Annotated in this window: 49 protein-coding genes, 1 other RNA gene and 3 pseudogenes (1 of these 53 running past the window's edge); 44 read left to right on the forward strand and 9 right to left on the reverse strand. The window is 63.2% G+C overall.

All coding sequences use genetic code 11. The annotated features are described in order from the left end of the window. Positions 1-47: 47 nt before the first annotated feature. Entirely contained in the window at positions 48-707 is a 660-nt protein-coding gene (locus J3T93_RS07130) for a hypothetical protein (protein WP_267431121.1), read from the reverse strand. A 322-nt stretch (positions 708-1,029) separates the two neighbouring features. Between J3T93_RS07130 and J3T93_RS07135 the strand changes: the two are divergent. The 15 genes and pseudogenes from J3T93_RS07135 (at position 1,030) to J3T93_RS07205 (ending at position 14,560) form a co-directional block, all read left to right on the forward strand. Beyond that, positions 1,030-1,805, forward strand: a pseudogene (locus tag J3T93_RS07135) (hypothetical protein). Positions 1,806-1,856: 51 nt separating this feature from the next. After that, positions 1,857-2,297: an RpiB/LacA/LacB family sugar-phosphate isomerase gene (locus J3T93_RS07140; protein ID WP_045924139.1), complete on the forward strand. Its 441-nt coding sequence runs from the start codon at positions 1,857-1,859 to the stop codon at positions 2,295-2,297. Positions 2,298-2,347: 50 nt separating this feature from the next. Beyond that, complete coding sequence (locus tag J3T93_RS07145) at positions 2,348-3,124, forward strand: triose-phosphate isomerase family protein (RefSeq protein ID WP_267400191.1); 777 nt, start codon at positions 2,348-2,350, stop codon at positions 3,122-3,124. A 230-nt stretch (positions 3,125-3,354) separates the two neighbouring features. Further along, positions 3,355-4,026 (forward strand): translation initiation factor IF-3, encoded by a 672-nt coding sequence (infC, locus tag J3T93_RS07150; RefSeq protein WP_029676114.1) that lies wholly within the window; start codon positions 3,355-3,357, stop codon positions 4,024-4,026. Further along, positions 4,007-4,201, forward strand: coding sequence for a 50S ribosomal protein L35 (rpmI, locus tag J3T93_RS07155; RefSeq protein ID WP_024627165.1), 195 nt, complete (start codon positions 4,007-4,009; stop codon positions 4,199-4,201). Before infC ends, rpmI begins: the two co-directional genes overlap by 20 nt. Before the next feature lie 48 nt (positions 4,202-4,249). Beyond that, positions 4,250-4,633: a 50S ribosomal protein L20 gene (gene rplT / locus J3T93_RS07160; protein WP_015021618.1), complete on the forward strand. Its 384-nt coding sequence runs from the start codon at positions 4,250-4,252 to the stop codon at positions 4,631-4,633. A 117-nt stretch (positions 4,634-4,750) separates the two neighbouring features. Next, positions 4,751-6,520, forward strand: coding sequence for a spermidine synthase (locus tag J3T93_RS07165; protein WP_267431122.1), 1,770 nt, complete (start codon positions 4,751-4,753; stop codon positions 6,518-6,520). A gap of 110 nt (positions 6,521-6,630) precedes the next feature. Next, positions 6,631-7,560 carry a site-specific tyrosine recombinase XerD gene (gene xerD / locus J3T93_RS07170; protein WP_267431123.1) on the forward strand — a complete coding sequence of 310 codons (930 nt, stop codon included), beginning with the start codon at positions 6,631-6,633 and terminating at the stop codon, positions 7,558-7,560. A gap of 45 nt (positions 7,561-7,605) precedes the next feature. Continuing rightward, positions 7,606-8,445: a ParA family protein gene (locus J3T93_RS07175; RefSeq protein WP_024627161.1), complete on the forward strand. Its 840-nt coding sequence runs from the start codon at positions 7,606-7,608 to the stop codon at positions 8,443-8,445. Then, positions 8,442-9,245, forward strand: a complete 804-nt coding sequence (locus J3T93_RS07180; protein WP_267431124.1) for a segregation and condensation protein A — start codon at positions 8,442-8,444, stop codon at positions 9,243-9,245. The genes J3T93_RS07175 and J3T93_RS07180 overlap by 4 nt, the downstream gene beginning before the upstream one ends. Next, positions 9,242-9,904: an SMC-Scp complex subunit ScpB gene (gene scpB, locus J3T93_RS07185; RefSeq protein WP_267431125.1), complete on the forward strand. Its 663-nt coding sequence runs from the start codon at positions 9,242-9,244 to the stop codon at positions 9,902-9,904. Before J3T93_RS07180 ends, scpB begins: the two co-directional genes overlap by 4 nt. A gap of 114 nt (positions 9,905-10,018) precedes the next feature. Further along, the gene (typA, locus tag J3T93_RS07190; RefSeq protein WP_267431220.1) at positions 10,019-11,938 is read left to right on the forward strand and encodes a translational GTPase TypA; all 1,920 of its coding nucleotides are present in this window, start codon (positions 10,019-10,021) and stop codon (positions 11,936-11,938) included. A 71-nt stretch (positions 11,939-12,009) separates the two neighbouring features. After that, positions 12,010-12,474, forward strand: a complete 465-nt coding sequence (locus tag J3T93_RS07195) for an alcohol dehydrogenase (protein ID WP_267431126.1) — start codon at positions 12,010-12,012, stop codon at positions 12,472-12,474. Then, positions 12,471-13,457, forward strand: coding sequence for a prephenate dehydratase domain-containing protein (locus J3T93_RS07200; protein WP_267431128.1), 987 nt, complete (start codon positions 12,471-12,473; stop codon positions 13,455-13,457). Before J3T93_RS07195 ends, J3T93_RS07200 begins: the two co-directional genes overlap by 4 nt. 65 nt (positions 13,458-13,522) lie before the next feature. After that, positions 13,523-14,560 carry a prephenate dehydrogenase gene (locus J3T93_RS07205; RefSeq protein WP_267431221.1) on the forward strand — a complete coding sequence of 346 codons (1,038 nt, stop codon included), beginning with the start codon at positions 13,523-13,525 and terminating at the stop codon, positions 14,558-14,560. Here the strand turns inward: J3T93_RS07205 and J3T93_RS07210 are convergent. Beyond that, positions 14,550-14,822, reverse strand: coding sequence for a DUF6725 family protein (locus J3T93_RS07210; RefSeq protein ID WP_267400180.1), 273 nt, complete (start codon positions 14,820-14,822; stop codon positions 14,550-14,552). The genes J3T93_RS07205 and J3T93_RS07210 overlap by 11 nt on opposite strands. Before the next feature lie 71 nt (positions 14,823-14,893). Between J3T93_RS07210 and J3T93_RS07215 the strand changes: the two genes are divergently transcribed. The 12 genes from J3T93_RS07215 to acnA all read left to right on the forward strand — a co-directional run bounded on the left by J3T93_RS07215 (position 14,894) and on the right by acnA (position 32,324). Beyond that, positions 14,894-15,859, forward strand: a complete 966-nt coding sequence (locus J3T93_RS07215; RefSeq protein ID WP_267431129.1) for a tyrosine recombinase XerC — start codon at positions 14,894-14,896, stop codon at positions 15,857-15,859. 137 nt (positions 15,860-15,996) lie between these two features. Next, complete coding sequence (locus tag J3T93_RS07220; protein ID WP_267431130.1) at positions 15,997-17,676, forward strand: peptide ABC transporter substrate-binding protein; 1,680 nt, start codon at positions 15,997-15,999, stop codon at positions 17,674-17,676. Positions 17,677-17,754: 78 nt separating this feature from the next. Beyond that, positions 17,755-19,416 (forward strand): peptide ABC transporter substrate-binding protein, encoded by a 1,662-nt coding sequence (locus J3T93_RS07225; RefSeq protein ID WP_267431131.1) that lies wholly within the window; start codon positions 17,755-17,757, stop codon positions 19,414-19,416. Between the two features lie 190 nt (positions 19,417-19,606). Continuing rightward, positions 19,607-20,533, forward strand: a complete 927-nt coding sequence (locus J3T93_RS07230; RefSeq protein ID WP_121914526.1) for an ABC transporter permease — start codon at positions 19,607-19,609, stop codon at positions 20,531-20,533. 31 nt (positions 20,534-20,564) lie between these two features. Continuing rightward, positions 20,565-21,554 carry an ABC transporter permease gene (locus tag J3T93_RS07235; RefSeq protein WP_267400268.1) on the forward strand — a complete coding sequence of 330 codons (990 nt, stop codon included), beginning with the start codon at positions 20,565-20,567 and terminating at the stop codon, positions 21,552-21,554. Between the two features lie 10 nt (positions 21,555-21,564). Further along, positions 21,565-23,562, forward strand: a complete 1,998-nt coding sequence (locus J3T93_RS07240) for a dipeptide ABC transporter ATP-binding protein (protein WP_267400171.1) — start codon at positions 21,565-21,567, stop codon at positions 23,560-23,562. Positions 23,563-23,599: 37 nt separating this feature from the next. Then, on the forward strand, positions 23,600-24,397 hold the full coding sequence (locus tag J3T93_RS07245) for a DUF3710 domain-containing protein (RefSeq protein WP_267400170.1): 798 nt from the start codon (positions 23,600-23,602) through the stop codon (positions 24,395-24,397). A 4-nt stretch (positions 24,398-24,401) separates the two neighbouring features. After that, entirely contained in the window at positions 24,402-25,088 is a 687-nt protein-coding gene (locus J3T93_RS07250; RefSeq protein WP_267400169.1) for a DUF3159 domain-containing protein, read from the forward strand. Further along, the gene (locus J3T93_RS07255) at positions 25,081-26,367 is read left to right on the forward strand and encodes a class I SAM-dependent RNA methyltransferase (protein WP_267431222.1); all 1,287 of its coding nucleotides are present in this window, start codon (positions 25,081-25,083) and stop codon (positions 26,365-26,367) included. The genes J3T93_RS07250 and J3T93_RS07255 overlap by 8 nt, the downstream gene beginning before the upstream one ends. A gap of 1 nt (position 26,368) precedes the next feature. Next, entirely contained in the window at positions 26,369-27,013 is a 645-nt protein-coding gene (locus J3T93_RS07260; RefSeq protein ID WP_267431132.1) for a hypothetical protein, read from the forward strand. Then, positions 26,997-29,483 carry an HAD-IC family P-type ATPase gene (locus J3T93_RS07265; RefSeq protein WP_267431133.1) on the forward strand — a complete coding sequence of 829 codons (2,487 nt, stop codon included), beginning with the start codon at positions 26,997-26,999 and terminating at the stop codon, positions 29,481-29,483. Before J3T93_RS07260 ends, J3T93_RS07265 begins: the two co-directional genes overlap by 17 nt. Positions 29,484-29,594: 111 nt before the next feature. Continuing rightward, positions 29,595-32,324 (forward strand): aconitate hydratase AcnA, encoded by a 2,730-nt coding sequence (gene acnA / locus J3T93_RS07270; RefSeq protein ID WP_267431134.1) that lies wholly within the window; start codon positions 29,595-29,597, stop codon positions 32,322-32,324. A gap of 66 nt (positions 32,325-32,390) precedes the next feature. Here the strand turns inward: acnA and J3T93_RS07275 are convergent, their stop codons facing one another. Next, complete coding sequence (locus J3T93_RS07275; protein WP_220237134.1) at positions 32,391-33,194, reverse strand: Bax inhibitor-1 family protein; 804 nt, start codon at positions 33,192-33,194, stop codon at positions 32,391-32,393. A 458-nt stretch (positions 33,195-33,652) separates the two neighbouring features. Between J3T93_RS07275 and J3T93_RS07280 the strand changes: the two genes are divergently transcribed. Continuing rightward, positions 33,653-34,492, forward strand: coding sequence for an aldo/keto reductase (locus J3T93_RS07280; protein WP_267431135.1), 840 nt, complete (start codon positions 33,653-33,655; stop codon positions 34,490-34,492). A gap of 120 nt (positions 34,493-34,612) precedes the next feature. Here the strand turns inward: J3T93_RS07280 and J3T93_RS07285 are convergent, their stop codons facing one another. Further along, positions 34,613-35,323: a GTP pyrophosphokinase gene (locus J3T93_RS07285; RefSeq protein ID WP_416378843.1), complete on the reverse strand. Its 711-nt coding sequence runs from the start codon at positions 35,321-35,323 to the stop codon at positions 34,613-34,615. A 133-nt stretch (positions 35,324-35,456) separates the two neighbouring features. Between J3T93_RS07285 and miaB the strand changes: the two genes are divergently transcribed. From miaB to J3T93_RS07300, 3 genes are read left to right on the forward strand one after another with little or no spacing between them, the layout of a single operon-like run. Next, entirely contained in the window at positions 35,457-36,875 is a 1,419-nt protein-coding gene (gene miaB, locus J3T93_RS07290) for a tRNA (N6-isopentenyl adenosine(37)-C2)-methylthiotransferase MiaB (RefSeq protein WP_267431136.1), read from the forward strand. Then, the gene (miaA, locus tag J3T93_RS07295; protein WP_267431137.1) at positions 36,862-37,890 is read left to right on the forward strand and encodes a tRNA (adenosine(37)-N6)-dimethylallyltransferase MiaA; all 1,029 of its coding nucleotides are present in this window, start codon (positions 36,862-36,864) and stop codon (positions 37,888-37,890) included. Before miaB ends, miaA begins: the two co-directional genes overlap by 14 nt. Positions 37,891-37,924: 34 nt before the next feature. Continuing rightward, positions 37,925-38,446, forward strand: coding sequence for a MerR family transcriptional regulator (locus tag J3T93_RS07300; protein ID WP_267431138.1), 522 nt, complete (start codon positions 37,925-37,927; stop codon positions 38,444-38,446). Between the two features lie 10 nt (positions 38,447-38,456). On the opposite strand, the gene J3T93_RS07305 is transcribed toward J3T93_RS07300, so the two are convergent. Continuing rightward, on the reverse strand, positions 38,457-39,188 hold the full coding sequence (locus tag J3T93_RS07305; RefSeq protein ID WP_267400153.1) for a Fic family protein: 732 nt from the start codon (positions 39,186-39,188) through the stop codon (positions 38,457-38,459). A gap of 100 nt (positions 39,189-39,288) precedes the next feature. Here J3T93_RS07305 and J3T93_RS07310 point away from each other — a divergent pair, with 100 nt between their 5' ends. The 7 genes from J3T93_RS07310 to J3T93_RS07340 all read left to right on the forward strand — a co-directional run bounded on the left by J3T93_RS07310 (position 39,289) and on the right by J3T93_RS07340 (position 46,802). Next, complete coding sequence (locus J3T93_RS07310) at positions 39,289-42,012, forward strand: FtsK/SpoIIIE family DNA translocase (protein ID WP_267431139.1); 2,724 nt, start codon at positions 39,289-39,291, stop codon at positions 42,010-42,012. Positions 42,013-42,119: 107 nt separating this feature from the next. After that, positions 42,120-42,725: a CDP-diacylglycerol--glycerol-3-phosphate 3-phosphatidyltransferase gene (gene pgsA, locus J3T93_RS07315; RefSeq protein ID WP_267431140.1), complete on the forward strand. Its 606-nt coding sequence runs from the start codon at positions 42,120-42,122 to the stop codon at positions 42,723-42,725. Then, positions 42,722-43,291, forward strand: coding sequence for a CinA family protein (locus tag J3T93_RS07320; RefSeq protein WP_267431141.1), 570 nt, complete (start codon positions 42,722-42,724; stop codon positions 43,289-43,291). Before pgsA ends, J3T93_RS07320 begins: the two co-directional genes overlap by 4 nt. Positions 43,292-43,560: 269 nt before the next feature. Continuing rightward, positions 43,561-44,079, forward strand: a complete 519-nt coding sequence (locus J3T93_RS07325) for a helix-turn-helix domain-containing protein (protein ID WP_416378839.1) — start codon at positions 43,561-43,563, stop codon at positions 44,077-44,079. 145 nt (positions 44,080-44,224) lie between these two features. Further along, positions 44,225-44,458 (forward strand): DUF3046 domain-containing protein, encoded by a 234-nt coding sequence (locus J3T93_RS07330; RefSeq protein ID WP_015021655.1) that lies wholly within the window; start codon positions 44,225-44,227, stop codon positions 44,456-44,458. A gap of 228 nt (positions 44,459-44,686) precedes the next feature. Beyond that, complete coding sequence (gene recA, locus J3T93_RS07335) at positions 44,687-45,841, forward strand: recombinase RecA (RefSeq protein ID WP_267431142.1); 1,155 nt, start codon at positions 44,687-44,689, stop codon at positions 45,839-45,841. A 4-nt stretch (positions 45,842-45,845) separates the two neighbouring features. Beyond that, positions 45,846-46,802, forward strand: a complete 957-nt coding sequence (locus tag J3T93_RS07340) for a regulatory protein RecX (protein WP_267431143.1) — start codon at positions 45,846-45,848, stop codon at positions 46,800-46,802. Positions 46,803-46,808: 6 nt separating this feature from the next. On the opposite strand, the gene rnpB is transcribed toward J3T93_RS07340, so the two are convergent. Further along, positions 46,809-47,185: RNase P RNA component class A (gene rnpB / locus J3T93_RS07345), an RNA gene on the reverse strand. A 176-nt stretch (positions 47,186-47,361) separates the two neighbouring features. On the opposite strand from rnpB, the pseudogene hpf reads away from it, so the two are divergent. The 4 genes and pseudogenes from hpf to trpD all read left to right on the forward strand — a co-directional run. Next, positions 47,362-47,680, forward strand: a pseudogene (gene hpf, locus J3T93_RS10055) (ribosome hibernation-promoting factor, HPF/YfiA family); the annotation flags it as partial. Between the two features lie 80 nt (positions 47,681-47,760). Next, a pseudogene (locus tag J3T93_RS10060) lies at positions 47,761-48,036 on the forward strand (sigma 54 modulation/S30EA ribosomal C-terminal domain-containing protein); the annotation flags it as partial. Between the two features lie 227 nt (positions 48,037-48,263). Then, the gene (gene secA / locus J3T93_RS07355) at positions 48,264-51,236 is read left to right on the forward strand and encodes a preprotein translocase subunit SecA (protein WP_267431144.1); all 2,973 of its coding nucleotides are present in this window, start codon (positions 48,264-48,266) and stop codon (positions 51,234-51,236) included. A 230-nt stretch (positions 51,237-51,466) separates the two neighbouring features. Next, entirely contained in the window at positions 51,467-52,567 is a 1,101-nt protein-coding gene (gene trpD, locus J3T93_RS07360; protein WP_267431145.1) for an anthranilate phosphoribosyltransferase, read from the forward strand. Between the two features lie 81 nt (positions 52,568-52,648). Here trpD and J3T93_RS07365 read toward each other — a convergent pair whose 3' ends face one another. Further along, positions 52,649-53,194 carry a hypothetical protein gene (locus J3T93_RS07365; RefSeq protein ID WP_267400136.1) on the reverse strand — a complete coding sequence of 182 codons (546 nt, stop codon included), beginning with the start codon at positions 53,192-53,194 and terminating at the stop codon, positions 52,649-52,651. Positions 53,195-53,242: 48 nt separating this feature from the next. Between J3T93_RS07365 and J3T93_RS07370 the strand changes: the two genes are divergently transcribed. Beyond that, positions 53,243-53,941, forward strand: coding sequence for a lysophospholipid acyltransferase family protein (locus J3T93_RS07370; protein ID WP_267400135.1), 699 nt, complete (start codon positions 53,243-53,245; stop codon positions 53,939-53,941). A 12-nt stretch (positions 53,942-53,953) separates the two neighbouring features. Here J3T93_RS07370 and J3T93_RS07375 read toward each other — a convergent pair whose 3' ends face one another. Both J3T93_RS07375 and J3T93_RS07380 read right to left on the reverse strand, forming a co-directional pair. Next, a complete protein-coding gene (locus tag J3T93_RS07375) occupies positions 53,954-56,107 on the reverse strand; it encodes a Stk1 family PASTA domain-containing Ser/Thr kinase (RefSeq protein ID WP_267431146.1) in 2,154 nt (717 codons plus the stop codon). Positions 56,108-56,126: 19 nt separating this feature from the next. Then, complete coding sequence (locus J3T93_RS07380) at positions 56,127-57,326, reverse strand: polyprenyl synthetase family protein (protein WP_267431147.1); 1,200 nt, start codon at positions 57,324-57,326, stop codon at positions 56,127-56,129. 184 nt (positions 57,327-57,510) lie between these two features. On the opposite strand from J3T93_RS07380, the gene J3T93_RS07385 reads away from it, so the two are divergent. Beyond that, positions 57,511-57,671, forward strand: the start of a protein-coding gene (locus J3T93_RS07385; protein WP_267400130.1) for a hypothetical protein. It continues 445 nt past the right edge of the window; 161 of the gene's 606 nt are visible here — the first part of the coding sequence; its start codon is at positions 57,511-57,513; the stop codon falls past the right edge of the window.

The raw sequence follows: 57,671 nt of genomic DNA on the forward strand, positions 1-57,671 counted from the left end.
ATGTGGTTTTCGCCGGACCATGCTCGTCCATGATAAGCTCCCCCTCCTCACATGACACTTTGCCACCAGCTCCATTCTCCAACATTTGTCGGATTGCCGGGGAGGCCGGACCGCCACGGGCGGTTTTCGACATTTTGGGGTGCATCCCCTTGCCGGGGTGTATGCATCATGACGGTGACGGGCTTGTCGCCACCGGGTCCTGCGCCAGCGGGGGAGCAGGATCGAAAGAATGGAACAAATGACGAGCAGAATGCACGTGACGATGATCGGGGTGATGCTGCTTTCGACTTGGGCCAGTATCCCGGTGATGCCGTTTTCTGCTCGCGGATGTCCGGCGGCGGCGACGTGGACGTGTAGTTCCTGGTCACGAGGCCATCGGCGCTGGTGGTGGTGATTGATGCGTCGGCACCGTTCTTATGGGTGTGCACGCTCATGCCGGATCGTTCGTCGTATTGCGGGACGATGGTCCATTGGTCGGTCCTGGGCACCTCGACCGTGTATTGGCGGGTGTCCGGGTTGAAGTGCTGTATATCGTGGCCATTCACCTTGATGCCGGTCAGACGGCCACCTGGGTGGCTGGGGGGAGGGGTGATGTAGATGATCGTGATTACATGCTGGACGAAGTTTCTGAGATCCCCCGGGGCAACGATGTTGACGGTGTACCGGTAGGTCATGCCCTTGGTCTTCGACGTGGTGACGACGGCCACCTGTCCTGTTTTGGCCTGGTAGGAGAATACGCCGCCATTCGGGATGGTGTATTGTCCTTGTCCACTGTCACGTACTTGCCATCGGCATCGACATATCCGTGCGCTTGCAGGTCGGTGTCGTGTTCGTACTCCGTCTGCGTGCCTCCCTGACGGATAGGCTGTTTCGGCGTGGATGTCCCTACTGCAGGGTTCGGTTCTCAGCTGTCCACTACCGGTATCGTGATAGGTTCGGGAGCTGTCATCAGTGCAGGTGCAATCGGGGTGGATCTCGGGTTGGTTTCCATAATCGACATCGTAATTTGCATCCCTGAGTTCGCTGCCGGTGTCTGACTGTTCTCCCAAGCTCATACAACGGTATTACCCTCGCTTTCAGGTAAGCGACGGCTCTGAGTATGCCATCAAGGACGACGCCCTGGCACAGGTTTCCAGCATGCTCAAATCACTACCTTCGGTTTTGCTGGCCCCAATATTGCTGATCATCGGCACCATCGACAAGGCGTTCTTCTCCCAGAGCTCCGTCGGTTATGTGATTACGCGATTTTTTGGGAATATTGTGATCGTCTTGCTGCTGTCGACCCTGTACGCGCTGATCTTCTTGGGGCTCGGTTCGGGCATGACCGCCAAGAGAACATTGAGTCAGAGCAAGACCAGCTTAAAAGATGTCGTCAATGTTCTGCTGATCATTGGCGAAGGCGGTGGCCTTAAGGAAATGCTGCAGAGCACTGGTCTGAGCGCTCAAATAGCAACAACCACATCCAAGTGGGCCATTCCCACCGTTCTGTCGGCTTGGCTGATCGCTACGCTCTTCCGAGTCGCTCTTGGGTCTGGCACGGTCACTGTGGCGGCTGCAGCGGGCATTGCGGCTCCGATGGTCGCACAAACTGGTGATTTGCAAAAGGCGCTGGCTGTTCTAGCCATCGCCGTAGGAGCGATGATCTTTCTCATGCAAATGATGGTGCCTTCTGGCCCTTCCAGGAGCATCTGGACATGACAGTTCTTCAGGAGTTGAAAACATGGAGCTTTCTGGTGACTGTCCAATCGGTGGTAGGTCCGATTGCTCTGCTGCTGGTGGATGCCGTCCTAGGCATTGTGGTATAGGCCGCTAGCCCGCTACGTCGATATTCGAGATTCAAGGAAAGGTGAAAGATAATGAGACTGGCGTTTGGAGCCGATCCTAATGCTGCAGGGTTGAAGAATGTGCTCATGGAGGAGGCAAGACGTCTAGGTCACGAGGTGATCGATTTCCCTACTGATGATCCGATCTACGCCAACGTGGCCATCGCCCTTGCGCAGTCCGTGGTTAGGGGCGAAGCGGATCGAGGCGTCCTGCTGTGCGGGACGGGTCTAGGCGTTTCGATCTCGGCCAATAAGGTGCCGGGAGCCTATTGCGCTTGCGTATCGGACATATACCAAGCCGAGCGTGCCCGCCGCAGCAATGATGCGAACATCATCGCCATGGGTGCTCAGGTTCTGGGGCCCGAAACAGCCAAATCCCTGTTAAGGGCCTATCTGGACAGTGAGTTCGATCCTGATTCCAGAAGTGGCCCGAAGGTGGCGCGCATCCGCGAATTTGAGCTTCATCAGCAATGATGAATCCGTGGGCAGCAGATAGTCAATTTTAATAGCGCAGAGTGGGGAAGATGAACAAGCCGATTGTAGCTATAAGCCTGAAAATGTATTTTACAAGAAAACAGACACTGGCATATTGTCGACGATTAGCCGATCTTCTCAATGCCGCAGCCCTTCCACTGGACAAGGTGACCATGGCGGTTTTGCCGGATTACCTTACGGTGGAGCAGGCTGGGCAGGCCCTGCTGTCCACGGATGTTCATCTTGGTATTCAGGATGTATGCGATCAAGATCGTGGCCCGTTTACTGGAGAGGTCTCGCCCCGGGATGCTTTTGATCTGGGTGTGACCGTGGCCGAAGTGGGTCATGAGGAACGCCGTCGCCTGTATGGGGAAGATGATGAACTCATCGGGCGGAAGGTTCTTGCATGCTGGCGCAATGGATTGACACCCCTGCTGTGTGTGGGTGAGCTGAGCAACCACGGTCCTGAGGCAGCCGCTGATTATTGCTTAAAACAGATCGAAATGGGGCTGGGTGAGAAGCCTGACCTTCCAGCCTGGATTGCATATGAACCCGTCTGGGCCGTCGGAGCTTCCCGCCCCGCTCCAGTTGAATACGTCCAAGAGGTATGTTCGATTATCAAAAACAAGCTTGGCCCCCAATGCCACAATTTGTCGCTCATATATGGAGGGGCCGCTGCTCCGGGATTGTTGACTGAGCTATGGCCAACTGTCGATGGGGTCTTTCTAGGTCGTTTCGCGCATGATCCCGCTGCTTTCCTGGAAGTCGTGAAAGAGGCCTGGCGCCTGATCAGCCAGGACTCGGAGGTCCAGAACGGTCAGAGTTGACCGCTTATCGGCATTGTGCTAATATATCCAACGGCTTGAGAAATCAAGAAAGCGGGTGACCCACCTGGAAGTCTCTTATGACTTCGGGTTCGAGAAGTGGCGGTGCTCTGTTGTGTTTTACAGAATCGCTCATGAATGCGAAAGCGCATCGTTTGCAGCGATGGTCTTTTCGCCTGGACTCATGTGGATTGGCTGCAGGCAGTGGATGTTGTGGTATTTGAGAAGGAGTCATCATTAGCGACGAACCAAGGATTAACGACGATATACGAGTGTCTCAGGTACGCCTGATCGGGCCCAACGGCGAACAGGTGGGAATCATTGCGACCTCCGTCGCCCTCAACCTGGCCAAGGAGGCCAACCTTGACCTGGTCGAGGTTGCGCCCAAGGCCAAGCCTCCGGTCGCCAAGCTCATTGATTACGGCAAGTTCAAATACAACGAGAAGATCAAGGCTCGTGAGGCGCGCCGCAATCAGAGCATGTCGGAGATCAAAGAGATCCGCTTCAGATTGAAGATCGACGACCACGACTTCGAGGTCAAGGAGGGGCACGTGCGCCGCTTCCTGTCCGCCGGAGACAAGGTCAAGGTCACTATCATGCTGCGTGGGCGCGAGCAGTCCCGGCCCATCGGCGGCGTGGAGCTCCTGCGTAAGCTGGCTGACGACGTCGCGGATCTGGGCTCCATCGAGTTTGCCCCCAAGCAGGAGGGGCGCAACATCATCATGACCCTGTCGCCCAAGGGCAAGAAGGTCCACACCCAGTCCGAGCAGCGTCGGCGGGGCGGTCAGGCCCGTGCCGAGCGCAAGGCCCGTCAGGCGGCCCATCTGGCTGCCAAGGCCGACAACAATACTTCTCCCAAGCAGATGAAATCCAAGGAGGGCAGCAATGCCGAAGATGAAAAGTAACTCCGCCGCATCCAAGCGCGTCCGGGCCACGGGTTCGGGCAAGCTCATGCACGCCGGGACCGGTATGCGCCACAATCTGGAGCACAAGTCGGCCAAGAAGCGTCGTCACCTGTCCACTGACGAGGTGCTCGCTCCGACCCAGTCCAAGAACATGAAGAGGATGCTGGCCCGCTGAGCGGGTGCTGTCGCGTCGAGTGAGATTTTAGAAAGCTGAGGAATATCTATGGCACGAGTCAAGCGGGCAGTCAACGCGCATAAGAAGCGTCGGGTCGTCCTGGAGCGGGCGTCAGGCTACCGTGGCCAGCGCTCCCGTCTCTACCGCAAGGCCAAGGAGCAGCTGCTTCATTCATATACATACAACTTCCGGGACCGCAAGGCCCGCAAGGGCGACTTCCGCAAGCTGTGGATCCAGCGCATCAACGCCGGATGCCGCGCCCAGGGAATCACCTACAACCGCTTCATCCAAGGGCTGCGCTTGGCCGGCATCGAGCTGGACCGTCGCGCCCTGGCCGACCTGGTTGTCAACGACATCGACACCTTCAACGCCATCGTGGCTGAGGCCAAGAAGGCCCTGCCTGCCGATGTGAACGCTCCGGTCGCTGCCTGATCAGCGGACCCGAACACCGCATTTCAAGAACCTCGCCTTTCGCGGGGTTCTTTGCATATTTGACCATTCCTCAGCGGGACGGTAAGTTGATTGACGACAATGATGCCGGGAGCAGCCATGAACGATGATCACAGCGCAAACGTGTCGGCTGTATCGGCAGCATCGGCCGGTCAGTCCAGTCCATCACCGAGTAGCGGCAGATCCAAGCCGGCCAGGATCAATCAGTCGCGCCCCATCCTTCAGTCGCGGATCTTTCTCTATGTGACTGAGTTCTTCTCGGGGATGGCCGTCATGGCCGCTGAGCTGGGAGCATCCCGCCTGCTGGCTCCTTACTTCTCGTCCTCCCAGATCGTATGGACTATCATCATCGGGACCATCATGATCGCTCTAGCCTTGGGCGCCGTCGTCGGCGGCCGTTGGGCCGACCGGAACCCTGACCCGGACAGGCTCTACCTGTGCATTATGGCCGCTGCGGTCTGGATTGCCCTGATCCCACTGGTCGGCAAGTATCTGATCATCCTGATCTCGGGGCTGCTGATCGTGGCCGTATCCACCAACTTCCTGGTCCTGGCAGCTTTCATCTCCTGCCTGATCATCTTTGTTCCGCCCCTCTTCCTCCTGGGCACCATCACCCCCGGACTGGTCAAGAGCGCCACCGACTCCCTGGACGACAACGCTTCGGTGGTCGGCCGGCTCAGCGCCTGCAACACGGTAGGTTCCATCCTGGGCACCTTCCTGCCCACCTTTGTGACCATCCCGGCAGTGGGGACCTTCGTCACCTTTCTGATCTTCTCGGGGATACTGCTTCTGGTGGCCTTGGTCTACTTTCTTTCATCCCAAGCGCATCGCCAGGCCTGCCTGATCGCCACGGTGGCCTTTGTGGTCTCGGCCGCCCTGTCTCCGATGACGGGGTTCGCCTTCTGGGAGAAGGGCCTGACCTACGAGGGCGAGTCCATCTACAACTACCTGCAGGTCAAAACCCTGGCGGACAGAACCATCCTTTCCACGAACGTCCTCTTCGGCGTTCAGTCGGTGACCATGAAGCATCCCGGGATGACCGGTATGTACTACGACACGGCCCTGGCGGCACCGCTCATGGCTGATCAGGCCCGCTCGGCTCTGATCCTGGGCATGGGGACCGGGACCTACGCCCGGCAGCTGAGGCGGTACTATCCTCGGATGGCCATCCAGGGGGTGGAGATTGACCGGACCATCAGTGACCTGGCCACCAAGTATTTTGATCAGCCCGCCGATATTCCGGTTTCCACCTACGACGGGCGAGCCTGGCTGGCAGCCAGTGGCCAGCGCTTCGACCTGATCGTGGTTGATGCCTATCAGGACATCACCATCCCCTTCCAGATGAGCTCCACCGAGTTCTTCACCCTGGTCAGGAATCACCTGAATCCGGGCGGGGTCATGGTGGTCAACATGAACATGATCGACGACGGTCAGGGGTCCATCAATGCGGCCCTGACCAATACCATCACCAGGGTCTTCGGATCCGATGCCATCCTGACGGCCGACGTGCCCCAGACCACCAACCGCGAGCTCTTTGCGCGCCGCCCCGCTTCCGAGGATTGCTCGGGATCAGAAGGGGATAACCAGGGCAAGAAGGCGGCCATGAGAGACTATCCGCATTCCGACCTGCTGGCGGAGGCTGCCTTCAGGGTCAGCCCTGATCCGGACCTATCCGCGATGATGGAGCAGGTCAGCACCCGTCTGAGCACGGTTGGGAATGCAGAGGGAAGAGTATTGACCGATGACAATGCGCCGGTGGAACTGCTGGGCATGCATGCCATCGACAGGATCATCAGCAGGGAGGCCGGACCCTACCGACGGATTCTTCAGCAAGAGGGGATTCAAGGGCTGGTCCGGGAGCTCTCTTGAGCGGTCGCGGCAATACCGAGCGCGTCGGAAGCATGGAAACAGGGGGAGTGGAGCGTTAGAATGTGGCCTACAGACCAGCACTGATGAAGAGAACCGGAGGTTAAGCGGTAGTGGACGGCGATCATCAGGAGGGGCTGACCGCCCTGCTGGATCAGTTCCTGGCCTATACCGGGCTGGAGCGGGGTCTAGCCCCTGCCACGGTCAAGGCCTACAAGTCCGATCTGACCATGTACATCAATTGGCTATCCGCTCGAGGCATCACCAACCTGGAACAGATCAAGACCGCCGATGTGGAGGGTTTCCTGGCCCATCTGGCCGATGAAAGTCCAGCCAGCCGCTCCCGAAGGATGGCCGCCGTCCATGAGTGGCACCGGTTCGCCCTCAAGCAGGGGGTGACCGACCAGGATGTCTCCCGTACCGTCAAGGCTCCCAAGGGCACCTCGGTCCTGCCCGATGTGTTGGACGTGGACCAGGTGGCCCGGCTGCTGGATGTGGCTGCCATGGGCGGGTCCAAGGATCCGGTGGTCCTGCGGGACAAGGCCCTGCTGGAGTTTATGTACGCCACCGGCTGCCGGGTCTCGGAGGCCGTCGGCACCGACTTGGAGGACATGGACCTTAACGAGCGGGTGGTCCGTCTGACCGGCAAGGGCGACAAGCAACGTCTGGTGCCCATGGGCTTCTACGCCTGCCAGGCCATGCAGGCCTACCTGAATCTGGGACGGTCCAGCCTGTGCGATCGGGCCACCAAGGGCAGGGAGCTGCGTGCCGTCTTCCTCAACAAGCGGGGCAAGCGGCTGACCAGGCAGACCGTCTGGCAGGTGGTCAGGGATGCCGGACGCCGGGCGGGCCTGAACAGACCACTGCACCCCCACACCCTGCGGCACTCCTTCGCCACTCATCTGCTGGAGGGAGGCGCCGATGTGCGTTCGGTTCAGGAGCTGCTGGGCCACGCCTCGGTGACTACAACCCAGATTTACACACACGTCAGCCCCCAGGCCCTGATGGAGACCTACCAGACGGCCCATCCTCGCGCTCGCTGACCCGCCAACCCGCGAATGCGGTCGGAAACTTGATAGGGTAGAAGCATGCCTACGGATTTGTTAGGGCGCGAGTATGAGACGTTCGCTGCCCCGGAGCCTTTGAAACAGCACGGCCCGGCCCGTGTTCTCGCCATGTGCAACCAAAAGGGCGGCGTGGGCAAGACCACCTCATCCATCAATATCGCCGGGTCCCTGTGCCAGTACGGGCGACGGGTGCTGATCGTGGACTTCGACCCCCAGGGCGCGGCCACCGTGGGTCTGGGCATCAATGCCAACAGCGTGGATAACACCATTTACACCGCCATGTTCGACACCTCTCTGGATGTCCATGAGGTGGTCCGGCACACCCGTTTCGACGGCCTGGACATCATCCCGGCCAACATCGATCTGTCGGCCGCCGAGATTCAGCTGGTCACCGAGGTCGGCAGGGAACAGGCCCTGGCGGCCACCATCCGGCCCCTGCGGCAGGAGTATGACGCCATCATCATCGACTGCCAGCCCTCGCTCGGCCTGCTGACCGTCAACGCGCTGACTGCTGCGGATGGGGTCATCATTCCCGTGGCGGCCGAGTTCTTCGCTCTGCGCGGCGTGGCCCTGCTCATGCAATCCATAGAGAAGGTCCGCAGCCGCATCAACCCTGATCTGCAGATCTACGGGGTGCTGGTCACCATGTACACCAAGACCCTGCATTCGGACGAGGTGCTTCAGCGCATCTACGAGGCCTTCAAGGGCAAGGTCCTGCACTCCATCATCAGCCGGTCCATCAAGCTGCCCGATGCCACGGTGGCCGGCGAGCCCATCACCATGTTCGCCCCCGAGCACAAGACGGCCAAGGAGTATCGGGAGGTAGCCCGGGAGCTGATCGCCCGCGGCATCGTGGCGTGAGCGGATCAGCGGACGGTTTCGCCGTCGACCTGGATGTCTACCAGGGACCCTTCGACCTGCTGCTGGGCATGCTGGCCAACCGCAAGCTCTCACTGACGGAGGTCTCCCTGGCCTCCATCACCGGGGAGTTTCTGGACTATGTGCGCACCCTGGACTTCAGTCAGGGATTGGACCAGGCCAGTGCCTTCCTGGATGTGGCCTCGGTGCTGGTCGAGGCCAAGAGCGCTGCCCTCCTGCCTGTGGAGGACGAGTCCATGCGCGACCAGGCCTCCATGGATGCCCTTCGGGAGCGTGATCTGCTCTTCGCCAGGCTCCTGCAGTACCGGGCCTTCAAGCAGGCGGGGCAAGACTTTCGAGCCAGGCTGGCCGCCAACTCGGGCCGCTACCCGCATCCCGGCCATCTGGAGCCCGAACTCGCCCATCTGCTGCCTGATCTGGTCTGGACCCTGAAGCCGGAGGATCTGGCCCTGCTCTGCGCCAACGCCCTGGTTAATGCTCCGGCCTCCCAGGTTCGTCTGGACCAGCTGCACGTGCCCCTGGTCGACCTGAACAAGGAAGCCAAGCAGGTTCGCCAAGCCCTGCTGGTACAGCCCGGGCAGCCGGTGGCCTTCGCCGATCTGGTCGCCTCCTCCATGGGCCGCGCGCAGGTGGTGGCCCGATTCCTGGCCGTGCTTATTTTCTTTAGGCAGGAGCTGATCCAGTACCGTCAGGATGGCCCTTACCAGCCGCTCTACCTGCGCTGGGTTGGGCCTACCCATGAGCCGGAAACGGCCTTGATCAGTGAGGGGGACTTCGCATGAGCCAAACCTCGGCTCCCGACACCCGTCCCGAATATGTGGACTTCGACGTACAGGACTTTCCGGGCGGACTTACCGCCTGCCTGGAGGCCATTTTGGTGGCCACGGACCGACCGCTGACTGCAGAGGACTTCTCCCGGGTGCTGGCTGTGGATCCGGACCTGGTCAATGCCGCCCTGGAATCGTTGGCCGAGTCCTATAACGACCGAGGATTCGAACTGCGCCGGACCGCCCGGGGCTGGCAGCTGACCAGCCGGGCCGCCTACCAGCCCGTGGTGGAGGCCTTCGTCAAGGACGGCCAGACGGCACGCCTCTCCCAGGCGGCCCTGGAGGCCCTGGCCATCGTGGCCTACCGCCAGCCCATGACCCGTGCCCAGGTGGGCCAGATCCGCGGGGTCAACTCCGACGGGGTCATCAGGGCCCTGCTGGTGCGCGGCCTGGTTCGCGAGGAGGGCCTGGACGAGCAGAACCATGCCGCCCTGCTGGTCACCACCGACCTCTTCCTTGAGCGGATGGGCTTGCAATCCTTAGAGGATCTGCCCTCCTTGGCCCCCTTCCTGCCCGACGAGGACTCGGCCCTGGCCCAGGCTCGCCAGGAGCTGTCCGGCCAGCTTCAGTCTCCGGATCCGGCCCAGGGTTCGCCCCGGGGCGAGGAGGAGTGAACGCCTGTCACACAAGGCGGTTACACTTGTCTCTGTTTGTCCGATTCCGGGACCAAGCCAGCCGGCAGACAGGCCGGTAGGGGCATGGATAGCATTCACGAGAATGAGGTTTTGATGGCGGTACGCGGCGATATACGAAATGTGGCGATTGTGGCACACGTTGACCACGGCAAGACCACCCTGGTCAACGCCATGCTGCAGCAGTCGCACGTCTTCTCCGAGCGGGAGGAGGTGCCCGACCGGGTCATGGATTCCAACGACCTGGAGAAGGAGAAGGGCATCACCATCCTGGCCAAGAACACCGCCGTCAAGTACACAGGTCCGCTGGCCGCCAAGCTGGGCGAGCCTGACGGCATCACCATCAACGTGGTGGACACCCCCGGCCACGCTGATTTCGGCGGCGAGGTGGAGCGTGGCATCTCCATGGTCGACGGCGTGGTTCTGCTGGTGGACGCCTCCGAGGGGCCCCTGCCTCAGACCCGCTTCGTCCTGCGCAAGGCCCTGGAGGCCAAGCTGCCCGTCATCCTGGTCATCAACAAGACCGACCGTCCCGATGCCCGCATCTCCGAGGTGGTCTCCGAGTCCACCGATCTGCTTCTGGGCCTGGCCCAGGATGTGAGCGAGGAGGGAGTGGATCTGGATCTGGATTCCCTCCTGGACCTGCCGGTCATCTACTGCGCAGCCAAGGCAGGTAAGGCCTCCGTCAACCAGCCCGCCGACGGCGCCGTGCCCGACAACGACGATCTGGAGCCCCTCTTCGAGGCCATCCTGACCAACATCCCCGCCCCGGAGTACGAGGAGGGTGCCCCTCTGCAGGCCCATGTGACCAACATCGACGCCTCCGACTACCTGGGCCGTCTGGGTCTGGTGCGCATCTACAACGGCACCCTGAACAAGGGTCGCCAGTACGGCCTGTCACGCGTGGACGGGTCCATCGAGAACTTCAAGCTGACCGAGATTCTGCGCACCAAGGGCCTGCAGCGCTCGCCGGTGGACGAGGCCGGCCCCGGTGACATCGTGGCTGTGGCCGGCGTGGAGGACATCATGATCGGCGAGACCATCGTCGACCAGGACGACCCCCGCCCCCTGCCTCTGATCCACGTTGACGATCCGGCCGTCTCCATGACCTTCGGCACCAACGACTCGCCCCTGGCCGGCACCGAGGGCAAGGATCACAAGCTGACCGCCCGTATGCTCAAGGACCGTCTGGACCGCGAGCTGATCGGCAACGTCTCCATCAAGGTGTTGCCCACCGACCGGCCCGATGCCTGGGAGGTCCAGGGTCGTGGCGAGCTGGCCCTGGCCATCCTGGCCGAGCAGATGCGCCGCGAGGGCTACGAGCTGACCGTAGGCCGCCCCCAGGTGGTCACCAAGACCGTGGACGGCAAGCTTCAGGAGCCTATGGAATCCGACACCATCGACGTGCCCGAGGAGTACATGGGCGCGGTCACCCAGCTCATGGCCGATCGCAAGGGCCGCATGGAGACCATGACCAACCACGGCTCCGGCTGGGTCAGGATGCAGTTCACCGTGCCCTCCCGTGGCCTCCTGGGCTTCCGCACAGCCCTGTTGACCGCCACCCGCGGCACCGGCATCTCCTCGTCGATCTCCGCCGGCTACGCCCCTTGGGCGGGCGACATCAAGACCCGGCAGAACGGATCCATGGTCTCCGACCGCTCGGGCAAGGCCAGCCCCTATGCCATGCAGAAGCTCCAGGCCCGTGGCGAGTTCTTTGTCAAGCCCCAGTCGCCCGTCTACGAGGGGCAGATCGTGGGCATCAACAACAAGCCCGGCGACCTGGACATCAACATCACCCTGGAGAAGCACATGACCAACATGCGTTCCTCCACCGCCGATGTGCTGGAGACCCTGACCCCGCCCATCGACATGAGCCTGGAGGAGTCCCTGGACTTCGCCAACGATGACGAGTGCGTGGAGGTGACTCCCGAGTCCATCCGCGTGCGCAAGATCATCCTGGACAGAGATGCCTGGTACAAGTGGAACGCCCGCCAGCGCAGGGCCAACAAGAAGTAAACCCGCTCTCACAATCAGAACAGTCCGACCCGGCCGCCCCACGGTGACCGGGTCGGACTAGTCTTGAACCCATGAAGTCTCAGGTTTCCAAATCCAAGGACCAGGCCCCCTCCCATTCGACCGGGGAGTCAGGCATGGCGAGCCCCTTCCGTTGCCTGTTGGGCCTGCCCATCGGCCTGGCGGTGGGCGTGCTGGGAACCCTGGTCCAGCGCTCCAGGGCCGCTCAGGGTCTGCCCTGGGGGATGGTCCTGGCCTATCTGCTGGTGGCCCTGGCCGCCTGGTGGGTCCGTTGCGACAGCGGCACCATGGGTCTGGCACTGCATTTGGTGGCCTCGACGGTCATGGTTTGGCTGCTCTCCATGCGCGGACCGGGCGGCGATGTGCTCATGCCCTACGCCAACTTTCCTACATTCTTTGCCAAGTATGCGGTCTTCCTCTGGATGGGCGGGCTGGTCCTGATTCAGACCCTGGCCATCTGCCTGCCGGCCTCCTGGTTTGCCGACGGCCCCCTGCGCCGTCAGGGGCGACCAGTATGAGTCAGGATTCGTCAGGAAAGCCGGCGACTGTGCCCGACCGGGTCTCCCTGTACTTCCTGGGTCCCGAGGGAACCTTCACCCATCAGGCCGCCCTTGAGGCCGCCAACCTCATGGAGACAAGGCTGGGTTGCCAGGCTGACTTGCGCCCCTGCCCGGATGCGGCTGGCATCGTGGCCGCCGTGGAGGAGGGCCGAGGCTGGGGAGTGCTGGCCTGGGAGAACAACGTGGAGGGCCATGTGGTGCCCAACATGGACGCCCTGATCGACGCTCAAGCGGTAGCGGGCTTCGGCATGGTCCGTCTGCCCATCGTCTTTGACGCCTTCGTCCGGGCCGACCATGGCCCCCTGGACCAGGTCGCTGCACATCCCCACGGCCTGGCCCAGTGCAAGGGCTTCATCAAAGAGACCGGCCTCAATCCCGTGACAGCCAACTCCAACGCCGCTGCCTGCCGTGATCTGGGCCCCAACCAGGTGGCTCTGGGGCCGCGCATCTGCGGAAGCCTCTATGGACTGGAGACCTATCGGCGCGAGGTGCAGGACTATCAGGGGGCCCGCACCGACTTCCTGCTGCTGGCTCCCCGGGATCAGGCCGCCCGGCTGGCACGGCGTCTGGCGCCGGGCGGGGATTTCGAGTCCATCGTCACCTTCATTCCCCTGAACACCGGGCCGGGCGTGCTGGCCAACCTGCTGGACCGCCTGCGCGATGCGGGCCTGAACATGACCTCATTCATGTCCCGGCCCATCAAGGGGCACGACGGGACCTACAGCTTCGTAGCCAGCATTGACGCCGCACCGTGGCAGAAGGGTCTGCATCAGGTGCTGGCCGACCTGCTGGACAAGGGGGACTGGCTCAAGACACTGGCGGTCCATCCGCGCACCCCGCATCCAGCGCCCCCCATCCGCGAATGGATGCTGCCCAGGGCGGGGGCCTTCCGGGGTGAGGACCCCGATTCCGAGACGATCAGCAAGGAGTTGTTATGGTAGATGAATCCGCGCCCTTCTCACACATGGACCTGTCCGGTCCCGAGCACATGCATCCCATGGCAGGCATGGCCGCCTCGCCGGTGCTGACCTCGGCCCACAAGATCGCCGTGGCAGGGCTGGGCCTGATCGGCGGATCGCTAGCCCGCCGTCTGGCTGCCCGGGGCCGGTTCGTGATCGCCTGGAACCATAATGACCGTCCCTATGAGCAGGCCCGCAGCCAGGGGATCCATTGCGTGGACACCCTGGAAGAGCTGGCCAAGGGCAAAGCAGACGTGCTGGTGCTGGCCACCCCCTTGCGGGCCATGCCCGAGGTGCTCAAGGCCCTGGCTCCGGTGCTGACCCGGGGCACCACCCTGACCGACGTGGGCAGTGTCAAGGGTCCGGTCCGCCAGCAGGTCGAACAGGCCGGTCTGGCCGATCGTTATGTAGGCGCCCATCCCATGGCCGGCAGCGAGGGCTCCGGTTACGAGGACTCGGACCCGGCCCTCCTGGAAGATGCCCTCTGGGCCCTCTGCGTCGATGAGCATACGGACTACAGCCGCTTTTTGACTGTGGCTGACATGGTCACCCAGGGGCTGGGCAACCGGCTGATTGTCCTGGACGATGCCACCCATGACCGGGCCGCGGCACTGATCTCGCACATGCCCCATGCGGTGGCCACCGCCCTGGCCAACATGCTGGCCACATCGCCTGACCGCCGTGTGGCCTCGGCCCTGGCGGCCGGATCCTGGCGTGACATGACCCGGGTGGCCCTGACCGATCCTGAGCGGACCCGGGCCATGGTGGAGGAGAACTCCGACCAGGTGGCCGACCTTCTGGATGACTTGGCCGAGAATCTGCAGGGCATGGCCTCCCTCTTGCGGAACCAGGAGCCGGCGGCCGATAAAAAGCGCCAGGACTTCTTCCTCCAGGCGGACCCCTTCCGGCGTTACAAGGCCGCCCTGGGCGACCAGGAGCAGATGTCCACCACCGACCTTGAGCTGGATCCGCAGGAGGGCAACTGGCGTCAGGAGCTGCTGGATTCGGCCCTGCGCGGCGAGCAGGTCTCGGCCTTCCTGACCACCAGCCGGGCCCGGGTGCTGCACCCTCCGGTCATCGACTGAGATCAGGTGGGTCCGGGCGGGGCGAACGGCGTTCCGGGACCGGCTTCAGTGCCACCATGTCTGCCGCTTGCAGGGTCACACGTTCCCCGGGACGCGACCCATTGGCCGCCGGGTCCCTGTCCAGGATCAGCCGCCGTCCGTCCCAGTCGACCGCATGGCCCACGTAGTCGCGGAACTTGGGCCTTCCGTCTTCCGGGTCCGGTCCCAGGGCAATCCTGACCACCAGCCGCGCTCCGGCCGGTATGGTTGCTGGCAAACGCATGGCCATCCACCTCCGGGGTCAGTATCGCCTGCGGCTGCGACGAGGGTTAAAGCGCCTAGACTGTATTGCACATGCTGCACAGCCAAGCGAAGGGAGCGCCCGTAGTGGATCAGGATCTGCAGGACTTCACCGACTATCTTTCCCGGGTGGCAGGCAAGAGTCCCAATACCGTCCGCTCCTACCGGGCCGACCTGGCAGGCTTTCTGCACCTGATGCATCTGCATGGCATCGATGATCCCGCGCAGATCGACCTGGCCACCATCAGGTCCTGGCTGGCCCACGAATCCGCCACCCACGCCCGCTCGACCATGGCCCGGAAGACAGCCGCTCTCAGGTCCTTCTTCGGCTGGCTGAGCCGGCATGGCCGCATCAAGACCGACCCAACCCTGGCCCTGAGCAGCCCTAAGCAGTCCGAGCACCTGCCACGAATCCTGACGCACGACCAGGCCCGCACCCTGATGGATACAGTTGACGAGGATCCGGTCGAGCACCGGGAGGACCAGGAGGTTCAAGCGGCCCTGCAGGTGCGGGACGCGGCCATGCTGGAGCTGCTCTACGCCACGGGCATGCGTGTGGCCGAGCTCTGCGGACTGGACCTGGATGATGTGAACCGGCACAGCCGAACCGTAAAGGTCCTGGGCAAGGGATCCAAGGAGCGGGTCCTGCCCTATGGCCTGCCCGCCGATCGTGCTCTGGACCGTTGGCTGGGGGAGGGGCGGCCGGTCCTGGCGGGCGCAACGGCCAAATCGGCCCGCAAGGCCGGTCAGGCCCTCTTCCTGGGTCAACTGGGCGGCAGGGTTGGTCAGCGTCAGGTCCGCAAGGTGGTCCACCAGGCGGCCGGTCAGGCCGGGGTGCCCGACATAGCCCCCCATGCCCTGCGGCACTCGGCCGCCACGCATATGCTGGATGGGGGAGCCGACCTGCGCGAGGTTCAGGAGATGCTGGGCCACTCCTCCCTGCGGACCACCCAGCGCTACACCCACGTTTCCATCGAGCAGCTGCGGGCCCGGTACAGGCAGGCTTTTCCAAGGGCCTGAAATCCGGCAAATGAGACAGGACTTGTCTTGGGAAACATCCTGGTATCAGAATATGGCGTATTGTAACTTGAACATCGGTCAAAGACTTTCGGGATACAGGCGAGACGTTGATAACCAGCTAAAGGGGAGCGGCAGGAATGAAGAAAAGTTCACAGCTCACGGTGGTGTCAGCGGTCATCTGTGCCTTGGCGCTTCTGGCCAGTGGCTGCGGTAGTGGCGGCAGCAGTACCGATACCGAGGGTGCCGAGCAGTCGTCCGGCGACCAGGCCAGCAAAAACGCCGTGGTGTCGGTCCATGGGTGCGAGCCGGCCAACCCGCTCATTCCCAGCAGCGCCGCGGAAAGCTGCGGCGGGCAGGTCGTGGACGCCATCAACTCCAAACTGATCCGCTTCGATGACCAGGGCAAGGCCCACAACGATCTGGCCTCGGAAATCAAGGGCAACGACGACATGTCCCAGTACAAGGTCACCCTGGCCGACGGGCGCAAGTTCTCGGATGGCACCCCTATCACCGCCAAGTCCTTCACCAGGGCCTGGTCCTGGAGCGCCAATGTGTCCAACGGCCAGCTGAACGCCAGCTTTTTCTCCAATATCAAGGGCTTTGATGACCTGCAGAAGCAGGGCGTGCCTACGGATGCCCAGTTCTCCGGATTGAAGGTCATCGATGACAAGACCTTCACCGTGGACCTCATTTCGCCCTCGTCCACCTTCCCCATTCAGGTGGGCTATACCTCTTTTGCGCCCCTGCCTGAATCCTTCTACAAGAATCCCAAGGCCTACGGGGAGAACCCGGTCAGCTCGGGTCCCTACAAGTTCGAATCCTGGCAGCACAACGTCATGATCAAGCTTCGCAGGAACGACGGCTACGACGGGGAGGTCAAGGTCCGCAACGGCGGCATCGACTATAAGGTCTACACGGACCTGGGTTCCGCCTATTCCGATGTACAGGCGGGCAACCTGGATGTGATCGACAGGATTCCCACCTCCGCCGTCAAGACTTTCATGACCGACAGCATGGTTCAGAGTTATAACAAGCCCGGCTCCACCCTGCAGATGTTCACCATTCCTACCACGATGGAGCATTTCGGCCAGGATCAGGAGGGCCACCTGCGCCGCCTGGCCATCTCCATGGCGATTGACCGGAAGATGCTGATCGACAAGGTCCTGGGCGGTCTGGGCGTGCAGCCCACCGACTTCACCGCGCCGACCATTCCAGGCTATACCAAGGATCTCAAGGGTTCGGACAACCTCAGGTACAACGCCAAGAAGGCCAAGGAGTACTGGGCCAAGGCCGATGCCATCAGCAAGTGGCCGGCAGACAAGAGCTTCCAACTGCTTTACAGTTCGGATGGCGGAGCCAAGGACTTCTACGACGGCATGGCTAACTCCATCAAGAACACGCTTGGCATCAAGGCCGAGGCCTCTCCCGTGCCCACCTTCAGCGAGTTCCGCGGCAACATCAAAAAGCGCCTCTATAACAATGCGGCCTTCAGGTCTTCATGGTCGCCCGACTATCCATCGCCAGAGAGCTATCTGATGAGCAACTTCGCCAGCTCGGCGGCCGATGGCAACGGATCCAACGATGGCGACTACAAGAACTCCAAGTTCGACGCCCTGCTGAAGCAGGCTGCCAAGGCCAAGGATACCGATGAAGCCAACAGGCTCTTCCAGCAGGCTGAGGAGATCCTTCTACAGGACATGCCGGCGGTTCCGCTCTATTATGGAAACAACATTGGCGCCTCCGCCAAGAAGGTCCATGGGATGCGTCTGGGCTGGGATGGCTATCCGATCTTCCCGGAGCTGTCCAAGGACCAGTAATGATCGTGCCGGAAACGGCATGAACCGCCGTCGATGACTGGCGGTTCGGGAAACCAACCAAAGGAAAGAGCAAGATATATGAAGAAGCAATCGGCCCTGACCATTGCGGGTGCCGGACTGTGCGTCATGGCACTCACGCTGGGTGCCTGCGGCGGATCCGGTGGATCGGACTCCTCTGCCAAGGGGACCAACGGTGGCAGCTCGAATGCCGTCATCTCGGTCTTCAACCCTGAGCCGGCCAATCCGCTCATCCCCAGCATGACCAACGAGGTGGGGGGTGGCAACCCCATCGACGTCATGTTCTCCAAGCTGGTCCGCTTTGACGACAAGGGCAAGCCAGTCAACGAGATCGCCAAGCAGATCAAGGCCAACGAGGACAACACCCAGTACACCGTGACCATCAACGACGGCTGGAAGTTCTCGGATGGCACCCCGGTCACCGCACAGTCCTTTACCAAGGCCTGGTCTTGGGCGTCCAGCATCGCCAACAAGCAGCTGGGCTCCAGCTTCTTCGCCAACATCAAGGGTTATGACGACCTGCAGAAGGAGGGCACCCCCAGCGATGCCCAGCTGTCCGGCCTGAAGGTCATCGACAACAAGACCTTCACCGTTGATCTGACCTCGCCTTCCTCCACCTTCCCCATCCAGGTGGGCTACACCGCCTTTGCGCCCCTGCCTGAGTCCTTCTATAAGGACACCAAGGCCTTCGGTGAGAAGCCGGTGACCGTGGGACCCTACAAGTTCCAGTCCTGGGAGCACAACAAGTCCATCAAGGTCGTCAAGGACCCCGCTTACAAGGGCGGCGTCAAGGTCAAGAACGGCGGCGTGGAGTTCCGCTCCTACACCGATGCCACCGCAGCCTACCGCGACGTGCAGGCCGGCAACCTGGATGTGCTGGACACTCTGCCCGCCTCGGCTCGTAAGACCTTCCAGACCGACAACACGGTCCAGGCCATCAACGACCCAGGCTCGGTCATCCAGATGTTCACCATCCCCACCTACATGAAGCACTTCGGCCAGGATGAGGAGGGCCACCTGCGTCGTCAGGCCATCTCCATGTCCATCGACCGGCCAACCATCATCAAGAAGGTGCTGTCCGGAACCGCCAAGGAGGTCCACGACTTCACTGCCCCCGTCATTCCCGGCTATTCAACCAGTATCAAGGGATCTGACGTGCTCAAGTACAACCCGTCCAAGGCCAAGGAGCTCTGGGCCGAGGCCAACAAGATCTCCCCATGGAGTGAGGGCGACACCTTCAAGATCGCCTACAACGCCGATGGCGCCCACAAGGAGATCTACGACGCCGTCACCAACTCCATCAAGAACGCCCTGGGCATCCAGGCTGCAGGCAACCCTCTGCCCACCTTCAGCGAGTTCCGCTCCAACGTGCAGAACCGCAAGTTCACCGACTCGGCCTTCCGCTCCGGTTGGCAGCCCGACTACCCCTCGCCCGAGAGCTACCTGTCCAGCAACTTCGCCAGCTCGGCAGCCAACGGCAACGGGTCCAATGACGGCGACTACAAGAACCCCGAGTTCGACGGCCTGATGGACAAGGCAGCCTCCGCCAAGAGCATCGACGAGGCCAACAAGATCTACCAGCAGTCCGAAGAGCTGCTCTTCCGCGACCTGCCCGCAGTTCCGCTCTACTACCAGAACTCCAACGGCGTGGCCGCCAAGAACGTCCAAGGATTCTCCTTCAACTGGAAGGGCGTCCCTGCTTACTACAACATCAGCAAGTGAGATGACGGGAGCCTGAATCCCGCACCTGACAGCTGACACCGCCCGGGCCGGCGCGGAAGGATCCATTCCGCGCCGGCCTTGGTGTCTTTGCACCCCTGTTGAGGTGTGCTGGTAGACTCAAACAAGAATTTTTGCGGCGGCCCCGATCCCCATGCCGATCCCGGTCGCGGATGACAAAGGAGAATAGCCGATGGGAAAATATCTTCTGCGACGTATTCTGCAGATGATCCCCGTCGTTCTCGGCACGACACTGCTGATATACGCGCTGGTCTTCGCGCTTCCCGGCGACCCTGTGGCCGCCATGTTCGGAGACAAGCCGGTCAACCAGGCCGTTGCCGCACAGATACGTTCGGAATACAATCTCGACAAGCCCTTCATCGTGCAGTACGTGCTCTTCCTGAAGAACGCGCTGACCCTGAACTTCGGCAACACCTTCGCCGGCCAGCCCGTGATCAGCGTGATCGGCAGGGCCTTCCCGGTGACCATCAAGCTGGCCCTGATGGCCTTCGTCTTCGAGGGCGTCTTCGGCGTGATCTTCGGCATCATCGGCGGCCTGACCAAGGGCAAGTGGTCGGACAACATCATCCTGGTCCTCTCCCTGCTGCTGATTTCGGTGCCTACCTTCGTCACCGGCTTCATCCTGCAGTACCTGTTCGGCGTCAAATGGCATCTGCTGCCGGCTACAGCCGGGGCCAATCCGGGCTTCATTGATCTGCTCATGCCGGCCGTTGTGCTGGGGTCGGTATCCATGGCCTCCATTATCCGTCTGACCAGGACGGAGATCACCTCCAACATCTCCGAGGACTACGTGCGCACGGCCCGGGCCAAGGGCATGAGCAACCGGTCCGTCATCGTGCGGCATGTGCTGCGCAACTCCCTGATCCCCGTGGTCACCTACCTGGGCGCCGACATCGGCGGACTGATGGGCGGGGCCATGATCACCGAGCGCATCTTCAACATCCAGGGCGTGGGCAACACCCTTTACCAGGCCATCCTGAGGGGCGAAGGCACCCTGGTGGTCTCCATCGTGACCATTCTGGTCCTGATCTTCGTCATCACCAGCCTCCTGGTCGACCTGCTCTACGCAGTGCTCGATCCGCGGATCCGGTATGCGTGAGGGAGAGGGACCGACTATGAGTGAAACGGCAATGAACGAGTCAAGCGAACAGAACGAAAGCCAGGCCCGCGTCTACTTCCCTGACCCCCTGCCGGGGCAGGAGCGGTTCGTGGCCCCCATCGACGAGACGCCCCTGCGCGAGGTGGACTCGGTGGATGAGGACGTGCCGCCCACCAGCATGTGGGCCGACGCCTGGAAGACCCTGAGGCGCAACCCGCTCTTCATCATCTCCTCAATCCTGGCGATCGTGGTCATCCTGGTGGCCCTCTTCCCCAACCTCTTCGCCAGGCAGGACCCCATGGCCTGCAGCCTGTCCGACTCCCTGGAGCCCGGCCGGCCCGGGCACCCCCTCGGCTTCGACCTGCAGGGCTGCGACGTCTACAGCCGCGTCATCCACGGGGCCCGGACCTCGGTGGCCATCGGTATCATGACCACCATCCTGGTCACCGTCTTCGGCGGCCTCATCGGCGCCATCGCCGGATTCTTCGGGGGCTGGGTCGACGCAGTGCTCAGCCGCATCACCGACATCTTCTTCGCCATCCCCATGATCCTGGGCGCCATCGTGCTCCTGCAGATGTTCCGCACCTCCACCTCCCTGTGGAAGATCATCCTGACCCTGACCCTCTTCGGCTGGGTCAACATGGCCCGTATCACCCGCAGTGCCGTGCTGGAGGCCAAGAACCTGGAGTTCAACACCGCTTCCACGGCCCTGGGCTCCACGCCTCTGCGCAACCTCTTCCGACACATCATGCCCAACTCCCTGGCCCCGGTCATCGTCATGGCCACCATGTCGCTGGGCACCTACATCGTCTCTGAGGCCACGCTGAGCTTCCTGGGCATCGGCCTGCCCTCCACCGTGGTCTCCTGGGGCGGGGACATCTCGACGGCCCAGAACCTCCTGACCACCAACCCCTCGGTCCTCTTCTATCCCTCTGCAGCCCTGGCCATCACCGTGCTGGCCTTCATCATGATGGGCGACGCGGTCAAGGATGCGTTGGATCCCAAGAGCAGAACGGCCTGAGTGAGGAAGCATGACTGAAGCAGACAAGAACATGACCACCAATCAGGAGCAGCAGCCCCTGCTCGACGTTCGGGACCTGCAGGTGGACTTCACCGCCGATGGGCGCACCGTCCACGCAGTTCGCGACGCCTCCTTCAACGTCTACCCCGGCCAGTGGGTGGCTATCGTGGGGGAGTCCGGCTCGGGCAAGTCCACCTCGGCCATGGCTGTGCTGGGCCTTCTGCCCGGCACCGGCAAGGTGACCGGCGGCAGCATCAAGCTCAATGGCCGCGAGCTGGTGGGCCTGGACCGCAAGGACTATGAGGCGCTGCGTGGCTCCCAGGTGGGTCTGGTCCCGCAGGACCCCATGAGCAATCTGAACCCGGTCTGGCGCATCGGCTCCCAGGTCAAGGAGGCGCTGACCGCCAACCACATGGATGTCTCTCGGGAGAAGCGCTCCCGGTTGGCCAAGGCCCTGGCCGGCGATGAAGAGGTGACGCTCAAGAAGTCAGACGACGAGCTCTTCATCTCCTCCAAGGACCTGCCCGGCCTGCTGGAAGCCGCCCGTCAGGCCCTGAGTGATGCCGGGGTGGCCGACGTGGACAAGACCATGGAGGCCCTGAAGGCCGAGTGGGATGTGGGCTCCGAGACCCGCTGGGGCGTGGCCAAGTCCCTGATCGACGCCGGTGTGGATGACGATGCGGCCTGGAAGTTGGCCAAGGAGCATGTGACCGGTTCGGACATGGATGACCGCATTGCCGGTCTGCTGTCGGAGGCCGGGTTGCCCGAGGCCGCCACCAGGGCCAGGCAGTATCCGCATGAGTTCTCCGGCGGCATGCGCCAGCGCGCCCTGATCGCCATCGGCCTGGCCTCCCGGCCCGACCTGCTGATTGCGGACGAGCCCACCAGCGCCCTGGATGTGACCGTCCAGAAGCGGATTCTGGACCACCTGCGCAACCTGACCGAATCCTTGGGCACCGCCGTGCTCTTCATCACCCACGACCTGGGTCTGGCGGCCGAGCGCGCCCAGCACATCGTGGTCATGTACCGGGGTCAGGTGGTGGAGTCCGGGCCCAGCCTGGAGGTCCTGCAGCACCCCCAGCACCCCTACACCAAGCGGTTGGTTCAGGCCGCGCCCTCGCTGGCCTCCCAGCGCATCATCTCCGCCAAGCAGCGCGGCCAGGATGCCGAAGACCTGCTGGAGCACCATGTCAAGGGCGAGAGCACCCTGGAGCGCAGCGAGCACGTCATCACCGTGGAGCACCTGACCCGCGAGTTCAGGTTGCCCCGGCGCAAAGAGATGTTCAAGGCTGTGGACGACGTCTCCTTCTCGGTCAAGCGGGGAACCACCTTGGCCATCGTGGGGGAGTCCGGCTCCGGCAAGTCCACCGTGGCCAACATGGTCCTGCACCTGCTCAAGCCCACCTCGGGCCGGGTGACCTACGAGGGCCAGGACATCGCCGGCTTCGGCAGCCACGAGCTCATGGAGTTCCGTCGGCACGTGCAGCCGGTCTTCCAGAACCCTTACGGCTCCCTGGACCCCATGTACTCCATCTACCGCTCCATCGAGGAGCCCCTGCGCATCCACAAGATCGGCAACGCCAAGTCCCGGCAGAAGCGGGTCAAGGAGCTGCTGGACATGGTGGAGATGCCCGAGTCGGTCATGGGGCGCTACCCCAACGAGCTCTCCGGTGGACAGCGTCAGCGCATCGCCATCGCCCGGGCCATGGCCCTGAATCCGGATGTGATCATCTGCGACGAGGCCGTCTCCGCCTTGGACGTGCTGGTCCAGGATCAGGTGCTGCGGTTGCTCAACGACCTGCAGGCCGAGCAAGGGCTCAGCTACCTGTTCATCACCCACGATCTGGCCGTGGTCAGGCAGATCGCCGACGAGGTGGTGGTCATGCAGCACGGCCGACTGGTGGAGCACGCCACCACCGACGAGGTCTTCGACCACCCGCAACGCCAGTACACCAAGGATCTGCTGGACGCCATCCCCGGCGGCAAGCTGCGCCTGGGTCTTGACTAGGTATCCTTTGCACAGACTCACAAGGAAATGAGGCATCATGGGATTGTTCGGTTTCGGCAAGAAACGCGCCAAGAAGCAGGCTGAGGAGGCCGTCGAGGAGTCCAAGGACGTTGAAAAGTCCACGGAGAAATCTGACCAAACCTCTCAGGCTGGCCGCGATGAAGCCGAGCAGAGCGGGAAGGGCCCCTGGGACAGTTTGGATTCCGAGGCCCCCGACACCGATGAGTACCTGGACATCGGTGCCCTGATGCTTCCCTTCCTCAAGGGCAGTGAGCTGAGGCTCAAGGCCAACTCGCAGACCGGCGACGTGCTGGGAGCCACCATCACCTACGGGTCCTCCAGTCTGGAGCTGGAGCCCTTTGCGGCCCCCAAGTCCCTGGGCCTCTGGGACGAGGTCCGGGCCGACCTGCTCAAGGCCAACCCCTCCTGCAAGGAGGTGGACGGCGTCTTCGGCAAGGAGCTGACCCTGCCCGTCAAGGTCAAGGGTAAGAACCTGGTGACCCGGGTGGTGGGCATCGACGGACCCCGTTGGATGCTGCGAGGCATCTTCTCCGGTCCTGCGGCCAAGGGCGGCAAGGAGAAGGATGTGCTCGACGGCTACCTGGCCGACCTGGTCGTGGTCCGTGGCGATGAGCCCCTGGCCCCCCGTGACCTGGTTCCCATGCATGCGCCCATCACCCCCAACCAGCGTCGAGGAGAAGCCGAAGACTCGGAGTCCAAGGACGATGAGAGTGCGCAGATCCCCGGCAGGCCTGAGGGCCCCTTCGATTCGGATCAGCAGACCGAGGTGAAGACCACACTGTCTCGCGGACCCATGTTCTCGGAGGTCCGCTAAGGCTGTGAAGCAGAAGCATCTCGGGCTGGCAGCGCTGGCCGACGACGATTTCTCCGTCATGGAGGCCATCGGCGGATGGCGGGGGATTGTCGAATCCCTGTTGCCGGGGCTGGTATTTCTGGTTTTCTTCCTGGTGACCGGCCGTCTGGGGCTGACCGTGGCGGTTTCGGCGGCCTTGGCCGTTGTGCAGCTCCTGATTCGTCTGGTTCAGCGGCAGTCTTTTCTTGGGGCGCTGACCGGTCTGCTTTCGGTGGTCATCTGCCTGGTGGCTGCCTGGCTGACCCGAGATGCCCGCAACTATTACCTGCCAGGATTCCTGACCAACGGATTCTGGATTATCGTTCTCGGTGCCTCGCTGCTGGCACGGATGCCCGGCATAGGCCTGCTGGTGGAGTATCTGCGCCGACCTGTCGTCTCCGGGTGGAGACAGTGGCTGGCCTCTTGGCGCAGTGAACCGGATCTGGTACGGGCCTATAATCAGGCCACCCTGGTCTGGATCGCCGTCTTTGCGCTGCGCCTGCTGGTTCAGGTGCCGCTCTACCTGACTGGTTCCGTTGGGTTTCTTGGTGCCGCACGCCTGATTCTGGGCCTACCCCTGTTTGCCCTGGGAATCTGGATCAGCTGGCTGCTGATCGGCGGTCCCTACCACCGTCGCCAGGCCGACCAGGAGGTTCATGCCGATCATGACTGAGACCAGGGTTCGTCTGCGTATCGAGCGCTATGCCGACCAGGGCCGTTGCGTCACCCATCTGGAGGACGGTCGGGTGGTCTTCGTCCGCTTCGCCCTGCCCGGGGAGCTGGTGGAGGTCCTCCTGGACGAGCCTCACGGCCGGGCCGGCAGATTCGCCACGGGAGAGGTCACCCAGGTGTTGGAGGCCAGCCCTGACCGACGTGAACCCGTCTGGCCCCTGGCTGGCCCCTTGGCCTGGGGAGGCGGCCTGGGCGGCGCTGATCTGATTCACGTCAGCCTGCCCGGTCAGCTGGCCTGGAAGGCCGATCTGATTGGTCAGCAGATGTCCCGTCTGGGCGGGGTCGACGTCCAAGTGCCGGTGGTCCGAGTTCCGGGCGATGAAGAGCTGGGCGGCCTGCACTGGAGGACGCGAATCGAGCTGGTGGCCGACGACCAGGGCCGCCCCTCCATGCGTCGGCGGGGATCGCATGACCGCCTGCCGATTCAGACCATGCCCCTGGCCACCCAAGAGCTGCTGGACCAGGCCGACGAACTGGGCATCTGGGAGGGCGGCCTGCCCGCTGGTGCCCGCATACGCCTGGCTGTGCCCCAGCCGCGCGATGGGGGACCGGTCGGTGACAACTTCGCGCTGCTGGTGGATGGACGCCTGAGTAAGGGGAGCCGCCTGTTGATGGAGCGGCTGGAGGCCGGAGCAGGACCTGTCTACCAGGTTCGGGCCGACGGATTCTGGCAGGTCCACCGCCAGGCACCGGTCGTGCTGACCAAGGCGGTCCTGGACCAGGCCAGGCAGGCCCTGAATGGGGTCGCCGAACCGGTCATCTGGGATCTTTACTGCGGATCAGGGCTCTTCACCCTGCCCCTGGCTGCTCTGGCTGACGGACGGGCCCGGCTTCTGGCCGTGGAGGGGTCCGCCGGAGCCATTGCCAGCGCGAAAAACAACGTAAAGCAGGCCGGGCTGGACCGGGTGGCCCTGCGTCGAGGGGACGTGGCCAAGATCCTGGCTGGCGGTGCGCCCAAGGGGCTGGGCCATCCCGACCTGATCCTGCTGGATCCACCCAGGGCCGGCGTCAAGGCTCAGGTCTGCCGACTGCTGGCCGCCAGCGGGGCGCAGACCATCATCTATGTGTCCTGCGACCCGACCAGCCTGGCCAGGGATACAGCCACCCTGATCTCCCTGGGCTACAGTCCCAGGCATCTTGAGGCCTTTGACATCTACCCGATGACCCACCATGTGGAGACCGTGGCGGTCTTCACCCGCACGGCGGGAAGGCAGCGCTGACATGAGCCGCGCCGGGCGGATCGTGGCAGCGGTCAGGCGGCTGGCGGGTCTGTTGCTGGCGGTCGCTCTGCTGGCAGGCCTGCCCATGCTGACCGGTTGCGCCCCCAAGGACAGGGCCGTGGGCGACTCCTGGCATGAGGGCACCGTGCCCCATGACGGCGTGGATCGGTCCGACACGCTTGTGGCCTTGATTGGTTGCCCACAGAAGGGTGACAAGGAACCCGATACCGGTCTTGACAGCCGTATTCTGGCATCCTTGAAGGCCGAACGCATGAAGGGTTATTTCTCCTCGGCGCAGTCCACCAGCGATCAGCAGGACGGGGTGCAGGATGCAGTCAACCGCGAAGCCAGTCTGATTTTGATCCGCCGGCCCGGAACCGGCGACTGGACCCCGGCCCTGAAGGCAGCCCGGAAGGCGGGTATCCCCGTGGTAGAGTTCGCTCAAAGCGCCAAGGCTTGGACTCCTGACCCAGGTAGGCTCTACTATGCGGCTACGGTCCACCCGGTGGATCCTGCCCGGAATCAACGCGCGCCCTTGCTGGCCGACGCTCTGCAGACCATTGTGGACGACGGACCGCATGCAAGGATCATGGCCGTGCGCCTGAGCGCCGACCGAAAGGGGGCCGAGGATGAGTACAGGCAGTGAGCAAGTGCCGACAGCGGGCACAGGCTTTCCGGACACAGACCGGCCGGGGCTGAGCTCCCAGGAGGTGGAGCAGCTGAAGGCCCAGGGCCTGGTCAACGTCTCCCAGAACCAGACCTCCCGCAGCCTGGGCCAGATCATTCGAGACAACGTCTTCACCCTCTTTAACGGGATAATCCTGACCGCCATGGTGGTGGTTCTGCTGACCGGCCAGTGGAAGGATGCGGTCTTCGGACTGATCATCATCATTAACACCGGTATCGGCGTGGCCACCGAGCTCAAGGCCAAGCATACCCTGGACGGGCTGTCCATCCTGGTGGCCTCCGACTATACGGTACGCAGGGATGGGTGCAACCTGACCGTGCTCCACGATGCCATCGTCAAGGGGGACCTGCTTTGGATCCGCTCCGGGGATCAGGTGCCCGCCGACGCGCAAATCATCGACACCTACGGCCTGGAGCTGGACGAGTCCATGCTGACCGGCGAATCGCGCACGGTCAAGCACACGCCAGGCGACAAGGTCTACTCGGGCTCCACGGCCGTCTCAGGCATGGCCCTGGCCCAGGTCACCGCTGTGGGCGCCGACTCTTACGCAGCCACGCTGACGGCCAAGGCCAAGGTCTACAAGAAGGTCCGTTCCGACCTGAACGAGGGCATCAACACCATCCTCAAGGTCATGACCGTGGTGGTCATTCCCCTCTGCCTGCTGCTTATCTTTACACAGATGCGGACCGTCGGCGGCTTCCAGACGGCCCTGGCCACCGGAGCCTGGCGGCAGGCCGTGGTGTCTGCTGTGGCCGGGGTCGTAGGCATGATCCCTGAGGGTCTGGTTCTGCTGACCTCTCTGAACTTCGCCCTGGCTGCCATCCGCCTGGCCCGCCACCAGACCCTGGTCCAGCAGATGGAGTCCGTGGAGACCCTGGCCCGGGTGGACGCCCTGAACTTGGACAAGACCGGCACCATCACCGACGGGGGCATCGTCTATGACGATCTGCATCCGCTGGTCGATGACTTGCCTGCCCAGCAACTGCGGCAGGCCCTGGTGGACGTCTGCGCGGAGGAGAGCCCCAACGCTACCGGCCGTGCCATCCTCAAGGGGATGGACGACCTGCGCCCCGGCAGGGCCGTCAGCCGCCTGCCTTTCTCCTCGGCCCGCAAGTGGAGCGCCGTGGCCGACCAGTCCGGCAAAATCTGGTACTTCGGCGCTCCGGAGGTGCTCCTGGCATCCCAGGCGGGCAGGTGGCCCCAGGTGGACCTGCAGGTGGCCGACTTGGCCGACCGCGGCTATCGGGTGCTGATGCTGTCCGCCCCCGATGGGTACCCGAGCACTGACCAGCCTGACCACTTCACCAGCAGCCCCGATCTGCCTAGGAACCTGAAGCCCCTAGCCCTGATCACCTGCTCGGAGCACATCCGCGAAGACGCTGCCGAGACCCTGGCCTGGTTCCGCCAACAGGGTGTGCGCTGTCGGGTCATTTCGGGCGACAACCCAGCCACTGTGGCAGCTATCGCCAACAAGGTGGGCCTGACCGGCGACCGTGCCCCCAGGGCCATGGATGCCCGCCAGTTGCCCGAGGACACGGCAGCCCTGGCCGAGGTCCTGGAGGATGTAGACGTGCTGGGCCGGGTCCTGCCCGACCAGAAGAAGGCCATCGTCCAGGCCCTGCACCTGAAGGGTCACACAGTGGCCATGACCGGCGACGGGGTCAACGACTCCCTGGCTCTGAAGGAAGCGGACCTGGGCATCGCCATGGGCAATGCGGCGGCCGCCACCAAGGCTGTGGCCCAGCTGGTCTTGGTGGATTCGCGTTTCTCCCACCTGCCCGACGTGGTGGCCCGGGGCCGGCAGGTCATGGCCAACATGGAGCGTGTGGCCGGCCTCTTCCTGGTCAAGACCGTCTACTCGGCCCTGATCTCCTTGGGAGTGGTCCTGACCGGCATCCCCTTCCCTTACCTGCCCCGGCACATCACCTACATCGGCGCCCTGACCATCGGCACGCCGGCCTTCTTCCTGGCGCTGGCCCCCAACACCAGGCGCTACCGGCCAGGCTTCCTCAAGCGCGTGGTTACCTTCGCCCTGCCCTCGGGCATCGCCACTGCTTTGATTGTGCTGGCGGCGGCCTGGAGCCTGCCCGGCTTGCTGGGCCTGGACCTGGCCCGGCCCGGTGACCTGGAGCGCTGGCGGTCGGTCTGCGCCATCGTCCTCTTCTGTATGGGCGTGCTGGTCCTGACCCAGGTGGCCCGGCCCCTGCGCTCTTGGAGGGGCCTGCTGGTCCTTTTCTTCGCTGCAGCCGGGGTGATCGGGGCCCTGATCCCCATGGTGGCGCAGTTCTTTGCCATCAGCCTGCCCACTGGTCCGGCCCTGGTCACAACCGTGGCCTTTGCCCTGGTGGGAGCCCTGCTCATGGTCCTGGCCGTCTTGGGCTATCCGGCATGCGCACGTTACATACGCCAAGTAACACATGGGCGCTAAGAATGGAACATAAAGAGCGCAGATAGCGTCACTGACGGTCTGGGGTCCTCCTGCCGCCGGTCCACGTGGGCGCAAGGGCCGGCGCCTGAGCGTCCAGGGAAGGGGTGGTGCATGTCAGAATCCGCACAAGATGCCGGTCGTTCCAAGCTCAAGGTGGGTTCCGAGGAGTTCGAATACTACCGGATCAGTGACCTGCCGGGAATCGACCACCTGCCCTACAGCCTGCGCATCCTGGCCGAAAATCTGCTGCGGCACCAGAACGGAACCACGGTGACCCGGGACCAGCTGGATCAACTGCTGGACTGGGACCCCAAGACCCAGTCCGACAGGGAGATCCAGTTCACCCCCGCCCGGGTGCTCATGCAGGACTTCACCGGCGTACCCTGCATGGTCGACCTGGCCACCATGCGCGATGCCGTCAAGGCCCTGGGCGACGATCCTTCCCTGGTCAACCCGCTCATCCCCGCGCAGATGGTCATCGACCACTCCGTTCAGGTGGACAGCTCGGGCGTGCCCGGTGCCCTGGAACACAACATGGACCTGGAATACCAGCGCAACAGTGAGCGCTACCGCTTCCTGCGCTGGAGCCAGCAGGCCTTCCAAAACTTCCGCGTGGTGCCCCCGGGCACCGGCATCATCCACCAGGTCAACCTGGAGTACCTGGCCCAGGTGGTCATGCGCAGGGACAGGACCAAGGGGGAGGGGCCGGCCCTGGTCTACCCGGACTCCTGCGTGGGCACCGACTCCCACACCACCATGGTCAACGGCCTGGGCGTGCTGGGCTGGGGCGTGGGCGGCATCGAGGCCGAGGCGGCCATGCTGGGCCAGCCCATCTCCATGCTGGTGCCCCAGGTCTTGGGCTTCAAGCTGACCGGATCCATTCCCGAGGGGGTCACCGCCACCGACGTGGTGCTGACCGTGACCCAGATGCTGCGCGAGGTGGGCGTGGTGGGCCGGTTCGTGGAGTTCCACGGCAAGGGCCTGGCCCAGGTCCCCCTGGCCAACCGGGCCACCCTGGGCAACATGAGCCCCGAATTCGGCTCCACCTGCGCCATCTTCCCCATCGACCAAATCACCCTGGACTACCTGCGTCTGACCGGCCGCAGCGACGAGCATGTGCGCCTGGTGGAGGCCTATGCCAAGGCCAACGGCCTGTGGATGGACCCGGAGGATGCCGACTGCCCCGAACCCGAGTATTCGCAGGTGCTGGAGCTGGATCTGTCTACGGTGCGGCCCTCCATTGCCGGCCCCCGGCGGCCCCAGGACCGCATCCTGCTGGACCAGGCCCAGAAGACCTACCAACGGGACCTTAAGGATTACAGTGACCAGGACAAAGACAAGGGCGAGGCTGTGCCGGTCAGGAAGGCCGACGGCAGCGAGTTCAGCCTGCGGGACGGGGATGTGGTCATCGCGGCCATCACCTCCTGCACCAACACCTCCAACCCCTCGGTCATGGTGGCCGCCGGTCTGCTGGCCCGCCAGGCGCGCGCCCGGGGCCTCAAGCCCAAGCCCTGGGTCAAGACCTCGCTGGCGCCGGGCTCCCAGGTGGTGACGGACTATCTGAACCGGACCGGCCTGAGCAAGGACCTGGATGCCCTGGGCTTCGAGCTGGTCGGCTACGGCTGCACCACCTGCATCGGCAACTCCGGCCCCCTGGACCCGGCCATCCACCAGGCCATCGCCGATCATGACCTGACAGTGACGGCCGTGCTCTCGGGCAACAGGAACTTCGAGGGGCGCATCAGCCCGGACGTGAAGATGAACTATCTGGCCTCGCCGCCCCTGGTGGTGGCCTACGCCCTGGCCGGCACCATGGACTTCGACCCCTGGCACGACTCCCTGGGCCAGGACAGCCAGGGCAAGCCGGTCATGCTGGCGGACATCTGGCCCTCCCAGGAGGCCATCGAGTCCGTAGTGGGCACCGCCCTGGACCGGGACATGTATCTGCGCGACTATGCGGACGTCTTCGGCGGGGATGATCGCTGGCGGAAGCTGGAGGTGCCGGAGGGCGAGCTCTTCCACTGGGACCAGGATTCCACCTACATCCGCCGCCAGACCTTCTTCGACGGCATGAAGGCCCAGCCCGACCCCCTGGAGGACATCCACGGGGCCCGGGTGTTGGCCCTGCTGGGGGATTCGGTCACCACCGACCACATCTCGCCCGCAGGGGCCATCAAGGCCGATGCCCCGGCCGGCCGTTACCTGCAGGAGCATGGCATAGCCCCCAGGGATTTCAACTCCTACGGATCCCGGCGTGGCGACCATGAGATCATGGTCCGGGGCACCTTCGGCAACATCCGCCTGCGCAACCAGCTGCTGGCCTCGGTGGGGCTGAATGTGCGCCCGGGAGGGTTCACCTACGACTTCCTGAACGGCCAGGAGACGACCATCTTCGATGCTGCGCAGGACTATGCCAGGCAGGGCACGCCCCTGGTGGTGCTGGCCGGCAGCGAGTACGGCACGGGCTCCTCCAGGGACTGGGCGGCCAAGGGTACAAGGATGCTGGGCGTGAGGGCCGTCATCGCCAGGTCCTTCGAGCGCATCCACCGCAGCAACCTGATCGGCATGGGCGTGCTGCCGCTGGAGTTCCCAGCGGGTCAGTCGGCCCAGAGCCTGGGTTTGGACGGCCGGGAGACCTATGACCTGGTTGGCGTTGATGCGCTGAACAGCTCCCTGCCTGAGCAGGTCCAGGTGTGTGCCCAGCGGCCCGACGGCAGCAGGGTGGAGTTTGCGGCCAAGGTGCGCATCGACACCCCTGGCGAGGCCGAGTACTACCGCAACGGCGGCATCCTTCAGTACGTGCTGCGTGGTCTGCTGGCCAGGGTCGACCAGGATGCCTGAAAAACCAGGATGCCTGAAAAAGATATAAAAAATCCCGCCCCCGATGCCAGGGGCGGGATTTCTTCGTCAGTTCCGGTCGCCGACCAGATTCAGGATGTAGAGGAAGAGGTTGACGAAGTCCAGGTAGAGGTTGAGGGCGCAGAGGATGGAGACCCGCTTGATGGCCTCCGGCCCCTGGCTGCGGTAGGTGGCGAAGATGACCCTGGTCTGCTGGGCGTCGTACATGGTCAGCCCGGCGAAGAGGATGATGCCGATGGCCGAGACCACGCGCAGGGCCGTGTTCGAAGGGGCCACGAAGAGCATGACCAGCTGGACCAGGATCAGCATGAGCAGGCCGGCCATGAAGATGGACCCCATGCCCAGCATGTTCCGCCGGGTGGTCAGCCCCAGCATGCTCAGAACGAAGAAGAAGCCTGCGCTGATCACCAGGGTCAGCATGATGGACGGCAGTGAGTAGGTTATGAAGATGGTGCTCAAAGTGAAGCCCATCAGGGCCGCATAGAGGTAAAACATGACCCGGGCGGTGGAGGTGCGCATACGCATGATCCGGGCGCTCAGAATCATGGCGAAGGCCACCTGGACCACGGCCATGCCGATCCAGCCCAGGGTGCCCGTGGCCTGCATGAAAGCCAGGAGCAGTCCGGTCCGGGCGGTCAGATAGGCCGTCAGGGCGGTGACCAGCAGGCCGACGGCCATCTCCGCATAAGCGCGGGACATTGAGACCCGCTCCGCCTTTTCAAAGCTGTATGCTGCGTTGGCGTCGATGGGCGAGCCCATGCTGTAGGGCTCACCGCCCTGCATGGTCGGCATCGGCTGCTGCGCGTACTGACTGTATGGGGCCTGCGGCCGCGGATTCCCGTTGAAAGCCATCTGCTCCTCCTTGTCGTTCCCGCCTGTGGCGGATAGTTATCTTATCCAAGTCTACATGGCGGGCTGGCTGTATAAAGGGTGTTTGCTCTGGCCGCAATGGCGGGGTGGTTCCTTGCCTACACCCCGCCGTTGCGGTTGCCTCTTTCTGATTGTGTGTTGCACGATTTAAGGGGTATGAGCCTCTGCGGCGCTCAGCCCTGTCGGGCTGGCCCGGCAGGAGGCCGGATGCATGAACCGGCAGCCAGGCGGGCCGGTGCCGTCTGCCATGTCGGCCTCCTGCCTGCCGGAAAGCCGCCCAGCCGGAGGACAGGACGCATGAAGAACATGCCCAAGCACGGTTTCGTGCATCGACATCTGTCAAAAAGCCGTTATCGCTGGTTCGGCCCATCTTGCCTGGCAGATAGAATGAACAGGCAACACGTCACGGCCTCTGATCGGCCGGCAAGGAGTATGCCTATATGACCGGAAACGTCACCGACACCGTCATCACCCTCAACAATGGGGTCAGCATTCCCCAGCTGGGGCTCGGGGTCTTCCAAACACCTGATGGCGAGGCCACCAGCCAGGCCGTCACCTGGGCCCTGCAGGCGGGCTACCGCCACATCGACACCGCCATGATCTACGGCAACGAGCAGTCCGTGGGGGAGGGCCTGCGCCGCTCCGGGGTTGACCGGCGGGATGTCTTCCTGACCACCAAGCTCTGGAATGACGACATCCGCGCTGGGCGGGCCAAGGAGGCCTTCAATGAGAGCCTGGACCGGCTGGGCGTGGACTATTTGGACCTCTACTTGATCCATTGGCCCGCCAAGGGCTGGCAGCAGGCCTGGGAGGACATGGAGGAGCTCTACACCCAGCGGCGCGTGCGGGCCATTGGGGTCTGCAACTTCCAGAAGCACCACCTGGACGAGCTGCACACTATCAGTGGCACCAAGCCGGCGGTCGACCAGATTGAGTCCTCGCCCCAGTTCGTCAACGGCGACCTGATCGATTACTGCCACGGCACCCTGCGTGTGGATGTGGAGGCCTACAGCCCCCTGGGCGGCACCGGCGGCAACCTGCTGGCCGACCCCAGGCTCAAGGCCATGGCCGAGCGCTACGACCGCTCACCGGCACAGATCGTGCTGCGCTGGCATCTGCAGCGCGGGGTCATCGTCATCCCCAAGTCCACCCACAAGGACAGGATTGAGCAGAACGCGCAGGTCTTCGACTTCGAGCTGAGCGACGAGGACATGCAGGCCGTCGCCGCCATGAACAGGGATGAACGCACTGGCGCGGATCCCGACCATTTCGACTTCTGAGGAATGGTGGTACAGGAGGAGACCCGACCTTGAAGGCGGGGCCACCTCCTGGGGCCTGGCGGAAGCCCCAACCCTTCCACCTGGCCTGGTTTCTATGGTAAAGGATCTGTGAGGATTCAGTTAATCGGTATTGCCGCTGATGGCTTCGTCGTCGGAATCCTGCTCCTGGGGCGAACCTGAGATGTCGCGGTGGATGGACTGCATCTGCACCTCAATGTTCTGCAGGGAGCGGGCGCAGTCCAGCAGGGTCTGCGAATGCTCGGCCAGGCGGGCGTCGGGTAGGTCGGACTTGTAGCGCAACTGGTGCTCCAGGGAGGCCCAGTAGTCCATGGCGATGGTGCGGAACTGAACCTCGACCGGCGTGTAGTGGGGGCCCGAGGTCAGGAAGACAGGCACGGCATAGATGACGTGCAGGCTGCGGTAGCCGTTCATCTTGGGATTGCGGATGTAGTCCTTGACCCTCAGCACCTGGATGTCCGACTGGTCGGAGAGATAGCGGGAGACCGAGTAGACGTCGTCCCGGTAGTTGCAGATGACACGCACGCCGGCCACATCGAAGATGTGATCGCGCACCGAGGTGATGGTGACGGGCAGGTTCTTGCGGTGCAGCTTGCCGATCAGCGAGTCCACGCTCTTGAGCCGGCGCTCCATGTGATGGATGGGGTTGTGGCTGAACCTGACCTGGAACTCGGTGTCCAGCACGTCCAGCTTGGTCGAAATCTCGTACATGGCCCCCTCGTAGGTCTGCATGAGATTGACGAATTCCGTTATCTCGTCGATATTCAGCTTGGGGCGGTCCCTTTCGTCCAAGTCTGACAGCCGTTGCTTCATTTCGGATGCGCTCATGGCACTGTTACGGTCGAGTATCACATGAACCTCCCATGCCGCCGTTCGTAACCATGACTCATGGTACGCACAGGCCCCGATGGCCGCGGGACCCGACCTGCGCATACAATCATGGCTTATGGAAGCAGGCGAGGGCATGAGCGTGACCGCTCAGCGTAAGGGCAGCAGGGGCGTCTACTATGTGCGGACCCTGGGCTGTCAGATGAACGAGCACGATTCCGAGCGAATTGCCGGGGTGCTGCAAGACCACGGCTACCAGCAGGCCACGCCCGAGCAGGTTCGCGCACACGAGGTGGACGTGATGGTGCTCAACACCTGCGCCGTGCGCGACAACGCCACCGAGCGCATGTACGGGACCATCGGGCGCTGGCACCGGTTCAAGCAGCACAAGCCCGACACGCGCATCGCCGTGGGCGGCTGCATGGCCCAGAAGGATCGGGAGCGGATTGTGAGGGCGGCGCCCTGGGTGGATGCGGTCTTCGGCACCAGGGACATCGGCTCGTTGCCCGGCCTGCTGGATAAGGCCCGCGAGGACGGGCGGCCCCAGGTGGGGGTCTCGGAGGAGTTGCGGAATCTGCCCGGGCGACTGCCGGAGGTCAGGGCCTCGCGCTCGCAGGCCTGGGTGTCCATATCGGTCGGCTGCAACAACACCTGCACTTTTTGCATCGTGCCCTCGGTGCGCGGTCGGGAGCGGGACCGGTCCATGGACGACATCCTGCACGAGGTCCGGGACTGTGTGGGCTCCGGAGCCCGCCAGGTGACCCTGCTGGGGCAGAACGTCAACTCCTACGGCTGGTCGACGGGGGACCGCTACGCCTTCGCCCGACTCCTGCGCGCCTGCGGCAGGGTGCCCGGGCTGAAGAGGATCCGCTTCACCTCGCCCCATCCGGCTGCCTTTACCGACGATGTGATTGCGGCCATGGCCGAGACTCCCACGGTCATGCACCAGCTGCACATGCCCCTGCAGTCGGGCTCCGACCGGATCCTGAGGGCCATGCGGCGCTCCTACCGGTCCCAACGCTTTCTGGAGATACTCGACAAGGTGCGGGCCGCCATGCCCGATGCCCAGATCACCACCGACATCATCGTGGGATTCCCAGGGGAAACCGAGGAGGATTTCCAGGCCACCATGGATACGATGCGCCGGGCGCGCTTCTCGTCGGCCTACATCTTCGAGTATTCGCCTAGGCCCGGCACACCTGCCGCGCGCATGACCCAGCTTCCCAAGGCCGTGGTCCAGGACCGGTTCGAGCGTCTGCATACCCTGCAGGAGTCCATCACCATGGAGCAGATGAAGGCCTTCACGGGCAAAGACGTGGAGGTGCTCATCGGCGACGGGCACGGCCGGCATGACGGCAGCACCCACCGGGTGACCGGGCATGAGCGTACCGGGGTGCTGGTCCACGTCGGCGTGCCTAAGGGAATGCCTGCGCCAAAGCCCGGCGACCTGGTCACCTGCACCGTCACCCAGGCAGGGCCCCACTATTTGATCGCTGACCCGGATCCGCAGGCAGGGCAGGTTTATGACATCCGCTGAACCAGAGCAGCCCGCCGGGGAGGGACCCCGCATCGTCTCCATCGTGGGTCCCACAGCCTCGGGCAAGACCGCCCTGGGAGTGGCCCTGGCACAGGCTTTTGAGGCGCGCGGGCAGACGGCTCATATCGTCAATGCCGATGCCTACCAGATGTACCGGGGGATGGATGTGGGCACGGCCAAGCCTTCGGTAGGGGAGCGGCAGGCGGTGATCCACCACCTGATCGACATCATCGAGCCGGAGGAAGCCATGAGCGTGGCCCGCTTCCAGGCCATGGCCCGGTCCCTGATAGCCGACCTCCGGACGCGAGGAATCAGGCCAATCCTTGTGGGCGGCTCCGGGCTCTATACCCGGGCTGTCATTGATGGCCTGTCCTTCCCTGGCACTGACCCGTCGGTCAGGGCCAGGCTGGAGGAGTTGGCCCAAGAGGAGGGCCCCGGGCTGCTCTTCCGCGAGCTGCAGGAGCGGGACCCGGAGGCTGCGGCCCGGATGGATCCTCGGAATGTGCGCAGGACCGTGCGGGCCCTGGAGGTCATGGATATCACTGGACGGCCCTACTCGGCCAGTCTGCCCCGATATCGCTACCTGATGCCCGCCCTGCAGTTGGGACTGGACCTGCCCCGGGAGGAGCTAGACCGCAGGATCGACCAGCGCACCCAGGCCATGCGCGACCGGGGGCTTGTTGACGAGGTGAGCGGGCTGCGAAACCGCCTGGGGCCCACAGCTTCCCGTGCCCTGGGCTATCAGCAGATTCTGGACTACCTGGACGGCCGCACCGACCTGGATGCCGCCTTCGAGCTGATAGCGCAGAAGACCAAGCGCCTGGCCCGCAAGCAGATGGGCTGGTTCGGCCGGGATCCGCGTATCCACTGGCTGAATGCCCTGGCCCCGGACTTGGCTCAGCAGGCCCTGGACTTGGTGGACCAGGCCGACCAAGGCTGCTTCGACCAGGCGGATGCCCAGGCCGATCTTTCAGAACAGGGAAGGGTGACCAGACACCATCTGGGAGCGCTTTGACTTCAAGTACTTGAAGTTCCTAGGCTGGATGGGTATGACCACCATCATGCAGCCCCAGGCTGAAACCCAGACCGCCCAAACCCAGGCCGACCAGGAATCCGGGCCCTGGTACACCATTCGCCAGGCCTCGCTCATGTCAGGGATGCCGGAGACTACCCTGCGCTACTACGAGACCATCGGCATCATTCCGCCCATCGCCAGGGATCCCTCAAGCGGCCACCGCTGCTACAACCAGGAGGATCTGGACCTGCTGGAGACCATCTCCTGCTTGAGCGCCACGGGCATGTCCCTGGAGCACATGCGGGAGTATCTGGGCAACCGCGCGGCGGGATCCGAGGCCGCCGGACGGCAGATCGAACTCCTGGACGAGCAGGAACAGCGGCTGGACCAGCGGATGGCCGACCTGCGCGCACGGAAACGGTATGTGCAGCTCAAAATACAATACTGGGGGCGCATCCGCGACCACGACCAGGCTGGTGCAACACAACTAATCAGTCAGAGTGCCCAGATTATCGAGGCCGCCAAGCGTAGCGGCAACGAGCGGCTGCCGGGCTGAAGCTGCCGACTCAGTGGGCTGGGCCCTGGTCCCATCCGGCGATCAGGAATATTCGAGTTGGGTTGACCGGGCGGACTATGCCCGCAATCAGGACCTGCAGATCATCGGTCTTGCCTCGGAGCGCTCGCTGGATGGCCCGGCGGTGGGCGGCCGGATCAGCCCGTCCCCAATCCAGGTCCCAGCCTGCATCGTGGGACAAGCGTGAGAGGAAGATGCGCAGAGTCATGCCGTTGCAGTCGGCGAAGGGGTGCAGATAGGAGAGCTCGTCATAGTAGTGGGCCAGGCGGTCTGCGAAGACCGGACGGTCCAGGTTGGCCAGATTGCGTTCGGCCGCCAGCTCCTGGCCGATGGCTGCCGCACCCTGCTCCAGCATGGCCGCCGGATACAGGCTGGCATCGTCGTCTGGTTGGGGTCGGCGCAGCACTCGCCCTTCCGGCAGACTGGGCAGCAGCCGACGGTGGATGGCCCGCAGCTCTTCAAGATCTCCCTCGGTCGCCCAAGGCCGCTGACAGATCAGGATGCTCCGCAGAAAGAGGGCATCCGCCGGGGTATCTGCCTTGGCCTTCTTATGACTGCTCTGTGCCTCCAAGCGTCGGGCCTGGTCGGCCAGTGACTCGGCCTGCCTTCTGCCCGCCATAAAGTCGCTGGCCGCCTGAAGAGCAAAAGGACTGGGCCGACGGTCATCCAGAAGCAGGTTGCGCATGGCGAAGGCCACGGCGCTCTGACGTTCGGCTGGTGTCATGCCAACGATGCTAGCCCTGGCGGCCCCCGTCTGAAAGAGTTGTGCACACTGACCCGGAGAACCCGATGCGGACCGGGGTTCTGGGTAGGCTGAAAGGGTTATGACACGTAAGCAGCAAGCAGACGCACGCGGTCGCGGCCGGACCGCATCCAAGGACAGCCAAGACCCGGAACCCTTCTGGCATAAGGTCTTGCTGGCCCTGCCCCGGGGCATGGGATCCTTGGTTCGCGCCGTGGTCGGCAAAAACGGCGACAACTCCGCCTATCGCAAGGACGGACTCTGCTTCGTACTGGTCATTCTGGCCGTGCTTTTCTGCGCCAGCGAATGGTTCCGCGTGAACGGCTTTCTGGGGCGGGGGCTGCATGCCCTGGCTGCGGGCGTTCTGGGACTCTGCAGCATCATCCTGCCGGTGGTTCTGCTCTTTGCGGCCTTCCGGCTGGTCTGCTACACCGGGCGCGAGGCCGGCAACCTGCCTGTGGTGGGCGGACTCATGGTGGTGCTCTGGTCGGTCTGCTCCATTCTGGACGTGCTCATGGCCTCGGATTATCGCGGCTTTGACATGAAGGCCATCAGTGACTCAGGCGGCCTTCTGGGGTTCTTTCTGGGGTCGCCTCTGGCCTGGGGGCTGTCCAAGGTCTTCGCCGTCGTCATCTTTGTTCTTGTGGCCATTTTCGGTCTCTTCATCACCTTTAGATTCCATATGAGTGACCTCATGGCCTGGCTGCGCGGCAAGAGGACCCATGCCTCCAGCTCGGCTTCGCCGCAGACCGCTCCCAACGAGGTCAGACTGGGCGATGACACCCTGCCCCTGGCGCCCGGCGTGCCCACCCACCAGGAGCCGGACCAGGAGGATGCCCAGGACTCCGGCAGGAACGGGGTGGCTGGCTGGCTTAGTCGCTTGCTGCATGGCCGCATCGGCAAGGACACGGACACCCATCTTGAGCGTTACGAGGCTGACGAGCCCTTCTCCCAGGCGGCCTCGCTGGAGGGTGCTGACCAGAGTGATCAGTCGGCGCAGGGTGCCGAGTCTGATCACGTGTCGACGCAGAACATGCCCGCGGTGGAGGCCTCGGCCACGGCTGCTCTGCTGGATGCCAGGGAGCAGGGGCACCCCAAGGTGGATCCGGCCGCGCTGTCCGGCGTGGGGGCCTCGGACCCCTGGGCTGCCGCCGCAGCAGCAGCCGACACCGTGCAGATGGATGGCCAGCCCGCTCCGGGAGCAGGGAGCCAGACAGCCGGAGCCCAGGGTGCGGGAGCACAGGGTACCGACGCGTCAAGCTCCTCCGATGACCGCCAGGTGGACGAGAGCCGGCCCTATGTGCTGCCCAGCACGGACCTGCTGGTCAAGGGGAAGCCTCACGCAGTCAGGACCTCAGCCAACGACGCAGTCATCAAGGCCTTGCAATCAACCTTCCAGCAGTTCGATGTGGACGCCAAGGTGGTGGGCTTCCTGCGTGGCCCCTCGGTCACCCAGTACGAGGTGGAGTTGGGGCCGGGCGTCAAAGTGGAGAAGGTCACCAATCTTCAGCGCAACATCGCCTACGCGGTGGCCAGTTCGGACGTTCGCATCCTGTCTCCTATCCCCGGCAAGTCGGCCATCGGCATCGAGATTCCCAATGTGGACCGCGAGATCGTCCACCTGGGCGACGTGCTGCGCTCCGACAAGGCCAAGCAGGACGACAACCCCATGATGACTGCCGTGGGCAAGGATGTGGAAGGCCACTATGTGACCGCCGACCTGACCAAGATGCCCCACCTGCTGGTGGCCGGCGCTACGGGTTCGGGCAAGTCCAGTTTCATCAATTCCATGCTGGTTTCGCTGATTATGCGGGCCACGCCAGAACAGGTCCGCCTGATCATGGTGGATCCCAAGCGCGTGGAGCTGAGTGCCTATGCTGGCATTCCTCACCTGCTCACGCCCATCATCACCGAGCCCAAGAAGGCCGCCCAGGCCCTGGAGTGGGTGGTCAAGGAGATGGATGCCCGCTACGACGACCTGCAGTTCTTCGGATTCCGGCACATCAAGGACTTCAACAAGGCCGTGCGCGAGGGCAAGGTCCACGCACCGGCCGGCTCCAACCGCAAGGTGGCGCCTTATCCATACCTGGTCGTGGTGGTCGACGAGATGGCCGACCTGATGATGGTGGCCAAGAACGACGTGGAGAGCTCCATCCAGCGGATCACCCAGCTGGCACGTGCGGCCGGCGTGCACTTGGTCCTGGCCACCCAGCGGCCCTCGGTGGACGTGGTCACCGGTCTGATCAAAGCCAACATCCCCTCCAGACTGGCCTTTGCCACATCCTCCTCGACGGATTCCCGAGTCATTCTGGATGCCACTGGCGCCGAGACCCTGATCGGCCAGGGCGATGCCCTCTTCCTGCCCATGGGCCAGGCCAAGCCCACACGCGTCCAGGGAGCCTGGGTCTCCGAGTCCGAGATCCGCAAGGCGGTGGATTATGTGCGCACCCAGCGCAAACCCCATTACCGCGAAGACATCGAGCAGATGGCCGACAAGGCCGACCACAAGAACGAGATTCAGGAGGAGATCGGCGACGACATGGACGAGCTGCTCCAGGCGGCCGAGCTGGTGGTGACCACCCAGTTCGGATCCACCTCCATGCTCCAGCGCAAGCTGCGTGTGGGTTTCGCCAGGGCAGGGAGGCTGATGGACCTGCTGGAGTCGAGGGGAATCGTAGGGCCGTCGGAGGGCTCCAAGGCCCGCGAGGTGCTCATTCAGCCGCCGCAGCTGCAGCAGGCCCTGGCTTTCATCCGAGGCGACGCCACCTCCATGGATCCTGCCCCCGATGAGCAAGCGCAGGGCTGAACATCGGCCCGAAGAGCCGGGCCTGGTCTACCGTTATGATGAAACTGCCGCCCGGCATGTATTGTTGGACGGCCCGAGCGCACGAGTATCGCGTATAAGGAGTGGCAATGCAGGAGCATGCCGAGTCAGAGACCGGTCGTGAGAGGCGTAGGCTTCTCGAAGGATGGAATTCTCCCCCAAATCTGGTCACCTACACCCGTATCCTCCTGGTCCTGATCTTCATCGCTCTGGATCTGATGGCCGGTCCTTGGGGCGAGCGCAGGCCTGGCATGCGGTGGGCCGCCGCAGTGCTCTTCATCCTCGCCGCCTCGACCGACAAGCTTGACGGGTGGCTGGCCCGCCGGTACAACCAGGTGACCGAACTGGGCAAGCTCATGGATCCCATTGCCGACAAGCTGCTGATCTGCTCAGCGCTGATTGTGGCATCCGTCTTCGGCGAGCTCTGGTGGTGGATCACCCTGCTCTTCCTAGTGCGGGAACTAAGCATCACCCTGCTGCGGGTTCTGGTCATCAACAAGCAGGGCCGGGTCATCGCCGCCTCCCGGGCTGGCAAGTACAAGACCCTATTTGAGTGCATCGGTCTGGGTATGCTCATGGTGCCCCTTTCGCCGGTCTGGCCCTGGTACCTGGTGACTACGCGCGTGGTCATCCTGGTGGCTCTGGCCCTTTGCCTCTACTCGGGAGCGGAATACGTGATAGGGATGCGGCAATGATCGGCAAGAGCGTGCAGGTCCGCTGCGACGACCTGGCTGGACGGATCATCGACACCTGCCGTGATTCTGGCCTGTTGCTGGCTGCAGCCGAATCACTGACCGGGGGACTGCTGGCCGATGCTTTCGTCAGGATTCCCGGGGCGTCAGACGTCTTTCTGGGCTCGGCCGTCACCTATGACATCGCCGCCAAGGCAGCCATCCTCAAAGTGGACCAGGATCTGCTGGCCACCCAGGGCGCAGTCCATCCCCGGGTTGCCCAGGAGATGGCCGAGGGCACGGCCAGGCTTTACACCAGGCCGGGGCACGAAGATACTGTTGTAGGCATGGCCACTACAGGTGTGGCTGGGCCTGGTCCTGATGGGGGTGATCCTGCTGGGCTGGTCTACATCGGTCTGGCTCTGCCCGCCCGGGTGATGGGTCGACGTATAGAGACTGGCCTTCAGTCCCATGTCTACCGGACTTATGCCTATGAGCTGCATCTGGATGGCGATCGGGAACAGGTGCGCCGGGGGACGGTCATGCGGATTCTGGAACAGCTGGATCGGGCCTTGCGCTCGCGGGGCTGACGGCCTGATGCGGTCAGTCGCTTTTACGGTTTTTACGGCTTCCACAAGTCGATGTCGAACCTTCTGCCTGCGGAATGCTGTAGTCGGCAGGCCAAAGCAAGAGGGTGCCTGTATTGTGCCATCCCTCATGTTCCCTGATTTCTTTCTTGCGCATACGTGACCTTGGTCACAAAGCAAGCATTTCGGGTTCCTCCCCTGGAATAATCTACTGGCTCGTCTGTTGGTCAATGTGTAAGAAGTTGAACACGATAATGGCGAAAGGGGCTGCTATGGCCAGCACCGAGACCGTGATGACTCGAACTAACGATACCTATGATGTCAAGCCGGCCGCACCCGGAGTGGAGCGCAATGCACGGGTTCGTGATCTGACACCTGCCCAGCGTCGTGCCGTCGTCTTCGCCCAGCAACAGGTGATCCGTGCCAAGGCTGCCAAGAAGGCCAAGGAGGAGCGCCAGGCCAATCTGAACAAGATGTGGATGGAGGAGGACGGCGTGGAAGCCAGCCGTCAGCGGGCAGCCTCCACCAACGACGGCCAGGCCGTCACCCACACCGTCTCCCTGCGCGAGGCCTTGGGCCACGTGCTGCGCGAGCTGAGGACCAACGATCACAAGACCCTGCGTGAGGTCAGCGAGAAGGCCGGCGTGTCCCTGGGCTACCTGTCCGAGGTGGAGCGCGGCCAGAAAGAGGCCAGCTCCGAGCTGCTGAGCTCCATCGCCGACGCACTGGGCCTGGGCGTGCCGCAGACACTGAGGATGGTGGCGGACTACCTGGAGTCCATTCAGGAGTAAGCATGTCTGGTCCGGTTGGATGATCCGGCGGACCGTTCTTGAGGGCGTCCGGTTCTGAGGAACCGGACGCCCTCTTCTGCTGACTGTCGGTTGCAACCGTAGAAGGAGTGTGACAGGGTGGGTTTTGGATGAAAGGTGATGTCGGGTGCGTGAACGGGAATTCTGGCAGCTGCTGGAGGAGGTCTTCGGCCGGGTCTACGGACGCAGTCTGGCCCGTGACCAAAGGCTGACCGCCCTGGATGCCATGACCGTAATAGAGGCCCTGGATGCGGGCGTGGAGCCGCGCGTGGTTTGGAACGTGCTCTGCGATCAGATGGAGATTCCCGACTCTCGCCGCTGGGGGAAGGACCACAATGCGCCGCCCATGCCGGCAGCCTGATCGGCGGGTTTTATCCTCCGCGAATTCATATCCCATTCCATGTGATTTTCGAACATTTGTTCGCATGGTCGGGTATACTGATACCCATGGTCCGGTGACTATCGGCACGTTCAACCACATCGGGCGCCGAGACCGCAGACGGGTTCCGACGGCGGATAGGCTGTCAATCGTGAGGTCGTCAATCAGGATGTCGTCATCGTGAGGTCGGTTACGAAAAAGGAGAGCCATATGGCACGTCAGAGCAACAGTGGCAAGGCGAAGAAAGAAGAGGAGGGCGGGATCGACCCCCGTCGCCAGGCAGCCTTGAACACAGCCCTCGCGCAGGTGGAGAAGAGCTTCGGCAAGGGTTCGGCCATGCGTCTGGGCGACAAGCCTGCCCAGGATGTGGAGGTCATTCCCACCGGATCTCTGGCCTTGGACATGGCCCTGGGCATCGGCGGACTGCCCCGTGGCCGCATCGTCGAAATCTACGGTCCTGAATCCTCGGGCAAGACCACCCTGGCCCTGCATGCAGTGGCCAATGCACAGGCCGGCGGTGGGGTGGCCGCCTTCATCGATGCCGAGCACGCTCTGGATCCTGAGTACGCCAAGAAGCTGGGCGTGGACACGGACTCCCTGATCGTCTCCCAGCCGGACAACGGCGAGCAGGCCTTGGAGATCGCCGACATGCTGATCCGGTCGGGTGCCCTGGATGTCATCGTCATCGACTCGGTGGCCGCCCTGGTGCCCAAGGCCGAGATCGAGGGCGACATGGGTGACAGCCACGTGGGTCTGCAGGCCCGTCTGATGAGCCAGGCCCTGCGCAAGATGACCGGTGCCCTGTCCCAGGCCAACACCACGGCCATCTTCATCAACCAGCTCAGGGAGAAGATCGGCGTCTTCTTCGGCAGCCCGGAGACCACCACCGGCGGCAAGGCACTGAAGTTCTATGCCTCGGTCCGCCTGGACATCCGCCGCATCCAGACCCTGAAGAACGGCGATGAGGCGGTGGGCAACCGCACCAAGGTCAAGGTGGTCAAGAACAAGATGGCCCCGCCCTTCAAGGTGGCTGAATTCGACATTCTCTACGGAGAGGGCATCTCCAAGGAGGGTTCGGTTCTGGACATGGCCCTGCAGACCAACATCGTCAAGAAGTCGGGCTCCTGGTTCACCTACGAGGGCGATCAGCTGGGTCAGGGCAGGGAGAACGTTCGTCAGTTCCTCAAGGATAACCCCGGCCTGACCAAGGAGATTGAAGATAAGGTCAAGGTTGCTTTCGGTCTTATTCCCGCCCCCTCCGAGGACAACAAGGTCGATCAAGCTGATGCTGCTCAAGGCAGCAAGAAGGACGACTCGGCTCCTGTCGACATCAACAGCACTGTGCCCACTGCCCAGGCCGCATGACGCGATGATCTCGGCCGAGGACTTCCTCAAGGAAAATCCTGTCCGTCTGGCGCAGGCCGAGGATTCCACCGACTCCAGCACAAAGTCGAAGTATTCTCGGTCGGACCGGTTGCAGGCAGACACTGTGGGTTTGTCTGGTCCGGCAGGTTCGGCGGGGTCAGCAGGTATCGGAGCAGCTCTTGATTCTGCCCAGAAGGATGACAGCTACAAGGAAGACGGCCGCCCAGTGCAGGCCGCTGCCCTGGGTCTGGGGCATGGAGCCCAGTTCGGAGGCAGTCTGGAAGATATAGACAATGCTGCCAATGCTGATGTGGGTGATGGATCCCTGCCAGGTCGTCATTCCCTTGGCCGCCGTTCTGCCCGGGGTTCCGACAGAAGAACCCGCCGTCGTGGCCGTCGCCCGCGTGCTGGCGGCTTTGGCGGAAGTTTCGCGCCTGCAGCCCCACGAGCAGATGCAGAGGATGCAGATGCCTGCCAGGAGGCTGCCCTGACCCTGCTGGATGCGGCGGCTCGTTCCAGCGGAGCTTTGGCCCGTCGCCTGGTCAATAAGGGGTTTGACACGAACGTGGTCGATCAGGTGATTGACCGGCTGATCAGGCTGCGCCTGGTGGATGACCAGGCCTATGCCCAGGATCTGTTGCATTCCTGCTTGCATCGCACCATGGGGGAGCGGGGAGTGCTTTCGGAGATGACACGTAAGGGTTTGGATCCGGGACTGGCTGCACAGGTAGTGGCCCAAGCATCTCGTGAGGGACTCTTCGTCGACTCCGCCTACGAACTTGGCCGCAAGGTGGCCCGCAAGACAGCCGGACTGGATCTCAAGGTCCGCAAACGGCGATTCTGGAGTGCTGGATCCCGCAAGGGCCACAGTCCCGGCCTTCTCACCCAAGTGGCAGCGGACCTTTTCGTCTCTGATGATCCTCTCGATGGAGCTGATTGCTGCCAAGGCACCATAAGGTAAGAGGGAAGATGAGACCTCTCATATACCCCGGGTTCTGTCATCGACCGGATAAAATCCGGACGACGGATGGCCATCCATCTCGACCTGACGTTGCCGCCAGGCTCTAGCGGCCTACCCGAAGGCGGGACGAGCAACCCCTGAATGCCTTCTGCTTGGCCTTGCTCCCGATGAGGCTTGCCATGCGATCGGCGTTACCGTCGACCCGGTGGTCTCTTACACCACCGTTTCACCCTTGCCCGCCTTGACCAGGCGAGCGGTCTGTTCTCTGTTGCGCTATCTCTCAGGTCGCCCTGGGCGGACGTTATCCGCCATCGTGCTCTGTGGAGCCCGGAAGTTCCTCAGCCCTTCCCAGGAAGAGGGGCCGCGGCCATCCGAGAGGTCTCGGGGATATAGCATAGCGGAACTGAAGGACCGGACCAGGGTCGGGATCCCGCTCTGGCCTCAAGCTCAATCAGTGAGTCAGCCCTGATCTTCGGATACAATCGGAAGCACAGTCGATGGTGACCAAGTCCGCCATCGCACCAGCGGTTCGTCCGCTCACAAGTGCAAGGAGATTCCCATGGAGATCGTCATTACCGGTCGACATACCCAGATCAAGCAGCGGTTCCGCGATGTTGTGGACAGCAAGATGAACAGGGTGACGGCCATCGCCCCCGATGCACAGCGCACCCAGGTCGTTCTGACGCATGAAGGCAATCCCCGCCAGGCTGACAGCGCCAAGAGGGTGGAGCTCACGGTCCAGGCCGGCAAGACCGTGATCCGCGCCGAGGCTTCCAGCGCCGACGAGTTCAGCGCACTGGACATGGCCCTAGACAAGCTGACCCAGCGTCTGCGCCGGGTCCGCGACCGCCGCAAGGACCACCGCCGCGGACTGGAGCATCCGCCTCTGCCCGCCGAGCTGCCCGTGGATGATCAGGCAGGCGATCAGAGCGATCAGGGCCAGGAGTCCAACTCCGACAACAGCGCCCAGAGCGCCGTGGCATCGGACCTGGCACCGGGCCAGTCGGTCGAAGTGCAGGTGGGCGACACCCCGATCGTCATCCGCCGCAAGCTGCACATCGCCGAGCCAATGAGCATTGACGAGGCCCTGTACGAGATGGAGCTGATCGGCCATGACTTCTTCCTCTTCGTCAACAAGGAGACCCGGCGGCCGTCGGTGGTCTACCGTCGGCACGGATGGAGCTACGGCGTCTTCGAGATTGATACGCCTGAGCACGTAGGCCGGAAGAAGTAAGAGCAAAAAGGGGTATTGGACTGTGGGGCGATTTTCCGGCGGCAGGATGGCCTGGCCTCCGGAGAATCGCCCTTCTTCAATGCCAGGTCCGGCTGCCAAGGCCACAGCCGGGTTTGCAGAACCATCGGTTTCGAGAAAATCGGTGCATTCGCGTAAGATGATCAGGGTCTGGGCCTACGTCAGCTGAGGGTGTGCGAAGGCCATAAAAGAACGGTAGGGAGCGCAACGTGGTAGCAGTCTTGGACAAGGTCCTCCGTATGGGCGAGGGTCGTCAGATTCGCAAGCTTCAGGGGGTGGCCAAGGCGACCAACGCCTTCGAGGATCAGATCTCGGCCATGTCCGACGAAGAGCTCAAGGCGCAGACGCCCAAGTTCAAGCAGCGACTGGAGAACGGCGAATCCCTCGATTCCCTGATGCCCGAAGCCTTCGCCACGGTTCGCGAGGTTTCCAAGCGCACCCTGGGCCAGCGGCACTTCGATGTCCAGCTGATGGGCGGCGCGGCTCTGCACTGGGGCAACATCGCCGAGATGAAGACCGGCGAGGGCAAGACTTTGGTGGCCACCCTGCCCAGCTATCTGAACGCCTTGGAGGGCAAGGGCGTGCATGTGGTCACGGTCAACGACTACCTGGCCTCCTACCAGAGCGAGCTCATGGGACGCATCTTCCGCTTCCTGGGCATGAGCGTGGGCTGCATCATCACCGACCAGCGCCCCAACGAGCGTCGCAAGCAGTACCAGGCGGACATCACCTACGGCACTAACAACGAATTCGGCTTCGACTACCTGCGTGACAACATGGCCTGGGACAAGGACGAGCTGGTTCAGCGCGGCCACCACTTCGCCATCGTGGACGAGGTGGATTCCATTCTGATTGACGAGGCACGAACTCCTCTGATCATCTCCGGACCCGCCGAGGGCGACGTGACCCGATGGTATCGGCAGTTCGCTAAGCTGGTCCCCAAGCTCACCAGGGATGAGGACTACGAGGTCGACGAGAAGAAGAAGGTCGTCGGCATCCTGGAACCGGGCATCACCAAGGTGGAGGACTACCTGGGCATCGACAACCTTTACGAGCCTGCCAACACCGCCCTGATCGGATACCTGAACAACGCCATCAAGGCCAAGGAGCTCTTCCTGCGCGATCGCGACTATGTGGTTCAGAACGGCGAGGTCCTGATCGTGGACGAACACACGGGCCGTCTGCTCAAGGGCCGCCGCTACAACGAGGGCCTCCACCAGGCCATCGAGGCCAAGGAGGGCGTGGAGGTCAAGGCCGAGAACCAGACCTTCGCCACCATCACCCTGCAGAACTACTTCCGCATGTACGACAAGCTGGCGGGCATGACCGGAACGGCCGAGACCGAGGCCGCCGAGTTCATGAACACCTACAAGCTGGGCGTGCTGCCCATCCCCACCAACAAGCCCATGATCCGCAAGGACCAGGACGATCTGATCTACCGCTCCAAGAAGGAGAAGCTGGCCGCCATCGTCCGGGATGTAGCCAAGCGACATGCCAAGGGCCAGCCCATCCTGTTGGGCACCGCATCCGTGGAGTCCTCCGAGGTGGTCTCCTCCCTGCTGGACGTAGCCGGCATCGACCACCAGGTACTCAACGCCAAGCAGCATGCGCGCGAGGCTGCGGTCGTAGCCGTGGCAGGGCGCAAGGGCGCCGTGACCGTGGCCACCAACATGGCTGGGCGCGGCACCGACATCATGCTGGGTGGGAACGTGGAGTTCCTTGCCGATCAGAAGCTCAAGGAGCAGGGCTACTCGCCCGACGACACCCCCGAGGAGTATGAGAAGCGCTGGCCCAAGATGCTGGATTCCGTCAAGGAACAGGTTAAGGACGAGCATGAGGAGGTTGTCAAGTTGGGCGGCCTCTACGTGCTGGGCACCGAACGGCACGAGTCTCGCCGCATCGACAACCAGCTGCGCGGCCGTTCCGGCCGTCAGGGCGACCCCGGTGAGTCCAGGTTCTACCTGAGCCTGGAGGATGACCTGATGCGCCTGTTCAACACCCAGCTGGTGGCTCGCATGATGTCCTCCAAGAGTCTGCCCGAAGGTCAACCTATCGGCACCAAGAGTGTCTCCAAGGGTGTGCGCAATGCGCAGAAGTCCGTCGAATCCCGCAACTACGAGATCCGCAAGAACGTGCTCAAGTATGACGACGTGATGAACAAGCAGCGTCAGGTCATCTACGGCGAGCGTCAGGCCGTGCTCAAGGGCGAGGACATCCACCAGGACATCCTCCGCTTCATCCGTGAGACCGTGACTTCATACATCCGTGGGGCGCAGAACGGCTCGGACAAGCCTCAGGATTGGGATGCTGACGGGCTCTGGAAGGCGCTGGCCTCCGTCTATCCGATCAGTCTCGACCAGGATGAGAGCATGGACTCCCTGGAGGGTCTGAAGGGTGACAAGGCCGTCAAGGCCCTGGCGGACAAGATCGTTGAGGATGCCGAGTCCATCTACCAGAAGCGCGAGGATGAACTGGGCGAGAAGGGCTCCAGGCAGCTGGAGCGCCAGGTGGTCCTCTCCGTCCTGGACAGCAAGTGGCGTGAGCACCTCTATGAGATGGACTACCTCAAGGATGGCATCGGCCTGCGCGGTATGGGTCAGCGCGACCCCTTGGTCGAGTACCAGCGCGAGGGCTACCAGATGTACAACTCCATGATCGACGCCATCAAGGAGCAGACCGTGCAGCTGCTCTTCAACGTGGACCTCAAGCAGATCGCGGCCAGTCAGGAGAACGAGCGGCGGGCCCGCGAAGAGCGTGAAGAAAACGAGGGAAGCCAGTCCGAGGAAGTCAACTACCAGGCGCCTGAAGAGCCTGATGCCGAAGACGAGACCACCGACATCGACGAGACGGCCGAGGAGCGCGATGAGGATGCCCCGGCGGGCAGCGTCCAGGAGGACTCCGACGAGGATGAGTCAGAGGATGCCGCTGACGCGCAGTCGGGTCTGAGCACGTCCGCCGAGGACTCGGAGGCTTCCGACGATTCGGCCCCGGCCCCGGTTGGGCCTGCTCCCATCAGTCATGCCGAGGGGAAGGTTCCTGCCAATAAGCGGCCCAAGGCCGTAGAGGATCACTCGCCTTGGGCCGATGGCCGCACCTTCCCGGGCACACCCCGTAACGCTCCTTGCCCCTGCGGCTCTGGACGCAAGTACAAGATGTGCCACGGTCAGAACGAGAAGAAATGACAGGTAGGCTCACTGATTAGCGGCTTCTGCAGATAGGGTTGCCGATCTGTTTGACGGTCATCGCTCGCAAGGGCGGTGGCTGTTTCCATATATTGGATTGACTGCTTTCATATATTGGTAGATAAGTGACCAGAATATGGGATTACCTTGTGAAGGGGAGGGGCAGGGCAGTAAACCTAGAGCAAACAGCGGGGCATCCGGCCCCGCTTCTTCAAAGGAAAAGAGTCATCATGCGGCCACTTAGCTGGAAATCCGTCCTGAACTCCTTGGTGTCCGGTCGACACCTGAGCGCGGATGAGGCCGAGTGGTGCATGAACGACCTGATGGACGGGAATGCCGACCCGGTACAGGTGGGCGCCGCCCTGTCCATGCAGTCCACCCTGGGGCTGACCAGCCCGGAAGTCGAAGGGGCCGCCAAGGCCATGGTGGGTCATGCGGTGCCGCTGAAGGTCAGCGGTGATGTGACTGACATCGTCGGCACCGGCGGCGATGGGGCAGCGACCGTCAACCTGTCGACCATGGGCGCCATCGTGGCTGCCGCAGCAGGGGTCAGGATCGTCAAGCATGGCAACCGGGCCGCCTCCAGCAAGAGCGGCACCGCCGACTGCCTGGAGCAGCTGGGCCTGCCCTTGGATCTGCCGCCGCAGGAGGTGGCTGCCATGGCTGATCGCTACGGCATCACCTTCGTCTTTGCCAAGACCTTCCACCCGGCCATGCGGTTTGCCGGACCTGTTCGCTCCTCGCTGGGCATCCCGACCGTCTTCAACCTGCTGGGTCCCCTGACCAACCCGGTCAACCCGCGCTATGTGGCCATTGGATGCGCCCAGCGTCAGCTGAGTCCCATGATGGCCCAGGTCTATGCCTCACGCGGCCAGGAGGGCATGGTCTACACCTCGGTCGAGGGCCTTGACGAGATGGCCCCGACCGGGCCGGTTTCCATCTGGGAGATCCACCAGGGCAAGGTGGAGGAGCGCTCCTTCGACCCGACCCGTGAACTGGGCCTCGACCCGGTGGATTTGGATGACCTGCGCGGCGGCGATCCCGCCTTCAACGCCAGCGTCGTCAGGGACTTCCTGGCTGGAAAGTCGGTTCCCTCCGGTTCCACGGCCCTGCTCAATGCGGCCTCGGCCATCGTGGCTGACGGTACGCAGATCGATGCCGGTCCCGAGGCTGATCTGAACGTGCGGTTTGCCCAGGCCTATCAACTGGCTACCGAGGTTGTGGATCAAGGCATGGCCGCCGACCTCCTGACAGCCTGGATCCACGGAGCCCAGGAGGCGCAGTCCCATTACCGGCAAGAGGATCGGGCATCCCGTCCGGTCTTAGTCTAGGTTCGTTGCTGCTAGACCTGTTTGGGCCCCGCCGGCTGATATTCCAGCCAGCGGGGCCCGATTTTTTGGCGGCACACGGCATTATCGCCTGTAGTGTCGTTCGTCGTCATCGAAGAGCCCGCTTGAATCATCGCGGAAATTCTTCCGGTCGATGATCAGTCCTGCGATGCCTATCAGCAGGAGCAGGCCCGCCAGCAGGCCGGTCAAGCCGGACCAGCGGGGAATGAAGATGGTCAGGAAGAAGCAGACCAGGCCCAGCGCCGTCATGATCATGAACGCCACCCGCCTTCTGCCCAGATCGCTCAGGTCGGGGTTGGGCGGCACAAAGTTCGACGACTGATCCATGACCTCGTCGGTGTCCAGCCAGCTCCTACCCTGGAAATCGCGCGGTCCTGAGCCGCCGACGAAGGAGTCTCGCTTCAGGTCCTCGGCCCTCAGCGCCGCCTTCTTCTCGGACTTTCGAGCCTTCTTTTCAAATTCCTTGGCCGTCTTGGACGACTCCAGGGAACCCAGCTCGTCAGCGTGCGAGTTCAGGAAGTCCGCCCACTCTTCGTCCCCCTGTGGGGAGCCGGTTCCCGCCTCGCTGTTATACTGTTTCCCGGCGTCGTTATGCTTGTGCTCGGTCATAGAACCATCGTAACCTCGGCCGCACGCATTCGCTACCAAGGAGTCTCTGTGCTGTACTGGTTCTTCGTCAAACTGCTCGGTCCGTTGGCGCGTACCTGGTTCAAACCGACCGTTGAGGGCACGGGGAACATTCCCAAGCAGGGGGCTGCCATCATCGCCTCCAACCATCTGGCCGTCATCGACGATGCCCTCCTGCCCATCACCTGTCCTCGGATGATCCACTTCATGGGCAAGGCCGAGTATTTCAACGGCAAGGGGATCAAGGGCAGGTTCAAGAAGTGGTGGTTCAGCTCGGTCGGAGTCTTCCCCGTGGACAGGTCAGGCGGCTCCAAGTCGCTGGGAGCCATGGAAACGGCGCGTTCCATCCTTGAGCACGGGCACATCTTCGGCATCCATCCGGAGGGCACGCGCAGCCCTGACGGCAGGCTCTATAGGGGGCACACCGGGGCGGCGCGACTGGCCTTCGAGACCGGGACGACGGTGGTGCCAGCAGCCATCATCGGCACCAGGCAGCTTCAGGAGCCCGGCCATGTGATTCCTCATAAGGGCAGGACCAAGGTCATCTACGGCAAGCCCATCACGGTGCCCTATGTGCCGGTCAACAGCCTCACCCATGAGGAGATCCGCAACCTGACCGACCGGATCATGCAGGAGATCCAGGAGATGAGCGGGCAACGATACGTGGACGTGTATGCCCAGGTCATCAAGGCACATGAAAACCATGAGAACACTCAGGAGCTGGACTGACTTCCCAAGGGTTCAGACGACGGTCAAGGTCACGACGGCCGGCGAGCCGTCATCGTTGAGCACCTTGACCTGACTGCCGGGATTGGGGTCCTGGATGCGCACCGTATGGGTCAGGTTGCCCAGAGGAGCGGAAATGTTGACCTTGAGCCCGTATCCCTCCAGAATCCGGGTGGCCTCGTCCTGGCTCTTGCCTTTCACGTCGGGCATGGTGATGGACTGTGGACCCTTGGAGATCACCACGTTGACCGCATCGCCCCAATGGAGCTGTTCCTGGGCCTGGTGAGAGGCGGATATCACCTGGTTGCGTGGCACCTTGTCGGACCAATCCTCACTGTAGCTGACCTTGAGCCGGAGGGCTTCCAGGGCCGCCTTGGCCTCATCCCTGGCCTTGCCGACGATATCGGGCATGGCCACAGGCATCCTACCCTTGGACAGGACCAGGCTGACCTTGGCATCGTGACGGGTCTTGGTCCCTGGGGCCGGGTCCACTGAAATGGCCGCTCCTTCGGGGATGTCCATGGAGTATTGGTCCTTGGACGTGTCGTGGTCGATCCTGTCGAACCCGGCTGCCTTCAGAGCCTGCACCGGATCCTTGCCGTTGGATGTTTCCGGCATGAGGAGGTCCTTGGGTACCGTGGCCTGGCGCACTCCCTTGGAGACGGTCAATTTGAGCCTGCCGCCCCTCTTGCTGATATGGGCTCCGACAGTATCGGGATCGGCGGCCATGACGGCTCCCTTGGTCACCTGGTCGCTGAAGTCGTAGGCGGTGTCGACCTCGATGCCGGCGACCTTGAGTGTGCGGGCGTATTTGGCGAAGTCGGCGCCGACAACCTTGCACTCCTGGTTCTCGGAGCAGGAGACGTCATCTGGCTTGGGCAGGGCGACATAGCTGCCCGGACCCAGGAAGTACCACCAGGCGCCACCGCCGCCTCCGGCCAGGGCCAGCACCAGCAGGACTACAAGCGTGATGATCGAGCCCCGATGCCTGTGCTTGTGCTGGGGTTGAGCCGCTTCAGCGCCTTGCCGCAGGGTCTTTGCATCGGCTGAAGGTGCTGTCGGATTCTGAGGCTGCAGAACGGTCGTGGTCTCGGCTCGGGAGGGGGTGTCCACGTCGTTGAGCCGATAGCGTCTGGTCGCTGCGTCCGCATCGGTTTCAGGCGGGGCGGGCACAGACGGAACCGTGTCCGAATTCTCCGGGTCTGTTGCTGCAGCTTCGTCGTCGCTGGGTGCCGTAGTCTCCTGCTCAGAGGTTCCGGCGATGGCGGACGCGGGCTGTCCGCTTGCTGCTGGCAGCACGTAGTCCAAGGCTTGCCGGCCCAGTCCCTTGACCACCTTTCTCAGGCTTTCCAGGGCCTTGCCGGCGTCATCCGGGCGATTTTCGGGGGAGCGGTCGGTCATCGCGGAGACCAGGGCGGCCACAGATGGATCGATTCCGGGGCAGACCCTGGCCAGGGAGGGGACATCCTCGTGGACGTGCTTGAAGACGATGGTCACCGGATTGTCGCTGGCGAAGGGAACCGTGCCGGTCAGCATCTCGTAGGCGATAATCCCCACGGCGTAGAGGTCGCTCTGGGGTGAGGCCTCATTGTTTTCGATGGTCTCGGGTGCCAGGTAGGCGGCCGTGCCCATGAGCATGCCAGTCGAGGACAGGGTGGCCTGGGCTGCGGCGCGGGCCAGACCGAAGTCGGTGATCTCCACATGGCCGCGGTCGTTGATAAGAATGTTTTCCGGCTTGATGTCGCGGTGGATGACGCCGGCTCGGTGGGCGGAGGCCAGGCCGTCCAGGATCTCGCCCAAGATGCGCAGGGTCTCCTTCAGGGGGTAGACGCCCTGCCGGGCCATGTCCCGCCTCAGGCTGATGCCGTGGACATACTCCATGACCAGGTAATCCAGCCCCTGATCGACGCCCGTGTCGTAGACCTGGACGATGTGGGGGTTGGCGATGGCGGCCGCGGACCTGGTCTCCCGGCGGAAACGCTCCTCGAACTGGGCCCTGTGCGGTCCCTGGGCCAGCATGGTGTGCATGATCTTGACCGCCACGTGCCTGGACAGCCGCTGGTCCAAAGCCTCGTAGACCGTGGCCATGCCACCCTGTGCGATCTCACGCAGAATGCGGTAGCGCCCGTCGATGATCCGGTCGCTGGTCCTCTCGTCCGCTTCACTCATGCTCGTCTTGTCCGGCCCTCTACACCTCGGAGGCCTGACCGGCCTCGGCATCAATGGAAGATACACGTTCATGATACCCGGCGGTGGTGGCAAGCGGCAGGAAGCGTCGGCAGGCCTCGAGGAATATGGTTCGGCCACTTGCCGGCAGATGCAGATCATGGGCCAGGTCCTGGGCTCGGGCCTGGGCTCGGACGGACAGGTCGGCCATGCGTTGACGGCTGGCCTCTACGGCTCCACAGGACTGCATCAGATCACGGACCATATTCACCTGGCCATCCTTGCGGCGTTCGGCCGGGGAATCGTAGATTCGACGAACCTCTTTGGCCTGATCAGAATCGGCCATGGCCAGGGTGTCGGCCAGGAGGACGGTCCGCTTGCCCTCGCGGATATCGCCACCCACAGGTTTGCCGGTGCGTCGGTCGTCGCCTGTGACGTCCAAGAGATCGTCCGCCAGCTGGTAGGCCAGCCCCAGGTCCAGACCCAGGGCGCGCACCGACTCTTTGTGCTCCTCCATGTCTGCTCCGGCGGCCAACAGGCCCAGAGCCAGCGGGGTCAGGGTGGTGTAGGAGGCGGTCTTCCAGGCCATGGTGTGCAGGGCCTGGCGGCGCAGGCGTTCCGGATTGTCCAGACAGGCCTCCTCCATGCCCATGTCCAGGACCTGGCCGGTGACCACAGCCGTCTGCATGGCTTGGAAGGTTCTTCCGATGGCCGGTCCCTGAGGCAGGTCGGCAGCCGCCTGGAGGGCCATGTCCGTGCTCAGCGATGCCAGCAGGTCGCCAAGCAGGATGCCCAGACCGGTGCCGCGGACATCAGGTCTTGCGGGTGCCCGGCCGCTCGAGTCGTTTCCGGCAACCGACCGGCTCAGGGCCAGGTGGGTGGCAGGGCGGCCCCGACGACGGGGGGAACCGTCGATGATGTCGTCATGGACCAGCGCGCTGGTCTGATAGACCTCCAAGGCGCAGGCAAGGTCCACCACCGCCTGTTCACGGTCGGGATTCTGCTCGGAATCCAAAGCCCGCCAGACGTCGCAGAGCAGCAGGGCGCGCAGGCGTTTGCCGCCGCGGCCGGCCTCGATTGCCTGGAGGATGACCTCATGCAAAGCCTCCTGGGAGGGGTCCTGGTCCCGGGGGTGGTCCAGTCCGGGTTCTGGAGCAATCAGGTGGTCGCAACGGCGCTGGAGCAGTTCCTCCATGCGCTGTTCGACCCGTGCTGCAGTCACGCTTTTCATGCCTTAGAGCCTATCCGCATATCTGCCCAGCGGACAGGCTGCCGGGACCGTGGTGGATGGATGACGTCACTTGACCACATGATCGGTTGGGGCCTTCCTCACGGTGCCAACTGGATCAGGATGGTGCCAAGGCTCCCGGTTCCCATGCCGGGAGCGGATGGGAGGCGCTGAAGGCATGGACGACGCAAATGAAAAAGGTATGAAGGAACTGGTGGAGAACTACCGAGAGGGCCGACGACGATGGGGTGTGGAAGAGGCCGACAGACGATGGCTCCAGCAACCGTTGACAGACTGGATCGCTGGTTTGAAGGGGCCGCAGGCGCGCCAGCAGTTGGA

Source organism: Bifidobacterium sp. B4111, from assembly GCF_026537235.1.
Lineage (GTDB): Bacteria > Actinomycetota > Actinomycetes > Actinomycetales > Bifidobacteriaceae > Bombiscardovia.

Bases quoted from the DNA above. Each gene is read 5' to 3' on its own strand.
- miaA (WP_267431137.1), top strand. From the start codon at position 36,862: ATGACATCCGCTGAACCAGAGCAGCCCGCCGGGGAGGGACCCCGCATC.
- trpD (WP_267431145.1), top strand. From the start codon at position 51,467: ATGCGGCCACTTAGCTGGAAATCCGTCCTGAACTCCTTGGTGTCCGGT.
- J3T93_RS07280 (WP_267431135.1), top strand. From the start codon at position 33,653: ATGACCGGAAACGTCACCGACACCGTCATCACCCTCAACAATGGGGTC.
- J3T93_RS07275 (WP_220237134.1), bottom strand. From the start codon at position 33,194: ATGGCTTTCAACGGGAATCCGCGGCCGCAGGCCCCATACAGTCAGTAC.
- J3T93_RS07310 (WP_267431139.1), top strand. From the start codon at position 39,289: ATGACACGTAAGCAGCAAGCAGACGCACGCGGTCGCGGCCGGACCGCA.
- J3T93_RS07200 (WP_267431128.1), top strand. From the start codon at position 12,471: ATGAGTCAGGATTCGTCAGGAAAGCCGGCGACTGTGCCCGACCGGGTC.
- acnA (WP_267431134.1), top strand. From the start codon at position 29,595: ATGTCAGAATCCGCACAAGATGCCGGTCGTTCCAAGCTCAAGGTGGGT.
- J3T93_RS07300 (WP_267431138.1), top strand. From the start codon at position 37,925: ATGACCACCATCATGCAGCCCCAGGCTGAAACCCAGACCGCCCAAACC.
- J3T93_RS07240 (WP_267400171.1), top strand. From the start codon at position 21,565: ATGACTGAAGCAGACAAGAACATGACCACCAATCAGGAGCAGCAGCCC.
- J3T93_RS07175 (WP_024627161.1), top strand. From the start codon at position 7,606: ATGCCTACGGATTTGTTAGGGCGCGAGTATGAGACGTTCGCTGCCCCG.
- J3T93_RS07365 (WP_267400136.1), bottom strand. From the start codon at position 53,194: ATGACCGAGCACAAGCATAACGACGCCGGGAAACAGTATAACAGCGAG.
- J3T93_RS07265 (WP_267431133.1), top strand. From the start codon at position 26,997: ATGAGTACAGGCAGTGAGCAAGTGCCGACAGCGGGCACAGGCTTTCCG.
- J3T93_RS07245 (WP_267400170.1), top strand. From the start codon at position 23,600: ATGGGATTGTTCGGTTTCGGCAAGAAACGCGCCAAGAAGCAGGCTGAG.
- recA (WP_267431142.1), top strand. From the start codon at position 44,687: ATGGCACGTCAGAGCAACAGTGGCAAGGCGAAGAAAGAAGAGGAGGGC.
- J3T93_RS07220 (WP_267431130.1), top strand. From the start codon at position 15,997: ATGAAGAAAAGTTCACAGCTCACGGTGGTGTCAGCGGTCATCTGTGCC.
- J3T93_RS07320 (WP_267431141.1), top strand. From the start codon at position 42,722: ATGATCGGCAAGAGCGTGCAGGTCCGCTGCGACGACCTGGCTGGACGG.
- J3T93_RS07205 (WP_267431221.1), top strand. From the start codon at position 13,523: ATGGCCGCCTCGCCGGTGCTGACCTCGGCCCACAAGATCGCCGTGGCA.
- J3T93_RS07225 (WP_267431131.1), top strand. From the start codon at position 17,755: ATGAAGAAGCAATCGGCCCTGACCATTGCGGGTGCCGGACTGTGCGTC.
- J3T93_RS07235 (WP_267400268.1), top strand. From the start codon at position 20,565: ATGAACGAGTCAAGCGAACAGAACGAAAGCCAGGCCCGCGTCTACTTC.
- miaB (WP_267431136.1), top strand. From the start codon at position 35,457: ATGGAAGCAGGCGAGGGCATGAGCGTGACCGCTCAGCGTAAGGGCAGC.
- J3T93_RS07305 (WP_267400153.1), bottom strand. From the start codon at position 39,188: ATGACACCAGCCGAACGTCAGAGCGCCGTGGCCTTCGCCATGCGCAAC.
- J3T93_RS07375 (WP_267431146.1), bottom strand. From the start codon at position 56,107: ATGAGTGAAGCGGACGAGAGGACCAGCGACCGGATCATCGACGGGCGC.
- J3T93_RS07260 (WP_267431132.1), top strand. From the start codon at position 26,369: ATGAGCCGCGCCGGGCGGATCGTGGCAGCGGTCAGGCGGCTGGCGGGT.
- J3T93_RS07230 (WP_121914526.1), top strand. From the start codon at position 19,607: ATGGGAAAATATCTTCTGCGACGTATTCTGCAGATGATCCCCGTCGTT.
- rplT (WP_015021618.1), top strand. From the start codon at position 4,250: ATGGCACGAGTCAAGCGGGCAGTCAACGCGCATAAGAAGCGTCGGGTC.
- scpB (WP_267431125.1), top strand. From the start codon at position 9,242: ATGAGCCAAACCTCGGCTCCCGACACCCGTCCCGAATATGTGGACTTC.
- J3T93_RS07195 (WP_267431126.1), top strand. From the start codon at position 12,010: ATGAAGTCTCAGGTTTCCAAATCCAAGGACCAGGCCCCCTCCCATTCG.
- rpmI (WP_024627165.1), top strand. From the start codon at position 4,007: ATGCCGAAGATGAAAAGTAACTCCGCCGCATCCAAGCGCGTCCGGGCC.
- J3T93_RS07255 (WP_267431222.1), top strand. From the start codon at position 25,081: ATGACTGAGACCAGGGTTCGTCTGCGTATCGAGCGCTATGCCGACCAG.
- J3T93_RS07285 (WP_416378843.1), bottom strand. From the start codon at position 35,323: ATGAAGCAACGGCTGTCAGACTTGGACGAAAGGGACCGCCCCAAGCTG.
- pgsA (WP_267431140.1), top strand. From the start codon at position 42,120: ATGCAGGAGCATGCCGAGTCAGAGACCGGTCGTGAGAGGCGTAGGCTT.
- J3T93_RS07140 (WP_045924139.1), top strand. From the start codon at position 1,857: ATGAGACTGGCGTTTGGAGCCGATCCTAATGCTGCAGGGTTGAAGAAT.
- J3T93_RS07165 (WP_267431122.1), top strand. From the start codon at position 4,751: ATGAACGATGATCACAGCGCAAACGTGTCGGCTGTATCGGCAGCATCG.
- J3T93_RS07325 (WP_416378839.1), top strand. From the start codon at position 43,561: ATGGCCAGCACCGAGACCGTGATGACTCGAACTAACGATACCTATGAT.
- J3T93_RS07340 (WP_267431143.1), top strand. From the start codon at position 45,846: ATGATCTCGGCCGAGGACTTCCTCAAGGAAAATCCTGTCCGTCTGGCG.
- typA (WP_267431220.1), top strand. From the start codon at position 10,019: ATGGCGGTACGCGGCGATATACGAAATGTGGCGATTGTGGCACACGTT.
- J3T93_RS07215 (WP_267431129.1), top strand. From the start codon at position 14,894: ATGCTGCACAGCCAAGCGAAGGGAGCGCCCGTAGTGGATCAGGATCTG.
- J3T93_RS07210 (WP_267400180.1), bottom strand. From the start codon at position 14,822: ATGCGTTTGCCAGCAACCATACCGGCCGGAGCGCGGCTGGTGGTCAGG.
- J3T93_RS07145 (WP_267400191.1), top strand. From the start codon at position 2,348: ATGAACAAGCCGATTGTAGCTATAAGCCTGAAAATGTATTTTACAAGA.